This window comes from Rhodococcus sp. G6(2025) (assembly GCF_058628105.1).
This window is the reverse complement of record NZ_CP179750.1, coordinates 7,181,059-7,238,729: the sequence shown is the minus strand read 5'-3', so window position 1 is coordinate 7,238,729 and position 57,671 is coordinate 7,181,059. Positions and strand designations below refer to the sequence as shown.

The window sequence follows — 57,671 nt, the reverse complement described above, 5'->3', positions numbered from 1 at the left end:
CTGACTTCAGTTCAATACAGACTCGACCAGTACGAGAAATCGGCTCGACCTCGGTCTCGGCGGCTACCACCGGGGCCGGCGCTTCCGTGGACGCCTCGACCCGTCGCCGCCGGAGACCGATGTCAGCGACTTATGAAGTGTCTGTACCTCGGCGAAATTTGCATCTGTTGTTTCGGGGCGGGGCGCCGCACAGCCGGTTCGGGAGCGTCCAGATAGCGTCTGTCGGCTTCGGAGGTTCCTCCCCATACGCCGTACCGCTCGCCCACCGACAGTGCGTGGTTGCGGCAGGTGCGCTGGACCGGGCACTGATCGCAAATCTCCTTGGCGGCCCGCTCTCGTCGGACCCGGGCGCCTCGCCCCTCCCTTTCGGGGGAGAAGAAGACATCGGTGTCGAGGTCGCGGCACAGTCCCCGTAATTGCCAGTCCCAGTGCTCGGCACGAGGCTGAAGATGTCTGATCGACAAGGTGAGCGAGGACATCGTGTCATTCCTCCGGCGGATCGGGTGGCTCGCGATAGTCATGCGGCGCAGGATGTGCGTGAAAAATAGGACAGCGTCCTGTTTCAGGCAGTGTGAACTCTGTTGCTTAAAGATGTCAAGGCATTCGACGCCATTCGTGATCGGAACTCACTCGGGGCGCTTTCGTGGCTGCATCGGCGGCGGGTCCAGCAGGAACGACGTGTTGACAGGGGGACGTGTCCCAGGACACACTGAATGCAGTTTAGGACACTGTCCCATTTTTTACACACAATGGAGGAGAGCGCTGTGGCCTCACCGACAACCGATCCGGTCACCACGATGACCTCGGGCGAGTACCAGAAGAAGGCGAAGAAGGCCACCGGCGTCGCCGCGTTCGGCACCTTCATCGAGTACTACGACTTCAGCGTCTACGGCTATGTCGCCGCCACCTTGTCGGTGGTGTTCTTCCCCGGTGACGACCCGATGACGGGGCTGTTGAACACGCTGCTGGTGTTCGGCTCCGCGTTCGTCGTCCGCCCGCTGGGTGCGATCTTCTTCGGCCGCCTCGGCGACCGAGTCGGTCGCCGCACGAGCCTGATCGCAAGCATCGGCCTGATGAGCGCTGCGGCTGCGCTGACCGGAATCCTTCCGGGGTATGCGCAAATCGGGGTGATGGCACCGATTCTCCTGGTGCTGTTCCGGATGCTGCAGGGCTTTTCGACCGGCGGTGAGATCGGCGGTGCGGCCAGCTACATCCGGGAATGGGCGGCACCGAACCGTCGCTCGTTCTACGTGTCCTTCATCCCCGGCGTCGCGCAACTGGGCAAGGGCGCCGCAGCCGGCATGGCCGCACTGGCGGCTTCGCTGCTGCCCGCCGAGTCGATGGAAGCGTGGGGCTGGCGCATCCCGTTCCTGCTCGCGGTTCCCCTCGGAATCCTCTGCCTCTACATGCGTCTGAGTATTGAAGACAGTCCCGAGTTCGCGGCCTCGCGCGCCGAGCACACCACGACTGGCAAGCCGTTCAGCACATTGCTCGCGACTCATCGCGGACCGTTGGCGAAGGTGGTGGCAATCTCCACCGTTCAGAACATCGGAACCTATCTCGGCACGGTGTTCGTGGCGGTGTACTTCAGCAACGTCCTCGGTTTCAGCAAGGCGCAGGCCTCGACGATCGTGTTGCTCGCAGTCCTAGCCGCCGCGGTGTTCATTCCCGTCGCCGGCCTGCTCGGTACCCGAGTCGGCGCGAAGAAGGTCCTGATCTTCTCCTACACCGCCTACGTTGTGGTCACCGTCCCGTCGTTCCTGCTGATGGGCCAGCACTCGGTTCCGCTCGCGATAGTGGGTCTGCTGATCGGGATGGTGCCGTATGCGCTGTGCCAGGCCGGGACCTACGCCTCGATCACCGAGTTCTTCCCCGTCCAGGTCCGGCACACAGGTGTCGCATTCGGCCACAGCGTCGGCGCCGTCATCGGCGGTGGTCTGAGCCCGTTCCTGGCGACGTGGCTGATCGACGTCACCGGCAACAACCTGGTGCCCGCCTTCATCCTGGTCGGCTCCGGACTGCTGGGTCTGGCCGTGGTGGTTCTCGCCGTGCGCCACAACACGACCGACACCCACCTCTACCGCTGATCGTGAAAGATTGGAAGCCACCCGTGCATACGTTCTACGTCTCCGAACAGATCCATCCCGACGCCGTTGCGGAGCTGGACCGACTGGGGCAGGTCCACCTCGGGTACGGCGATGACGCGGTCGCCTACACCGACATCGCGGACACCGTCGACGCGGTCCTGCTCCGAGCGGAGATATTCGACGCGGATAAGATCAGTAACTCCCCGAACCTGACGATCATCGCCCGCCACGGAGTCGGCACAGACAACGTCGACATCGACGCTGCCACCGCCGCCTCGGTGTGGGTGACCACGACCCCCGGCAGCAACAGCCGCGCCGTCGCCGAGCACGTCTTCGCCCTCCTGCTGTCCTTGGCGCGCAAGACGCCGGCCGCGGCACGCGGCACGGCCGCGGGCGGGTGGGCCGCGCTGAAACCGAATCTGACCGGATTCGAGCTCGGCGGCCGCGTCCTGGGTCTGCTCGGTTTCGGCAATATCGCCGCCACCGTCGCCGAGATCGCCCGCGGATTCGGGATGCGGGTCCTCGTCGCCGACCCGTACGTCGCCGACACCGACATCGAAGCCCGCGGATGCATTCCGGTCACCTTCGATCAGTTGATCACCGACGCCGACATCATCAGCCTGCATCTGCCCCTCACCGTCGACACCCGCCACCTGTTCGACGCGCCGACCATCGGCCGGATGCGTCCAGGCGCGATCCTGCTCAACACCGCCCGCGGCGGGCTCGTCGACGAGCAGGCCCTCCTCGACGCCCTCACCGACGGTCGCCTCGGCGGCGCCGGGTTCGACGTGCTCGAAGGCGAATCGGCCGACCCGAAGAACCCGATCGCCCACAGCCCGCGGATCGCCGAGTACCTCGTCGCGCACGACAACCTCATCGTCACACCGCACATCGCCGGCCAGACAGGCGAATCCCTCAGCAACGCCGGCAGCGGTGCGGTGCAGTGCATCCGGCAAGCCCTCGCCGGGGACGTCCCCGACAACGCCGTCAACTCGATCACCCCGGCCCAGCCCCTGACCGTCAGCTGACCCACCGACCTACACCCTCCGCGGAGCCAATCGCCCGGCTCGACAGAAAGAAGGCGACAGACATGTTCATCAACGCCACCGCCGACAACATTCAGATCGCCCCGTCATGGGAACGCGCGACGCTGCCCGAGATCGCCGCCCTCGCCGAATACCCGGTAGCCCTGATCGGGGACGCCCAGTCCCGCATGGGCCTGATGACCGCCGACATCGCATTGGTCACCCCCGGGTTGCGGCTGGCCGGCACAGTCCTGCCCATCCAGGCCCGCGAGGGCGACAACCTCGCCATCCACCGCGCACTCGACGACGCCCAGCCCGGTGACGTCCTGGTCATCAACGGCAACGGCGAGACCAACCGCGCCGTCTTCGGAGATATCCTCGGCGAAATCTGCGTCGCCAAAGGCATCGCCGGTGTCGTCATCGATGGCGCCACCCGCGACGTCGACGAACTCACCGCGATGAAACTGCCCGTCTTCGCCCGCGGCATCACCGCCGCCGGACCGTGGAAGAACGGGCCCGGCAAGATCGGATCCCCGATCGCCTGCGGCCACGTGGTCTGCAACCCGGGCGATGCCATCATCGGCGACACCGACGGCATCGTGATCATCCCCCGCGCCGACCTGACCGCCGCCCTCGAAAAGACCCGCGCCCAGGAAGAAACCGAGCAGAAGATGCGATCCGATATCCGCAGCGCCCTCCGGTAAGCCACGATTCCGCCCCGGTCGCACCACATCACCGCGACCGGGGCGCGCCCGTGCGACTGGAGGCGGTCAGTTCGGCGCGGGGCCTCAGGGGTTGCCGAAACATCCGCTGCCGCAATCGGCATCGAGCAGCTGTACGATCTCCCGTGTCAGGTGCCCAGTGTCACCGTCAACAGTGTGGTTATCTCCCGGGCCGCGTGCACGATCTTCTCCGTCACCGAGTCGATGTCGACCTCGGGTACCCGAAACCGCGGGATCGTGGCGGTCACCGATCCGGCGACGACACCGTCGACGAAGTAGGCGGCGGCGATACCGAAGGCGTCGGGGATCCGCTCACCGTCACCGGTCGCCCATCCCCGGGCGCGGACACAGTCCAGCTCGTCCTCGAGCTCCGCTCGGTTGCTCACGGTGCGCTCGGTGTACTGCGTCAACGCCAAACCGTCGACTACCTCGCCGGGAAGTTCCGCAAGGATCGCCTTGCCGGCCGCCCCGGCGTGTAAGGGAATCTCGACCCCGGTCGCCAACCCGTAGTGCAGCGGCCGACTACCCGGGACCACTGTTGTCAGCTGAGCATGGCGGGAGCGGGAATCGAACTCCGCCACCCCGATCGTCTCACCGGTGTCAGCGGCCAGAGCCGCCACGATGTGCGCGGTCACCGAAACCACGCCAGCCGTGGCACCGAGGGCGGCCGCCCAGCACAGAAGCCGCGGGCCCACGACTACCCGCTCACCGCGGCGAAGCGCGAGGCCGGACTCGAGCGCCGTCCCCAGCAGCTTGGTGGCAGTGGCCGGATTGGCCCCGATCCGACGCGCCAACGGTCGTCCCGTCGTCTCGAGTCCGGCCGACTCGGCGACCAGCGCGGTAAGTAGTCGCTCGACCCGCGCCACCGCCGACCCACCCTCGGACCCTGGCTCGGGGGCTCTGTCCAAGCGTGCGGAAGATGCAGCGGCCGAACCGGATTCGAAAGCCTTCTCACGAGAATGGTCCGGCCCGACAAGCGGAAGGGCTGAGAGACGGCGGGCGGTGTCCTGGACTTGGGGTACGAAGCGGCGCAGGTCGTCATCGGTAGTGTCGAAGCGCGGCCGAGTCACCGAGACCGCGCCCAGCAGACCGCCGAACCGGAACGGTGCCGCCACTCCAGCCGCGAGCGCGAAATGCTGCCCGACGCTGATCGTGTACCCGGCCGCCCGGTCCTCGGCAAGGATTCGTTCGAGACCGGGTCGGTCGGTCACCGTGTCCTCGGTGAACGCGGTCAACGCGGACTCGTCCACCGCATCGATCCCGAGCTCGGCGAGGATGGCGCGGCCCGCTGCCCCGGCATGCAGCGGTATCACTGTCCCGGGTCCGAGGTTGTACCGCACCGGACCCGGCGCCATCGTCATTATCGCGACGAAACACCGCCCCGCAGACGGGTCGTACAACGCCAACAACGCCGTCGCGTCACACGATCGCGACAGGGTGTCGATGATCGATCGCGCGCTTCCGAGCAGCGGATGCCGGTCGAGCAGGCGATTCGCGAGGACCCTCAACCGCTGCCCGGCTGTGTAGTTTCCGTTCGCATCCCGCGCAGCAAGTCCCTGCTCGGTCAGGCCCTGCAGAATGCGGTTGACCGTGCTGCGGCTGCCCCCCAGCGTCTCGGCAAGTTCACGAACACCCCACGGAGCGCCATCCGGTCGGCACGCCACTTCGTTGAGCGTCGCCACGATCCGGTCGTTGCCCGCCCCGGCGCCCGCGCGCTGACCGCGACCACCCGAACCGGCACCGGGCGCCGCATCCGAGCCAGCGGCCGCGCCCATCGTGTTCTTCGTGGCGCTCATGGTTTCCGATCCTTTCATCACTGGATCGGCAGAACCATCGAGCCCGGACAGGTAATGCTTCAGGCGATCCGCCGATGCGACGCTGACACCACTATTCATCACTCGCATACTAGGACGTTGTCCTATTTCTTGCTCAGAGTCGGGCGGATTGAAGGAATGGGCACCTGTTCGACGGGTGCACAGGGTCGCGCCAACACCGCGTCAGGATCGCGGCCCGCGGAGTCATAGTGCCGTCAAGAACGGCCGCGACCTCGCGTGGCGGGGGTAGATCTGGAACTGAATCCCCGAGGAGGTTCCGATGACGCTTCATCTTCCCCACCGGTTCGTGCACGAGCAGCCACGGCAGAACACGGTGCTCGACCCTTCGGCGCTCGGCCCGGGGGTCGAGGACGCGCTGCGTGCGGTGATGGAACAGCCGCAACTACGGCTGATCGGTTTCCGCTGCACAGCCGACTTCGACGCCATCGACGACGCGATCGGGCTGATGGAACAGGTCCGGCGCGACTACGGGGTGATCCTGACTGAACTGGTCCTCCAGGGCGCAGACCGGGCCGATTTGCGGGAGGTCGTCGACGAGGCCCTGGACGAGGCGTGCGCCCGCAATCGGTATCCCCGCCCGAGCGTCGTGTTCACCGGACACCCGGCCGAGCCGGGACTCCCCGCGTTGACGAAATCTTGATGCCCTCACCCCTTGCGCTCGGTTGAACGCGCGTTTAGCGTATTAAACATGCGTTCAACCAGTGCCGGTTCCGAGGTCCCGCAACCCGATCTGACCACGCGTGCCCGACTGCGCGACGCGGCCATCACGGTGTTCGGCAATCACGGCTTCAGTACCGGTGTACGGGCGATCGCCACCGCAGCCGGGGTGTCACCCGGTCTGGTGATTCACCACTTCGGTTCGAAGGACGGCCTGCGCGCCGAATGCGACGACCACGTCCTGCGGATCATCCGGGAGCAGAAGGCGGAGGCGATTTCGACCCCCGGGCCGGCGGGCACAATGCACGCCCTCGCCGAGATCGAGCAGTACGCCCCGCTCGTCGCGTACATCGTGCGGAGTTTCCAGGCGGGTGGAGGTCTCGGCGAGTCCCTTTTCGAGCACATGGTGGAAGACACCGAGCAGTATCTCGCGATGGGCGTGGCGGCCGGAACTGTCCGGCCCAGCCGCAACCCGAAGGCGCGGGCGCGCTACCTCACCCTCTACAACGTCGGCGCCATGCTGCTCTACCTGCAGATGCGCGCCGACAAGGAAACTCCGCTCGATTACGCCACGGCCATCCGCGACCTCGCCACCGACGTCACGCTGCCCGCCCTCGAGATGTACACCGAGGGCCTGCTGCCGGATTCGTCGACGCTCGAGGCATATCTGGCCACCGAAGACGGCGCCGCGCAGGCGGGCGCGGCTCCCGCAGAACATACCGACTCCCCGAACTAGGAGCAGCTATGAGTGCCATCATCGAAGTGCGCAACCTGGTCAAGACGTTCGGACGAACCCGGGCGTTGGACGGACTCGACCTCGAGGTCGGCGAAGGGGAGGTGCACGGGTTCCTCGGGCCGAACGGCGCCGGCAAATCCACCACCATCCGCGTCCTCCTCGGCAGCCTGCACTCCGACAGCGGTGAGGCCACCGTGTTCGGCCGCGACCCGTGGCGCGACGCCGTCGCCCTGCACCTCGACATGGCGTACGTCCCCGGCGACGTGACCCTGTGGCCGTCGTTGTCCGGCGGTGAGACCATCGACCTCCTCGCGCGGATGCGCGGCGGTCTGGACGAGCCCCGCAAGCAGGATCTGATCGAGCGTTTCGACCTCGACCCGCGGAAGAAGGGTCGGGCGTATTCGAAGGGCAATCGTCAGAAGGTGGCATTGGTGTCGGCGTTCTCGTCCGACGCTCGCCTGCTGCTGCTCGACGAACCGACGTCGGGCCTGGATCCGTTGATGGAACAGGTCTTCCGTGAGTGCGTCGCCGAGGCCCGCGACCGCGGTGTGACGGTGCTGCTGTCCAGTCACATCCTGTCCGAGGTGGAGGCGCTGTGCGAGCGGGTCACCATCATCCGGGCCGGACGCACGGTCGAATCCGGGACACTGGCGTCGATGCGGCACCTCAGCCGTACGTCGATCACCGCCGAACTTCTCGGTGACCCCGGCGATCTGAGCCGCATCGACGGCGTGGAAGACATCGAGTTCGACGGGTCGACGCTGCACTGCCAGGTCGACAGCGAACATCTCGGCGAGCTCATCCGCGTGCTCGGCGACACCGGGGTACGCAGCCTCGTCAGTCAGCCGCCGACACTCGAAGAACTCTTCCTGCGGCACTACGAGATCGACGACGGTACGACGTCGTCCGACACGGTGGAGAAGGTGCGGGCATGAGTACCGCAACGGTGTCCCGCTACCGGCCCGTGGAACCGGCGCCGGTATCTTCCTCGGATTTCACGGGGACGCTGCACTTTCTGCGGTTGTTCCTGCGCCGGGATCGGATCGCGCTGCCGCTGTGGATCCTGATCTTCGCGTTCGCGCCCGCGCTGTACGTCGCGAGCATCGCCGACATCTACACCTCCGACGCCCAGTTGGCGGAGTTCGCGGCCACCACCGCGGCCAGCCCCGCGCAGATCGCCATGTACGGGCCGATCTTCAACTCCAGCCTCGGCTCGGTGGGCGTCTGGAAGGCCGGCATCTACTACACGCTGATCGGGCTGGTGGTGATCCTGACGGTCATCCGGCACACCCGCGCCGAGGAGGAGACCGGCCGGGCGGAGCTTCTCGACTCCACCTCCGTCGGACGGTACTCGGGCCTGACCGCGGCGCTGCTCCTCGCCGGCGGCGCGTCCGTCGTCACCGGGATCCTGTGTGCGGCAGCGTTGCTCGCCCGCGACCTTCCGGCGGGCGGTTCGGTCGCCTTCGGAACGTCGCTGGCCTGCTCCGGTCTGGTGTTCACGGCGGTCGCCGCCGTTGCGGCGCAGGTGAGCACCGGCGCCCGCGTCGCACGCGGCGTCGCGTTGACGGTGCTCGGTGTCGCGTTCGCGCTGCGCGCGGTCGGTGACGCCGGGTCCGGCACCCTGTCGTGGTTGTCACCGCTCGGCTGGGATCTGCAGATCCGTCCGTATGCCGACGAACGCTGGTGGGTCGTCGTCCCCAGTCTCGTCACGGCAGTCGTACTCACCTGGGCGGCATACGCTCTCCTCCGTCGACGTGATGTCGGCGCCGGTCTGATCGCCGAACGCCCCGGCCCCACGGACGCGTCGCCGGCGCTCGCCGGAACTCTGGGACTGGCGTGGCGGATGCACCGCGGGACGCTCGCGGCCTGGACCGCCGGGCTCGGACTGTACGGCCTGCTCATCGGCAGCGCCGCGAAAGGGATCGGTGGCCAGGTCGGCGACAGCCAGACGATCCGGGACATCATCACCCGGATGGGCGGCTCGCAGTCGCTGGAGGAATCGTTCATCGGCTACGCGTTCACGATGCTCGCGGTCGCCGCCGCGGCCTACGCGATCTCCGCGTCGTTGCGGCTGTACTCCGAGGAGAACGCCCAGCGCCTCGAACCCGTGACGGCCGGTTCCGTCGGCCGCGTCCGGTGGGCGTCGAGCCACATCCTGTTCGCGCTGCTCGGACCTGCGGTCGCGATGATCGTGGCCGGAGCGGCCGCCGGACTCACGTACGGCGCATCCATCGGCGACGTGGGAGGAGCCCTGCCCGACGTGATCGGGGCGGCGCTCGTGCAACTTCCCGCGATCTGGATGCTCGCCGGCGTGACGGTCCTGCTGTTCGGTGTGGTCCCGCGGTTCACGCCGGTGGCGTGGGGCGTGCTCGTCGCGTTCCTCCTGATCTTCATGGTCGGGTCGATCGCGCAGTTCCCGCAGGCGGTGCTGAATCTGGAGCCGTTCAGCCACGCCCCGAAGCTGCCGGGTGGGCAGTTCGAGGCGACGCCGATCGTGTGGCTGCTCCTGATCACGGTGGTGCTGCTCGTGGTGGGCGTGGCGGCGTTCCGGCGGCGCGACCTGCGCTGAGCGCCGGCCGGTGTGCACACTGAACTCATGGCACGTGTGCACACCGGCGAATCCGTCCTGGCCCGGACGGTGCGGATAGTCGAATCGTTCCGTTCGGACGATTCGCTGCTCACGGTGTCCGAGATCGCGCGACGGTCCGGTCTCCACATCTCCACGACGTCGCGGTTGATCGACGAGCTGGTGGGGTGCGGCTGGCTCGAGCGTGAGGACCGGAAGGTGCGGATCGGGGTCCGCCTGTGGGAGGTCGCGTCGCGGGCGTCCCCGACCCTCGGACTCAGGGAAGCGGCGATGCCGTTCATGGAGGACCTGCACGCCGTCGTCGGACAGCACACTCAGCTCGGTGTCCTCGAAGGCGACGAGGTGTTGTTCATCGAGCGGCTCACGGCACCGGGCGCCGTGGTCAACTACACGCGCATCGCGGGCCGGATGCCGCTCCACGTGTCCTCGTCCGGGCTGGTCCTGCTCGCGCACGGACCGTCGGAGCTGCAGGAGCGCATCCTGAGCGAACCGTTGAAGGTATACACCGACAACACGATTCGCACGGCACGACAGCTGAGGGGAGTCCTGGCCGACGTGCGCCGGCACGGCTACATCCTCTGCGCCGGCCACCTCTACCCGGACACCACGGGCGTCGCGGTCCCGGTGCGGGACGGCCACGGCAAGGTGGTCGCCGCGCTGTCGGTCATCGTGCCGAACGACGAGAAGGCGTACGCGCAGATCCCCGCGCTGCGGGCGGCCTCGAAGGGCATCACCCGCGTGATGGCGGCGGCGTCGACATGAGGCAAGCCCAGGTGGCAGATTCCCACGGATTTGCCGGAATCCGGCGCAATTGCGCGGGCGGCTGACCAATGTCTGGGACGCTGTGCGCGGTGGACTATCCGCCCCACCCGTGCCACGGTGGAATCGGAACCACTTCTCCCAGAAAGCGCAGCATCATGGAAAGCACCTCGCAACCCAGCCCCCGGGAATGCCCGGACTGCCACGCGCTCACCGCGGACCTCGAAGCACACAAACTCTGGCACTCCCGGCTCGTCCACGACATCGCCACCGCCGTCGACAAAGACATCAGCCGAAGGGCGCACACCTGATAACTCAGCCTCGGCGACGTCCGGGCGGGCAGCCTCGTTGAGTGACCCCGGTTACATCCCGACTTTCAACTATTGAAAATGATCTGGCGGCTCACCCCCGGCTCGGAAGATCCTCGAACAAACGCGAGATCGAGGAGTCGAGATGCCACAGAACCCGGTTTGTTCCGGTGCGCCAGCGGACGCGGCGCTGCGAGTTGTCGCCAAAGAGCTTGTCGCGGACGGTGTTGTCGCACTGACCCTGCGTCACCCCGAAGGCCGGCGCCTCCCGGACTGGGCCCCGGGGGCCCACATCGACCTGCTGCTCCCGAACGGGCTGACGCGGCAGTACTCGCTGTGCGGTGACCGGTGGGACGCGTACAGCTACCGGGTCGGGGTGCTGCGGGAACCGGCGGGCCGGGGCGGGTCGGCGTACGTCCACGACGTACTCGCGGAGGGTGATCTCGTCGGGGTCGGCGGTCCGCGCAACAACTTCCCGCTCGTCCCCGCACCGAGGTACCTGTTCATCGCCGGCGGTATCGGGATCACCCCGCTGCTGCCGATGGTCCGCCAGGCGGAGCTGATGGGAATCGACTGGCAACTCCTGTACGGCGGCCGCACCCGCACGTCCATGGCGTTCCGGGACGAACTCGCCGCCTACGGCGACCGGGTGTCCGTCGTGCCTCGCGACGAGCAGGGCCACCTCGACCTCCCCGCGTGTCTCGCCGCGGCCGCCGCCGACGCGAAGGTCTACGTCTGCGGGCCCGGGCCGCTGCTCGCCGCCGTCGAAAACTGCTGCGCGGATTGGCCTGTCGGTACGCTGCGGACCGAACGCTTCGTGCCGAAGGACAACGGCGCGCCGCTGCGCGACGAACCGTTCGAGGTCGAACTCGCGCGCTCCGGCCTCGCGGTGACGGTGACACCCGGCGCCAGCGTCCTCGACGCCGTGCAGGCGGCAGGGGTCGACGTCCTGTCCTCGTGCCGCGAGGGCACGTGCGGGACCTGCGAGACCACCGTCCTCGCCGGCGCCCCCGACCACCGCGATTCCGTCCTCGACGACGAGGAGCGGTCCGCCGGCGACTGCATGCTCATCTGCGTTTCCCGGTCCTGCTCCGACCGCCTCGTGCTCGACCTCTGACACCCCCACCCCGAAGGACTCACCGTGACGATGTTCGCCCCCGCTCCCTCGTTGCCCGTCAGCGACGCCGACCCGTTCGCCCTCGACGTCCTGCAGGACCCGTTGCCGTTCCAGGAAAATCTGCGGGACGCCGGCCCCGTCGTGTACCTGCGGCGGTACGACGTCTTTGCGCTGGGCCGCTACGAGCAGGTCCATGCCGCGCTGACCGACTGGCAGTCGTTCCAATCCGCTGCCGGGGTCGGCCTGAGCAACTTCCGGTACGAGACGCCGTGGCGTCCCCCGAGTGTCTTGCTCGAGGCGGACCCGCCGCACCACGACGCTCCGCGGGTGGTGCTGAGCAAGATTCTGGGCCCCCGCGCGCTGCAGAAACTGCGGGCAGCGTGGTTCCGGGACGCGGAGGTCCTCGTCGACCAGTTGCTCGCGAACACAACCGAATTCGATGCGGTCACCGACCTCGCCGCAGCGTTTCCGCTGCGGGTCTTTCCGGATGCCGTCGGCATTTCCGACGCCGGACGGGAGAACCTGCTGCCGTACGGGGACCACGCATTCAACAGTTTCGGTCCCGCCAACAGTCTGGTGGAGAAGGGGGCGCCGCGGGTGGCCGAACTGTCCGGATGGGTGAAGGCGCAGTGTGCCCGCGACGCGCTCACCGGCGACGGCTTCGGCGCGCAGATCTGGGCGGCGGCGGACCGCGGCGACATCACGTACGAGCAGGCGCCGCTCGTCGTGCGCTCGTTGCTGACGGCGGGGGTGGACACCACGGTCAACGGTCTCGCGGCCGTGCTCTACGCGTTCGCGACGCATCCGGAGCAGTGGGCGAGGCTGCGCGAGAACCGCACGCTGGCCCGGACGGGGTTCGACGAGGCGGTCCGGTGGGAGTCGCCGGTCCAGACGTTCTTCCGCACTGCCACCCGCGACACCGAGATCGGCGGTGCGACCATCCCGGACGGCAAGAAGATCCTGATGTTCCTCGGCGCCGCGAATCGGGACCCCCGCAGGTGGGAGAACCCGGACGTGTTCGATCTCGGCCGCAACCCGTCGGGGCACGTGGGGTATGGGATGGGAATTCACCAGTGCGTCGGCCAGCACGTCGCCCGGCTCGAATCGGAGGCGCTGCTGACGGCACTGGCGTCGCGGGTGGAGTCGCTGGAGATCGCCGGGCCGGTGCGCCGGCACCTGAACAACACGCTGCGGTCGTGGGAATCCGTGCCGGTCGTGGTGCGGCTGTCGTAGGCGGGAAAACCATACGTACGTATGTATTGGCACGGCGGAAAGTCGCACCGATTCGACGGTCCCCCCGATACGATGCTCCCGACCCCGGCCGCCACGGAGAGAGGGACCATGGACACTCGTTCGTCCGCATCCGCCGAACTCACCACCGAAGAGAAGGCCTCGCTCACCAGCGGTGAGAACTTCTGGGAGACAAAGGCGCTCGACCGGGTGGGTGTCCCCTCGATCTATCTCACCGACGGCCCACACGGAGTGCGGAAGCAGACCGGCGGCGGCGACCACCTCGGCATCGGCGACAGCGTGCCCGCGACGTGCTTCCCACCGGCGGTCGCGCTGGGTTCGACCTGGGACCCGGACCTGCTCGAGGCGGTCGGTCGGGCCCTCGGTGACGAGGCGAAATCCGAGGGCGTCGGGGTCCTGCTGGGGCCGGGTATCAACATCAAGCGTTCACCGCTCTGCGGCCGCAACTTCGAGTACCTGTCCGAAGACCCGATTCTGAGCGGCCGACTCGGTGCCGCCCTCGTCGACGGACTGCAGGGACGGGGGGTCGGCGCGTCGCTGAAGCATTTCGCCGCCAACAACCAGGAGACCGACCGGCTCCGGGTGAGCGCCGACATCGACGCGCGGCCCCTGCACGAGATCTACCTGCGCGGGTTCCGGCACGTGGTCGAGCACGCGGCTCCGTGGACGGTGATGTGCTCGTACAACCGCATCAACGGCGTCTACGCGTCGGAGAACCGGTGGCTACTCACCGACGTCCTCCGCGGCGAATGGGGTTTCGACGGGCTCGTCGTCTCCGACTGGGGTGCCGTGTCGAATCGGGTTGCCGCGCTCTCCGCCGGGCTCGATCTCGAGATGCCGTCGACGAACGGGGTCACCGACGCCCAGATCGTCGCCGCGGTCGAGTCCGGTGCCCTCGCGCAGTCCGCACTCGACACTGCGGCGGAAAGGGTGCTCGCGCTGGTCGAGAAGGTGCGGTCGAACCTCGATCCCTCCGCCGACTACGACCGCGACGCCCACCACGCCCTCGCCCGCGATGTCGCCGGCCGCAGTGTCGTGTTGCTGAAGAACGACGGAATCCTTCCGCTCGATCCCACAGCGAACACGACGATCGCCGTGATCGGCGAGTTCGCACGCACTCCGCGCTACCAGGGTGCGGGCAGTTCGCAGATCGTCCCGACCCGCCTCGACAACGCTCTCGACGAGATTCGGGCGCTCGCCGCCGGCCCCGAGATCACGTTCGCGCCCGGATACTCACTCGATGAATCCGTCAGCGCGGCAAATACACTGGTCGACGAGGCGGTGTCGATTGCCGCCTCCGCCGATGTCGCCGTTGTGTTCCTCGGGCTCCCCGCGGAGGACGAGTCGGAGGGATTCGACCGGGAACACCTCGAACTGCCCGCGGCGCAGACCGAACTGCTCGACGCGGTGCTCGCGGCCAACCCGCGCGTCGTCGTCGTGCTGTCCAACGGCAGCGTCGTGCGAGTGTCGGGTTGGGCCGGGCGAGTCCCCGCGATCGTGGAGGGCTGGCTCCTCGGTCAGGCCGGTGGGGGAGCCGTCGCCGACGTGCTCTTCGGGGTGGTCAACCCGTCGGGCCGGCTGGCCGAGACGATTCCCGTTCGACTCGAGGACACCCCGGCGTACCTCGACTTCCCGGGCGAGGCGGGCCACGTGCGGTACGGGGAAGGCCTGTTCGTCGGCTACCGGTATCACGACAGCCGGGACGTGGCGGTGAGTTTCCCTTTTGGGCATGGGCGGATTCTGGCGGTCATCGCAACAGCAGTCGGTCCATCTCTTCGATGGGTGTGCGAAAGTCTAGCCGTTTCCGGGGGCGCTTATTGAGTTGCCGTGAGACCCGTTCCAGGTCCGCTTTCGAGTGCACACTCAGGTCCGAGCCTTTGGGGAAGTACTGACGGAGAATGCCGTTCGTATTCTCGTTGGTCCCGCGCTGCCATGGTGAGTGTGGATCACAGAAGTAGATGTCGATGCCGGTGGCCGCGCTGACGCTCTTCCAGTCCCGCATCTCCGAACCCTGGTCCCACGTCAGGGTCCGGCGCAGGTTCGCGGGCAGCGTCTCGAGCTGTTCGGTCAAAGCGGGCGCGGTGTGCTCGGGCTTGTATCCGTCGGGCAGATGAACGAGCATGACGGTGCCGGTCGAGCGTTCGACGAGCGTGCCGATCGCGCTCAGATTCCGTTTTCCTATAATGAGATCACCCTCCCAATGTCCCGGTACTGCACGGTCTTTCACGTCTTTCGGGCGGTCCGCGATGTTGGCCATGTCGGGGATCCGGTTCTTGCGTTGGCCGGCTTTCCGGCTGGGTCGGCGCAGCCCACGTCCGGTACGCAGCAATCGGGTGAGGGTGTGTTCTAGTCCGCCGCGTGAGGGTTGGTAGAGCGATTGGTAGATGGTCTCGGTGCTCACCCGCATCTGTGGATCGTCGGGGAAATCGAGTCGGAGTCGGCCCGCGATCTGCTCGGGTGAATGGCGCTCGGTCAGGGATTTCTCCACCATCTCGCGCAGCGACGGATGGGTGGCGAGCTTGGACGGTTTGGGCCGCGAGGCCCGGTGGTAGGCGGCTGCGTGCGCCGATCTGGCTCGGTACCGCCCGGAGGGCTCGCGGTTGCGGGCGATCTCGCGTGAGATCGTCGAGGGACTCCGGTTCAGGGCTTTCGCGATGTCACGAAGGGTGTGACCTGCGGTGATGCCGATGGCGATCTCTTCACGTTCGGCGAACGTCAAACACCGGCCCTTGAGGTTGCGGCCACGTCTGGGGCGCACCCCACCGCATGCCGCGAGCCATCGAGCGCCCTGTTTGCGATACGAGCCGGCCGCCTCGGCCGCGTCCGTGATGAACTCACCCGCGGTCATCCCCGCCCAGAACGTTTGAAAGATCTCCGGAACCATCCGATGAGAATATTTGGCCATGTGCAACACCCTTTGATCAGTGGTGTTGCGATCACCGCACGAACCCAAGCATGGCCTTTCGTACACCAGCTTCGACTATTCCGCCCCCGCCGCGACGCGGACCGCCGCCGGACTCGAGGTTGCGCTGACGGTCACGAACACCGGGCCCCGGGACGGACGTGAGGTGGTCCAGGTGTACGTCGGCGTCCCCGGTTCGGCAGTGGCCAGGCCGGTGCGCGAGCTGAAAGGTTTCGCGAACGTCGACATCGCGGCCGGTGCGAGCGAATCCGTCCGGATCCCGATTCCGTTCGAGGACCTGGCGTACTTCGATGCGGCGCTGTCGCGGTGGGTCGTCGAAGGCGGCGACTACCGGGTGTGGGTCGGCGCCTCGTCGCGGGACCTGCGCGGGGAGGTGGTCGTGACGGTCGAGGGTGACGCACCCCTTCCGGTGCTCACGGCGGAGTCCACGATCGGTGAATGGCTGGCGCATCCGGTGGGGAGCGAGATCCTCGGGGAGGCGCTGGCGCAGACCGCCGGGTCGGGCGTGTTCGACGACCCGTCACTGCTGCGCATGGCCGCCTCGATGCCGCTGAACCGCGTCGCGGCATTCCCCGGCAGTCCGATCGGCACCGAGCAGTTGGATGCCTTGGTCCGGCGCGCCGAACGGCCGCCGCGGGTGATGACCGATCATGCCCGCGGCGGCCGTTCGTAGCGGCAGGTTACGAGGTGGACTCGTCGATGTCGAAGAGTTCGCCGATGAGGCCGCCGAGGAACCGTCGGTGTTGCGACGATATTTCGGCGGCCGCCGCTTCGTCCCGGGCCGCGCACAGTGTGATCAGGTTGTCGTGGTGCTCGATGGCGTCCTGCCAGCCGCGGAGGCTGGAGAACTTGCGATAGTAGATCCGGTGGATCTGCGGGTGCACCTGGTGCATGAGGCGCTTGAGCAGTGGGTTGCCGGCGGCGTCGACGATGACGCCGTGGAGAGTGTCGTCCGCAGCGAGGGCGGCACCGATGTTGTCGGTCTTGATCGCCTGCGCGAGGTCGTCGTTGGCGGTGCGCATCACGTCGATCATGTCGTCGGTGAGGTTGGGCACCCCCGTTTTCACGGCCAGTTGATCCAGGACCTCCATCACCGCCAGCGTTGCCTCGACATCGGCCCGGTTCAGCGGGGTGATCCGGGTGAAGGCGGCGGGTTTGGCCTCGACGAGTCCGGTGTCGATCAGCCGGGTCAGAGCCTCGCGCACCGGGGTGCGGCTCAGGCCCAGATGTTCGGCCAGCTCGCTGTCCTTGACCTTGGATCCGGGCGCGAGCTCACCGGTGACGATCGCGTCGCAGATCCGCTCGAACGCGACGTCGCTCATGCGGGGGCGCTCCACCGGATTATCACGCAACATACTGGATACTGTACTCTGCACGCCGCACGCTCCCGGGGGCCGCGTGGGTGAGTGCCTGGCGCCTTGTCGTGACGATACCGAGTGCGTCTTCGTCGACTGTCCATTGTCCGGGCCCCCGCTACCCATCCGCGTTGTGTCGCCCGGCGAGGACCTTGTCGCCGAGTTCGTCGCCCGGCGTTGCGGCGGACCGGCCGGCCTTCGCCTCGGCTTTCTCCTCGGACTTGTCGATCACTGATGCGGCGAGGGAGTTTCCGACGACGTTGACCGCGGTGCGGGCCATGTCGGCGATGAAGTCCACTCCGAGCAGGAGCGCGACGGCTTCGGCGGGCAGGCCGATGGTGTTACCTGCGGCGATGAGCACCACGATCGAGGCGGAGGCAACGCCGGCCATGCCCTTGGACAAGATGACCAGGACGCCGACCATCAGCAGCAGGGTGGGGATCGAGGTGTCGATGCCGTAGGCGTTGGCGAGGAAGACCAGGGCGACAGCCTGGTAGAGAACGGAGCCGTCGGTGTTGAACGAGTAGCCGAGCGGCACGACGAACGAGGTCGTCGAGCGGCTGACGCCGAGCCCCTCGAGCTTGAGCAGTAGCGGCGCGAGCACTGCCTCGGAGCTACGGGTGACGAACGCGAGGCCGACCAGATTTCCGATGGCCTTGAGCATGGTGACGTACTCGACGCGGAAGATCGCGGCGATGATCGGAAAGATGACGCCGAGGATGATCGCCATACCGACGTAGACGACGGCGAGGAAGCCGAGCAGGCTCGACAGGTTCCCGAACCCGTAGTGCGCGACGTCGTAGCTGATGAAGCCCAGGACCCCGAGGGGCGCGAGGCGAATGACGTAACCGACCACCTTGAACATCGCGCTGGCGAGTGAGTCGAGTACGGACGTCATCGGCTTCGACTGCTCACCGATCGCGGCGAGTGCGACGCCGACGAACCCGGCGAACACGATCACTGCCAGCAGGTTCCCCTCCGCGAAGGCGGCGAAGACGTTCTTGGGAACAGCGTGCAGGAGTAGTTCGTGGAAGTCGATTCCCTGCTCGAGGGTCTCGACGGACGCACCGTCGGCGCCGGCGACGGGGGCGCCGGAACCGATGTCGAGCAGCTTCGCAAGCGCGACGGCCATCAGCAGGATGATCGTGGTGACGACCTCGAAATACAGGATCGCCTTGGCGGCCATGCGCCCGACCTTCTTCGCCGAATCCATGCGCGCGATGCCGAGCACGATGAGCGGGAAGACCAAGGGGACGACGATCATCTGAACAAGGTTGAGGAACACGTCGCCGGCCAGTTTGAGTTGCTCGCCGACGGCGGGGGCGAACGTGCCGATGAGTGCGCCGACGCCGACGGCGATCAGTGACTGCACGCCGATCGGCAGCTTCCAGAACTTCCACCACCTGCGTGGGGTGCGAGACGCGTCGGCGTCCTCGGGTGCTGTCGCGGAGTCAGCGGGGATGGCTCGGGTTGTCGTCATTCAGCAGCTCCAATATATTGGATGTGGTGTACTGTTCGACAACAGTGATCGACGTCATAGTCCCTGTCAAGTAGAACGGCGAGTTGGGTGTTGGTGGAAAAGTTGAGCGACAGCGATGTGCGGATCGAGCACGATTCGATCGGAGATCTGGCGGTACCGGCGGGGGCGTACTACGGCGTCCACACCGCCAGGGCGATGGACAATTTCGCGATCACCGGGTCTGCCATCGGTCAGTACCCGGCGCTGGTCGCGGCGTTGGCGACCGTGAAACAAGCTGCCTGCCTGGCGAACCGGGACCTGGGTCTCCTCGATGCCCGGCGGGCCGATGCGATCGTGGCCGCGTGCACGGAGATTCGCGCCGGGGCACTGCTCGACCAGTTTCCGATCGATCCGATCCAGGGCGGGGCGGGCACCTCGTCGAACATGAACGTCAACGAGGTCATCGCGAACCGCGCACTCGAGATCCTCGGATTCGGGCGCGGCGCCTACACCGAACTCGACCCCCTCGCTCACGTGAACCTGGGTCAGTCCACCAACGATGTCTACCCGACCGCGATCAAGCTCGCGCTGGTCGAGCACCTCCGAATGTTGATCGCGTCGCTCGGTCGGCTCGCGGAGTCGTTCGAGCGCAAATCGATCGAATTCGACGACATCGTCAAAATGGGTCGCACTCAGTTGCAGGACGCGGTACCGATGACCCTCGGGCAGGAGTTCGCCGCCTACTCGATCATGCTGAACGAGGACTGCGCCCGGCTCTCCGAGGGAGCGCTTCTGCTGCTGGAATCGAACCTCGGCGGCACCGCCATCGGCACGGGGATCAACGGACATCCCGAGTACTCCGCGCTCGCCTGCAACTACTTGCGCGAGCTGACCGGTGAACCGGTCGTCCCGGCCGGCAATCTGATCGAGGCAACCCAGGACTGCGGAGCATTCGTGCAGGTCTCCGGAATCCTCAAACGTGTCGCCGTGAAACTGTCCAAGACGTGCAACGATCTGCGGCTCACCTCCTCCGGGCCGACCGCCGGACTCGGTGAGATCAATCTGCCTCCGGCCCAAGCCGGTTCGTCGATCATGCCCGGCAAGGTCAACCCGGTCATCCCCGAAATGGTGAACCAGGTCGCGTTCGAGGTGATCGGCAACGATCTGACGGTCACGATGGCCGCCGAGGGTGGGCAACTCCAGCTCAACGCGTTCGAACCCGTGATCGTCTACAGCCTGCTGCGCTCGACGACGCACCTGGCCGCGGCATCGGACACCCTGGCGGTGAAGTGCGTCGACGGGATCACCGCCAACCGCGACCACCTCGAACGGGGTGTTCGGCGCTCGATCGGCATCGTCACCGCGCTCTCGCCGTTCATCGGCTATGCCGCCAGCGCGGACATCGCCAAGAGGGCCCTGGCGACCGGCGCCTACGTCGGCGACCTCGCCGTCGACGATGGTCTGCTCACTCGCGCGCAGGTCGATGACATCCTGTCTCCCCGGCGACTCGCCGGCCTGCTCACCGCGCCCACCGTGGACAGCGAATTCTCCGCACTCGACCATCTCACCGGTGTCGCCGCGCACTGATCGACGCTTCACAACCAGCACCTCGAATACAGGACAGCGCAGTCCTCGCCCGAGTAGAAGTCACATCGAGAGGAAACGAGAATCGGATGACCCTCACATCGTCGGCACAAGCCGCCATAGTCCCCGCGACACATGCGCGCTCCTGGCTCCTGGTCGCGGGCTCACGTCCGGACGAGTTCGCCGCAGCCACGAACTCGGCGGCTGACGCGGTGATCTTCGACCTCGAGGACGGTGTTGTTCCGTCCTCGAAAACACAAGCCCGCGAGGATGTTGCGCGTTTTCTGGCCGGTGGGGGTACCGGGTGGGTGCGCATCAACGACGTCACCACCGCGGACTGGACCGCTGATCTGGATGCGATCCGGGGGCTCCCGGGACTGAGTGGCGTGATGCTCGCCAAGGCCGAATCCGCGGACCACATCGATCGCACGGCTGCCGAGCTGCCCGGCATCCCGATCCTCGCCCTGGTCGAATCGGCGCGTGGCGTCGAATTCGCTTTCGACATCGCCTCGGCCGATGCCACGACCCGAATTGCATTCGGCACCGGCGACTTCCGCCGCGACACCAATGCGGGAGCCGACCCCGACGCGCTGGCCTACGCGCGGGGACGGCTCGTCGTCGCCAGTCGGGCGGCCGACCTCCCCGGTCCCATCGACGGCCCCTGCCTGACAGGCGAACCCGATCTGTCCGAGGCATTGGCCGTCACCAGGTCGATGGGCATGACCGGCAAGCTCTGCATGCATGTCGGCCACACACCGATCGTCAATCGCGAACTGTCCCCGCTACAGAGCGATGTGGCCTGGGCTGCCGAGGTCATCGCACACCTCGGCGCGCAGGGTGAGAACATCGCCGACGGCAGCGATCGCCCGAAGCTCGCGCGTGCCCTGCGAATCACCCACCTGGCCGACGTCTTCTCGGTGTCGGCCTGAGCTTCCCCCGTGCAGCGGCTACCCGACCTCCCCGATAACGTCGCGCAGAACCCGCGTGACCGTCTGCACCGCAGGTGAGGGATTGGAGTCCTGCCAGGCCATGGCGATGGGGAGGGTGGGGGCGTCGCCGGCGATGGGCAGGTATTCGACGCCGTCCATCGTGAGGTGCGCGGTCGAATCCACCACGACGGCCACGCCGACACCGGCGCCGACCATTGCGAGCAGGCTGTACGGGTCAGGCGCCTCGTGCGCGACGACGGGGGCGAATCCTGCTGCTGCACACAGGGCGAGCGTGGCGTCGCGGACCACGGAACCGTGTTCGGCGGGGTAGATCACGAACCGTTCGCTCGCCAGTTCCTGCGGCACGACGGCGCCCGCGTCGACGAGACGGTGCCCGGCCGGGACCGCGACCATCAGTGCCTCTACACGCACGGTGTGGGTGGCGAAGCCCCGCGGGATCGGCAACCCCACGATGCCCATGTCCAGGGTTCCGCGGGTGAGGGCGTCGAGCACCTCACCGGAGTACATCTGCGGGCGTAGGTCCAGTTCGATGCCGGGGTAGGCGTCGGCGAGGGAGCGGGCGAGAACGGACAGCACCGTGTAGCCGCCCGCGCCGCCGAAGCCGACGGTGACGCGGCCGGTCTCCCCGGCTGCCGCCGCCTGCGCGATGCCCTTCACGATCCCGACCTGCGCCTCGATGGTCCGGGCCGGACCCACCAGCGCCTCGCCGGCGGCCGTGAGCCGCACGGAGCGGGTGGTGCGGACGAACAGATCGGTTCCCAGTTCCCGTTCGAGGGCCCGCACGGTCTGGCTGAGCGGGGACTGCGCCACGTGGAGACGCTCGGCGGCCCGCCCGAAATGCAGTTCTTCCGCGACCGCGAGAAACGCGTGCAGGTGACGGAGCTCCACGACCCCTCCTCGAGACTATGTGTCTGAATCACCTAAACAAGCTGAATTAAGTCTTGGACTCTACACGGAATCCCGACCATAGTGATGCACACCACCTCTGCGTCGGCGTGACGCCCCACGAAAGTCAGGGAGAACCGTGAACCCGAATCCCGGCCGCGACGCGGCACCACCCGAATACAGCACCAAGCAGGCCCGCAAGGCCGGTGTCACCGCGTTCGTCGGCACCACCATCGAGTGGTTCGATTTCTACATCTACGGCACCGCCTCCGCACTCGTGCTGGGCCGGTTGTTCTTCCCCGACGCCTCGCCCGCGGTGGGCACCCTCGCCGCCTTCGCGACGTTCGCGATCGGCTTCGTGGCCCGCCCGCTCGGCGGGATCGTGTTCGGTCACTTCGGCGACAAGTTCGGCCGCAAGAACGCCGTGATCATCACGCTGATCCTGATGGGGATCGGAACGGTCGGCGTCGGCTGCCTCCCCACCTACTCGCAGATCGGGATCTGGGCGCCCATCCTCCTCGTCGCGCTCCGCGTGGTCCAGGGCATCGCGATGGGCGGTGAGTGGGGTGGCGCCGTGCTCATCGCCACCGAATTCGCGCCACCGAACAAGAAGGTGCTGTATGGCGCATTCGCGCAGCAGGGATCGCCCGTCGGCAATCTGCTCGCGACCCTCGCGTTCCTGGCGCTGACATTGTTGTCGGACAGCGTGTTCGAGTCCTGGGGCTGGCGTCTGCCGTTCCTCGCGTCCGCCGCGCTCGTCGTCGTCGCGCTGTATATCCGGCTGCGGATCTCGGAGACGCCGGAGATGAAGAAGGCCGTCGTCGCCCAGGAGCGCACCCGGATGCCGCTCGTGGAGGTACTGCGCTCGCACCCGGTCGAACTCGCCCTCGGCGTGGGGGCCGTGGTCGCGGGTGTCGCCATCACCTACGTGAAGACCACGTTCGCACTCGCGTGGGCCACCGCCGACCTCGGATTCGACCGCGGGGACTTCCTGCTCGTGATCACGATCGCGCTCGTCGCGCAGGTACTCGTGCAGCCGTTCGGCGCCGTGCTGGCCACGAAAATCGATCCGTCGCGGGCGATCCGGTGGATGCTGCTGCCCGAACTCGTGTTGCTGCCGTTGATGTTCCTCCTCGTGCAGACCGGGTCGGTGCCCCTGGCCATGCTCGGCATGGTGCTGGCCACCGCGCCGCACGCGATGTACTACGCCGCCCTCGCCGGCATCCTCGCCCAGGTCTTCCCGACCAACGTCCGCTACACCGGAATCTCGCTGTCGTATCAGCTGTCGACGGCGATCTTCGCCGGAACCGCCCCGGTGCTCTGCCAGTTCCTGCTCACCCACACCGACTCGATCTGGCCGGTGGTCGCCCTCGGACTCGGTTACGTCGTGCTCTCGCTCGCCTGCATGACGCTGCTGCTCCGCCGCGGGAAAGCCCGCTCGGACCGGGCCGACGCCGAGCCCCGCCCCGGACACACCTCGACCCGGAAAGATGCTGCCCACTCATGAATTTCGCTCACACCGATCCCGCCCTACGCGCCGTCGTCGACCGGTGGACCGCACCGTCGGACCGCGACAAGTTGAACACCCTGCTCGACCGGCTGGGCGCCGACGCCGGCGACCGACTCGACGCCCTCGCCGCCACCGCCGACAAGAATCCGCCGGTGCTGCAGCAGTTCGACCGTGACGGCGAACGCATCGACCGGATCGCGTACCACCCCTCCTACCAGGAACTGTGCCGAGCCGCCTACAGCGAATACGGACTGTCGGCACTGTCGCACCGCGGCGGCCTGCACGGCTGGGACGACGTCCCACCGCACCTGGTGAAGTACCTCGCGTCGTACGTGTTCGTGCAGGCCGAGTTCGGGCTGGCGTGCCCGGTGTCGATGACGGATGCCGCCGCCCGCACGCTGCGCATGTTCGGCGACCCGGACGTGTTCGGACCGTGGATCGACGCACTGACGTCGACGGACCCCGACGGCGCGATGACCGGTGCGATGTTCATGACCGAACCGCAGGCCGGCACCGACATCGCCCGCACGGAGACCCGGGCCGAGCGTGACGGCGACGCGTGGCGGCTGACCGGGAAGAAGTGGTTCGCGTCCAATCCCGACGCCGACGTCATCGTGACCCTCGCCCGGTTCCCCGGCGGCGACGACCAGTCCACCCGCGGCGTCGGAATGTTCATGGTGCCCAAGGTTTTGGCGAACGGCGACCGCAACAGTTACACGATCGACAGGCTGAAGGACAAGCTCGGCACCCGCTCGATGCCCAGCGGTGAAGTGTCGCTGGCCGGTGCGTACGCCCTTCAGGTGGGCGAACTCGACCGCGGGTTCCGGCAGATGGCCGAGATGGTGAACACGTCGCGGCTGTCGAACGCGATGCGGTCGAGTGCGCTGATGCGACGAGCCGTGCGGGACGCAGTCGACCACACCCGGGAGCGGGTCGTGTTCGGCAAGGCCCTGTTCGACCAGCCCCTGATGCGGGCAACCCTGCTGCCGCTCGCCCTCGACGCCGAGGCGGCGCTCGCCCTGGTGGCGTACAGCGCGCAGTGTCTGCAGGCGGCGGACGCCGGCGACGACTCCGCGCGTGCCCTGATCCGGGTCCTCACCCCGCTCGCGAAGCATTACATCTGCAAGCGGGCGCGCGTGGTCACCGGCGAGGCCATGGAGGTGCGGGGCGGCAACGGTTACATCGAGGAATGGGCCCACGCGCGCCTGGTCCGCGACGCCCACCTGGGGTCGATCTGGGAAGGGTCGAGCAACGTCATCGCCCTGGACGTGCTGCGGTGCATGCGCAAGCTCGGTGCGCATCGCCGGCTGGCGGACACGATGCGCGGCATCCTCGCCGGACTCGGACCCGACTGCGGCACCGGCGCCGATGTTCTCCGCCGACGCTGGGACGACCTGGTCGAGGAAGGCGATCTGCTGGTCGCCGGAGACGACGACACCGCGCAGGCCGGATGCGCGCGCTACGCGAACGAGTTGGCCCGCGCGGCGATGGCCACTCTGCTCTACGACCTCGCCGACTTCGCGATCACCTCGGGCAGCGGCTACCGGTCGCTGCTCGTCGCGAACGCCTACCTGTCCGGCGACACCGGACATCTCCCGGGGGCTGCCCTCGACCACCTCGCTGCCGTCGTCGACGACACCGATGTCACCGCCGATGCCGCGCAGACCGCCGCACCCCGATCCGACTCTGCGACAGGAGTTCTCCTGTGAACACCACCCACACCGGCCCGGCGCCCCTCGCGGGTGTGCGGGTGCTGGACCTCTCGAAGATCCTCGCGGGACCGTACGCCACCATGTCGCTCGCGGACCTCGGCGCCGACGTCACGAAGGTCGAACACCCCGACGGCGGCGACCCGACACGGTCGTGGGGTCCGCCGTTCGTCGGCCCCGACGCCACGTACTACCTCGCGATCAACCGGGGCAAGAAGTCGGTGACCGTCGACCTCAAATCGGAAGAGGGACAGGACGTCATCCATCGCATCCTGGAGGAGACCGACGTCGTCGTCGAGAACTTCAAGCCCGGCAGCGGATTGCAGCGAATCTTCGACTACCGGACGCTGTCCGAGCGGTACCCGCATCTGGTCGTGCTGCACATCTCCGCGTTCGGCGAGGACGGTCCGCTGCGCGACGAACCGGGTTACGACATGATCGCGCAGGCCGCAGGCGGGCTGATGTCTCTCACCGGTGAGCCGGGCGGGGCGCCGATGAAGGCAGGATTCGCGATGGGTGATCTGGGGGCGGCACTCTTCGGTCTGATCGGAGTGCTTGCTGCCCTGGTGGAGCGGTCGCGGACCGGCCGAGGGCAGTACGTGACGACGTCACTGTTCGAATGCCAGCTCGCCCTGCACGTGAACTGGGCGACCAATTACTTCGCGACCGGCGAGCGTCCCGGCGCGCTGGGCTCCGGTCATCCCAATCTCGCTCCGTACCAAGCATTTCCCGCGAGCGACGGATACTTCGTCCTCGCGGTGGGCAACGACACTCAGTGGGGGAGCCTGTGCTCCGCGATCGCACGCGAAGACCTGACGACAGACCCGCGATTCGAGCGCAACCGTGACCGCGTCGCGAATCGCTCCGATCTCGAGCGGGAACTGTCGACGGCCTTCGCGTCGGGAACCGTGGAGCACTGGTGCGACACACTCGCCGCTCACGCCGTGCCCGTGTCACCGATCCGGCACCTCGACGAGATCTACGCCGACCCGCACACTGCGGCACTCGGGATGATCGGCACGGTCGACCACCCGACGCTGGGCAGCCTGCAGCAGATCGCGTTCCCGGTCAGTTTCGCAGGCGAGCGCCCGCGTCTGACGTCCGCGCCGCCGGTACTCGGCGCCGACACCGACGAGATCCTCGGTGCCCACCGGCCGCAGTCGGTGGTCGGCGGGTAGACCCGGTTATCCGCCCTCGCGCAGCAGCGCGACGTCGGACACCATCCGGATGTGATCGGCCATCGCACGGGAAGCGCCCGCGGAGTCCTGGTCTCGAATCGCCGTCGCGATGCGGCGGTGCCCTTCGAGCGAGGCCCGCGGGCGTTCTGCTTGGGACAGGGATTCGATCCGGGTCTCCCGGATCAGCCCGGAAATCTCGTGCATCAGCTTGGCCAGCAGTGACGAGTGCGCCGCGACGGTGATGGCCTCGTGGAACTGTTCGTCGCCGACGACGCCGCGATCGCCGGCGGCGATCTCGGCTTCCATCGTCGCGAGGGCGGCATCGATCGCCGCCATTTCCGCGTCGGTCCGGCGCTCGGCGGCGAGCCCGGCAAGCTTCACCTCGAGTGCCTCGCGGGCCTCGATCACCTCGGGGAGACGATCGGCGTGTTCGCGCAGCGCCTTGACGGCTCGTTCCTCGATGGGGCGGCGGACGAGCACGGCACCGTCCCCGTGCCGCACCGACACCACACCCTGTACCTCGAGGGCGACGAGCGCCTGACTCAGGGAAGCGCGACTCACGCCCAGTTGAGCGGCGAGTTCACGCTCGGCGGGGAGTCGGTCGCCCGGCGTCATCTCGTGGTCGGCGATATGGGCGCAGAGCTGTTCGACGATCACCTCGTACAGCCGCGGTCGTGCTACCGGACGCAGTTGCTCAGCCACTGGGCCACCCACTCTCCATTCCACTGAAACTACTCCACGGTATCTCGCACAGGCATGTAACCGCATCCACAGTTCCTATTGACAGTGATCCACGACACTGCTTTTATGAAGTGGCTAGGCCAATCTGCCACTGAGTCAATTTGCTCGCCGGCGGCGGTCGAGACCAGATGCCACTGCCACAGAACCGGAGACTTTCATGTCGACCGAGTTGATCCCCATACTTGCGCTCGCTGTCATGTTCCTGGCGGCGACCGTGCTGCCCGTGAACATGGGCGCTCTCGGCTTCGTTGCCGCCTTCTTCGTCGGAACCCTGTCACTGCACATGAGCAGCGACGACATCATCGCCGGATTCCCCAGCAGCCTGTTCCTGACGCTGGTCGGCATCACCTACCTCTTCGCGATCGCCCAGAACAACGGGACCGTCGACCTCATGGTCCGCGGGGCGGTCCGGCTGGTCCGCGGTCGTGTCGCGCTGATCCCCTGGGTGATGTTCGGGATCACGGCGGTACTCACCTCGATCGGCGCGCTCGGCCCTGCCGCCGTCGCGATCGTCGCGCCGATCGCTCTCGGCTTCGCCGCCCGCTACAAGATCAACGCCCTCCTGATGGGCATGATGGTCGTCCACGGAGCGCAGGCAGGCGGCTTCTCGCCGATCAGCATCTACGGCGTCACGGTCAACGACATCGCGTCCAAGGCGGGATTGACCAACAGCCCGCTCACCCTGTTCCTCGGAAGCCTCCTGTTCAACGCCGCTATCGGGGTGCTCCTGTTCGTCTTCCTGGGCGGTCGGGACCTGATCGGGCGCAGCGTGCACGACGACGGCGCCGAGAACACCGAAGGAACTGGTGCCGGTGGCTCGGGCGGAGGAGTGCCCGCGACCGGAGGTGGCTCGGGGTCCGGAGGGGCCACCGCGACCAAGGTGCGCCCGACGGCGACCCTCGCGGGCGCACCCGCACGCCCCGGAGTCACATTCGATCAGGCCCTCACTCTGGTCGGTCTCGCCGCGCTCGCGGTGTTCTCGCTGATCCTCGACCTGGACGTGGGGTTCATCTCGATGACGGTGGCCGTCGTCCTGGCGCTCGCCTCGCCTAAGGCGCAGAAGGGTGCGATCGCTCAGATCAGCTGGTCGACGGTTCTGCTCATCGGCGGCGTGCTCACCTTCGTGGGGGTCCTGCAGGAGGCGGGCACCGTCGAGTACGTCGGAAACGCGGTGGCCAGCCTGGGGATGCCTCTTCTCGTCGCTCTTCTGCTCTGCTACATCGGGGCCATCGTCTCCGCATTCGCGTCGTCCACGGCGATTCTGGGAGCGACCATTCCGCTCGCCGTCCCCTTCCTCCTCGCCGGCGAGGTGGGCGCGGTGGGCGTCATCGTCGCGCTTGCCATCTCCTCGACCATCGTGGACGTAAGCCCGTTCTCGACCAACGGAGCGCTGGTCCTCGCGAACGCACAGAATGTCGATCGAGACCGTTTCTACAAGCAGATCCTGAAGTACAGCGCCCTCGTCGTGGCCATCGGGCCACTCGTGGCCTGGGCGATTCTCGTGGTGCCCGGCTGGCTCTGACGGCCGGCGGGGAGGCGACCGGCCCGCCTCCCCGCGTCGTTGAATCGACTTTTCACCTCTTGACATCGGCCGAATCAGATGTTTCATTTAATTGGCTAGTCCACTAGGTCACTGCACCAACAGTCCAGCTCTCGCGGCTCTCGCCAGGAAGTAACGGGTGGTTTCACATGTCCACGAACACGATGGAGCGCACAGGTCCGCTGCAAGGAGTGGTCGTCGTCGATCTGACCCGCGCACTCGCGGGCCCCCACGCGGCGATGATGCTCGGCGACCTCGGCGCCGACGTCATCAAGATCGAGACCCCGCACGGCGGCGACGACACCCGCGGATGGGGGCCGCCCTTCGTGAACCCTGCTGACGCCAAGCGGGAATCGACGTACTTCCTGTCCGCGAATCGGAACAAGAAGTCGATCACCCTCGACCTCAAGGCCGAAGACGGACGGGCCACCCTCGAATCCCTCGTCCGGCGCGCCGACGTCCTCATGGAGAACTTCCGCACCGGCGTCCTCGACCGGTTGGGATTCACCACCGAACGGCTCGCGGAGCTGAACCCGCGCCTGGTCGTCCTGTCCATCAGCGGTTTCGGTCACGACGGACCCGAAGGCGGACGCGCGGGGTACGACCAGATCGCGCAGGGCGAGGCCGGACTGATGTCGCTGACCGGCCCCAATCCCGACGACGTCCAGCGCGTCGGCGTGCCGATCGCGGACCTGCTCGCCGGCATGTACGGGGCGTTCGGCGTCGTCGCCGCCCTGCAGGAACGTGAGCGCACCGGACGGGGCCGCGTCGTACGAACGTCGTTGCTGGCCAGCGTCGTCGGCGTGCACGCCTTCCAAGGGACGAAGTGGACCGTCGCCGGCGAGGTCGGTGAGGCGCAGGGCAACCACCATCCGTCGATCTCGCCCTACGGGCTGTTCCGCACCGCCGACGGCGCCGTCCAGATCTCGGTCGGCAGCGAAGGACTGTGGAAGCGGTTCTGCGCGGGCTTCCACCTCGATCCGGAAACCCCCGGAATGGCCACGAATCCCGAACGCGTCGAGAACCACAAGCAGGTCCTGGAACTGGTCGAGGACGCGTTCGGCGCGTACACCAGCGACGAACTTCTCGTCGAACTCGACCGCATCGGAGTGCCCGCGGGACGCGTCCGGACGATCTCCGAAGTCTACGAATGGGAGCAGACCAAGTCGCAGGGACTGCTCGTCGACGTCGACCACCGCACACTCGGCAACATCACGCTGCCCGGCCCGCCCCTGCGGTTCTTCGAACCGGACGGCACCGAGGTCACCGAGACCCGGCACACCGCACCACCGGTCCTCGGCGCGGACAACGACACCGTGATGTCGTGGCTGAAAGAGTGCAGCTGATGGCTCGCCTGACCGCTCCCGAACTGCTCGACCTCGTAGTCGACGCCGGCACGTGGGAGTCCTGGGACACGCCCCCGATCCAGGTCGCGGCGGACTCCGAGTACGCCGACGAACTTCTTCGCGCACAGGAGAAGACCGGCCTCGACGAGGCGGTGCTGACCGGAGTGGCCACCATCCGCGGCCGCCGAACGGCAATCCTCGTCTGCGAATTCGGCTTTCTCGGCGGCTCCATCGGAGTGGCCGCAGGCGAGCGTCTCGTCGCCGCGATCCGACGCGCCACGCGCGAACGCCTTCCGCTGCTCGCCCTGCCCACGTCCGGTGGCACGCGAATGCAGGAGGGAACGACCGCGTTCCTGCAGATGGTCAAGATCACGGCGGCGGTGATCAAGCACAAGGAGGCGCACCTGCCGTACCTCGTCTACCTGCGAAGCCCCACGACTGGCGGTGTCTTCGCATCCTGGGGGTCGCTGGGGCACGTCACCATCGCTGAACCGGGAGCGCTCGTCGGCTTCCTCGGACCGCGCGTGTTCGAGGCGCTGTACGAGTCGCCGTTCCCGGCGGGCGTCCAGACCGCCGAGAACCTGCACGCGCACGGACTCATCGACGCGGTGCGGCCGCCGGATCAGCTCGCCGAGATCGTCGACCGCGCGCTGCGCATCATCACCTCCGGCCGTGGTGGCCGGCCGTCGCTCGCGGACGCCCCCGTCCACGAGAGTCTGCCGGACGTCCCCGCCTGGGATTCGGTGGTCGCCTCGCGCCGCGAGGACCGGCCGGGGGTGCGGGAGGTGATGTTCCACTCCGCGTCGGATGTTCTTCCGCTCAACGGAACCGGTCAGGGTGAGGTCGATCCGGGCTTGATCCTCGCCCTCGTCCGGTTCGGTGATATGCCGTGCGTCCTGCTCGGCCAGGACCGTCGAGGGCAGACCACGCGGTCGCCGCTCGGCCCGGGCGCTCTGCGGGAAGCCCGCCGGGGAATGCGGCTGGCGGCGGAACTGAACCTGCCGTTGGTGACGGTCATCGACACCGCGGGCGCGGCATTGTCGAAGGAGGCGGAGGAAGGCGGTCTGGCCGGTGAGATCGCGCGCTGCATCGCCGACATGGTCTCGCTCGACGTCCCCACCATCTCCCTACTGCTCGGGCAGGGCACCGGCGGCGGCGCGCTCGCGTTGATCCCGGCCGACCGGGTGCTCGCGGCCCAGCACGGCTGGCTCTCACCCCTGCCACCCGAAGGTGCGAGCGCGATCCTGCACCACGACATCGCGCACGCTCCGGACATGGCCGCCCGGCAGGGAATCCGGTCGTCCGATCTCCTCGCGAGCGGCATCGTGGACGAGGTGATCCCCGAATTCCCGGACGCGGCAGACGAATCCACGGCGTTCTGCACCCGGGTGGGTGCGGTACTCCACCGCGAACTGTCGCTCCTCGATGCGGCAGACACCACCCAGCGACTCTCCGACCGTGCGGAGCGATTCGACCGGATCGGTCTGTTGCAGCCCGCACATGCGTGACCGCGGTGCCGGGGATCCCGATCGGATCCCCGGCACCGCGTCCATTCACTGGTCCGCGCGGACTAACGTCAGCATTCGACGAGATTCACCGACACGTTCACCGCGAGACCGCCGGTGGAGGTCTCCTTGTACTTCGAGCTCATGTCGGCGCCGGTGGCCCGCATCGTCTCGATCACCTGATCCAGGCTGACCCGGTGGGTGCCGTCGCCGCGCAGAGCCATCCGGGCGGCGTTGATCGCCTTGCCCGCCGAAATGGCGTTGCGCTCGATGCACGGAATCTGCACCAGGCCGCCGATGGGATCACAGGTGAGACCGAGACTGTGTTCCATCGCGATCTCCGCCGAGTTCTCCACCTGCTCCGGGCTGCCGCCGAGGATCTCGGCGAGCCCGGCGGCGGCCATGGACGCCGCGGAACCCACCTCGCCCTGACAGCCCACCTCGGCCCCGGAGATCGAGGCCCGTTCCTTGTACAGGGATCCGATTGCGCCTGCCGCCAACAGGAATCGCACCGACGTTCCGTCCGGGTCCGCCTTCCCGGCGGGGGTGTAGTGCAGCGCGTAATGCAGGACCGCCGGGATGATGCCGGCCGCCCCGTTGGTGGGGGCGGTGACGATGCGTCCGCCGGAGGCGTTCTCCTCGTTGACGGCGAGGGCCACCAGATTCACCCAGTCCTCGGCGAACGCGGGATCACGACCCGGATCCTCCAGATTCAGCCGCTCGTACCAGCCGCGGGCGCGGCGGCGTACCCGCAGACTGCCGGGCAGGTACCCGTCCCGGCTGATTCCGCGGTGCTGGCACTCGACCATCACGTCCCGGATGTGCAGGAGCCGCGCCCGGACCGCCGGCTCGGGCCGGAGGGCGCGTTCGTGCTCGAGCATGACCTCGCTGATCGTGAGCCCGTAGTGCTCGCTGAGGTCGAGCAACTCGCGCGCCGACCCGAACGACAGCGAATTCGCGCCCGCGGCGACGGGCAGCTCCGGTTCGGCGCCGGTGACGACGAATCCGCCGCCGATCGAATAGTACGTCTGCGCGTGCAGTTCACGGCCGGTCACGCTGGTGGCGGTGAGGGTCATGCCGTTGGGGTGAAAGTCCAGGACCGTCAACGGGTGCAACACCATCTCGTCTTCGGCGAGCGGGATGTCGACCGTCCCGCCGAGACGGATCCGCCGACTCGCCCGCACCTCGTCGAGTCGCGTCTCCATCTCCTCCGTGGCGATGGTTTCGGGCCGATACCCCTCGAGGCCGAGGAGGATCGCCGACATGGTGCCGTGGCCGGCGCCGGTGGCCGCGAGCGATCCGTACAGATCGACACGGACACCGGCGACGTCCCCGAGAAGGCCGAGTGTGTCGAGGTCGTCGACGAACGTGCCCGCCGCCCGCATCGGCCCGACCGTATGCGAACTCGAGGGTCCGATACCGACCGAGAACAGGTCGAACACACTGATCGTCACGAGTTACAAGCCCGGGTAGAGCGGGTACTTGTCGGCCAGTGCCCGCACTTCGGCGGCGAGTCTTGTCGTGTCGGCGCCGTCCGCTGCGGTGAGAGCTTGGGCGATGAGGTCGGCGACCGTCACGAAGTCGTCGCGGCCGAAGCCGCGGGCGGCGAGTGCCGGGGTGCCGATGCGCAGACCGGACGTCACCATCGGCGGCCGCGGATCGAACGGGACGGCGTTGCGGTTGACGGTGATTCCGATCGCATCGAGGCGGTCCTCGGCCTGCTGCCCGTCGATGGCGGCATCCCGCAGGTCGACGAGGACGAGGTGCACGTCCGTGCCGCCGGTGAGGACGCTGATTCCGGCTTCCTTGACGTCGGGTCGGCTGAGCCGTTCGGCGAGGACCTTCGCACCGTCGAGGCAGCGTTCCTGACGCTCCGCGAAGTCGGGTTCGGCCGCCATCTTGAATGCCGTTGCCTTGCCTGCGATCACGTGTTCCAGTGGGCCGCCCTGCTGGCCGGGGAACACCGCGGAGTTGATCTTCTTCGCGATGGCGGCGTCGTTGGTCAGGATGATGCCGCCGCGGGGTCCGCCGAGGGTTTTGTGCGTCGTCGACGTGACGACGTGTGCGTGCGGGACGGGGGACGGGTGGAATCCGGTGGCGACCAGACCCGCGAAGTGGGCCATGTCGACCATCAGGTATGCGCCGACCTCGTCGGCGATTTCCCGGAAGCGGGCGAAGTCCAGGTGCCGGGGGTAGGCGGACCAGCCGGCGATGATCAGTTGCGGCCGGTGCTCGCGTGCCGCCTTCGCCACCTCGTCCATGTCGATGCGGTAGTCCTGCTCGGACACCCCGTAGGCGGCGACGTTGTAGAGCTTGCCGGAGAAGTTGAGGCGCATGCCGTGCGTGAGGTGGCCGCCGTCGGCGAGGGATAGTCCGAGGATCGTGTCGCCCGGCTCGATCAGCGCGTGCATCACCGACGCGTTCGCGGTGGCGCCGGAATGCGGTTGCACGTTAGCGTATTCGGCGGCAAACAGCGACTTGACGCGGTCGATCGCGAGCTGCTCGATCGTGTCGACGTGCTCGCAGCCGCCGTAGTAGCGCCTGCCCGGGTACCCCTCGGCGTATTTGTTGGTCAGCACGGACCCCTGCGCCTGCATCACCGAAAGCGGTGCGTGGTTCTCCGACGCGATCATCTCGAGGCCGGTGCGCTGGCGCCCCAGCTCCTTGCCGATCAGTGCGGCGACGTCCGGGTCGAAATCCGCGAGGTCGCGGTTCAGGACGCTCATGCCTGCACCCCGTTCTTCTCGGCATACTCGGCCGCGGTGAGGAGTTCGCCGGCGGCGGAAGGCTGGACGGCGAACAGCCAGCCCTCGCCGTAGGGGTCGGAGGTGACCAGTCCCGGGTCGTCGACGGCGGCGGTGTTGATCAGGGTGACCCGGCCGCTCACCGGCGGATACAGCTCGGACACGGTCTTGGTGGATTCGACCTCGCCGCACGATTCGCCGGCGACGATGGTCGCACCGACCTCCGGCAGGTCGACGAAGACCAGCTCGCCGAGCGAGTTGACGGCGACCGACGTGATGCCGACGCGGACCGGCTCGTCGGGGAGCGTGGCGCCCGGCTCGATCAGGACCCACTCGTGATCGTCGGTGTAGCTGCGGTCGTCAGGGAAGGCGTGCGAAGACATGTGTGACCCTTTCGGGGCTGAAGTGGGTGGGAACGGCTCAGGAGCGGCGGTAGAACGGCGACGGCGTGACCACGAACGGTTCCTTCTTGCCGCGGATGTCCACGGTGAGTTCGGTGCCCGGTTCGCGGAACGCGACGTCCACGAAGGCGAGCGCGATCGGATGCCCGAGCGTCGGGGACAACGCCCCGGACGTGATGGTGCCGACCGCCGATCCGCCGGACGCGTCCAACACGGTGTACTCGGCACGGGCGGCCCGGCGGCCGCTTCCGGCGAGGCCGACGAGCACCCGCTGCGGGGACTGATCCGACAACTTCTGCAGGGCATCGCGGCCGACGAATTCCTTGTTCAGCCGGACCACCTTGCCGAGCCCGGCCTCGTACGGATTCGTGCCGAGGTTCAGTTCGTGGCCGTACAGCGCCATTCCGGCCTCGAGGCGGAGGGTGTCGCGGCAGGCGAGGCCGGCGGGGACGCCGCCGCGGGTCGTGGTGGCGTCGAGCAATGCGCGCCACAACTGTACGGACAGCTCGTTCGGCACGTACAGCTCGAAGCCGTCCTCCCCGGTGTACCCAGTACGGGCGAGGAGGACGTCGATGCCGGCGACCACCGCGCGCGCGACCGCGTAGTACTTCAACTCCGCCACAGTGTCGACCTGCTCGGCGGGAACGAGGGACTGCACGATGCCCTGCGCGGCCGGTCCCTGCACCGCGATCAGTGCGGTCTCCGCGGACTGATCGTCGACGTTCGCGGAGAAACCCTCGACGCGTGCCGCCAGTTCGCGGTGCACCGTCGGCGCGTTGGCCGCATTGGCCACCACGAGGAAATGCTCGTTGGCGAGACGGTAGACGACCAGATCGTCGATGACTCCGCCGTCCGCATTGCACAGGAGGGAGTACTTGGCTCTGCCGACGCCGATCTTCGAGAGTTCGCCGGCCAGAGCATAATCCAGGACCGCTCCGGATTCGGGTCCGGTGACCGCGATCTCGCCCATGTGCGAGAGGTCGAACAGTCCGGCGGTCTTGCGGACGGCGTGGTGCTCGGCGAGTTCGCTGTCGTACTTCAGCGGCATCTGCCAGCCCGCGAAGTCGGTGAAATGGGCTCCCAGCGCGCCGTGCTCGCCGAGCAGCGGGGACGCGGGCGTCGTGGTGAGGGTCATGCGAAGGCCTCCTCGGGGGTCTCGGCGATGGCCGAAGTGTCGATGTCGGTGGTGTTCTCGAAGGCCTCGGGCGCCGGGCACGAGCAGACGAGGTTGCGGTCGCCGTGGACGCCGTCGATGCGACGCACCGGGGGCCAGTACTTGGCGGCGCGAAGCGACGCGACGGGGTAGGCGGCGAGGTGGCGGGGGTAGGGCAGGTCCCATTCGTCCGCGGTCACCTGTTCGGCGGTGTGCGGGGCCTGACGCAGTGGGCTGCGCTCGAGCGGCCACACGCCATCGCCGACCAGGTCGATCTCGCGGCGGATCGACACCATCGCCTCGATGAAGCGGTCGAGTTCGGCCAGATCCTCGGACTCGGTCGGCTCGACCATCAGGGTGCCGTTGACGGGGAACGACAGGGTGGGCGCGTGGAAGCCGTAGTCGATCAATCGCTTCGCGACATCCTCGGCGGTGACGCCGGTCAACTTGGTGATGGGCCGGAGGTCGAGGATGCACTCGTGTGCCACCAGACCGGACGGGCCCGTGTAGAGGACCGGGAAATGCCGATCCAGCGACCGGGCGACGTAATTGGCTGCGAGAACCGCGGTTTCGGTGGCGCTCGTCAGCCCGTCCGGTCCCATGAGTGCGATGTACGCCCACGTGATGGGCAGGATGCCGGCCGATCCGTAGTTGGCCGCCGACACCGGGGTGCCGAGGTCGTCGCCGCCCAGCGGATTACCGGGCAGGAACGGCGCCAGATGCTCGCGCACCGCGACAGGCCCGACACCGGGACCACCGCCGCCGTGCGGGATGCAGAACGTCTTGTGCAGGTTCAGGTGTGACACGTCGCCGCCGAACTTACCTGGCTGTGCGAGGCCGACCAGCGCATTGAGGTTCGCGCCGTCGACGTACACCTGGCCGCCGGCCTCGTGCACCAGATCGCAGACCGTCCGCACGTCGCTCTCGTACACGCCGTGTGTGGACGGGTAGGTCAGCATGATGGCGGCCACCGCGCCCTCGTGCGCCGCGATCTTCGCGCGTAGGTCGCCCACGTCGATGTTGCCGTTCTCCGCGGTCGCGACGACGACGACCTTCATGCCCGCGAGAACCGCGGACGCCGCGTTGGTGCCGTGCGCGGACTGGGGGATGAGGCAGACGTTGCGTCCGAAGTCGCCGCGGGATTCGTGATAGCCGTGGATCGCGAGCAGCCCGGCCAGCTCACCCTGGGATCCGGCGTTGGGCTGCAACGAGACCCGGTCGTAGCCGGTGATCTCGCCGAGCCAGCGTTCCAGGTCGGCGACGAGCTCGAGGTAGCCGGCCGTCTGCGCGACCGGGGCGTACGGGTGGATGGACGCGAACCCGGGCCAGCTGATGGGTTCCATCTCGACAGCGGAGTTGAGTTTCATCGTGCACGATCCGAGCGGGATCATAGTGCGGTCGAGCGCGAGGTCCTTGTCCGACAGTGTGCGCAGGAAGCGGAGCATCGCGGTTTCCGAGCGGTGATCGTGGAACACAGGGTGCTGCAGGTAGTTCGACGTCCTGGCGAGTGCCGAAGGCAGTTCGGCCGCCGCGACGGTCGTCGGCTGCGCACCGAACACGGCGACCACCCGCCGGACGATGTCGTCGGTGGTGCACTCGTCGCAGGCGATCGCAACGTGATCGGCGTCGACGAGGCGGAGGTTGATGCCGTCCCGATCGGCCGACTCCACGATCGCCCCGGCACCCGCCGGGACCCGCACGAGAACCGTGTCGAAGAAGCTGTCGTGGACGATTGTGTGACCGGCGGCGCGCAGGCTTCCGGCGATGGTCGTCGCGTGGTCGTGCACCCTATTTGCGATGGCGCGCAGCCCTTCCGGACCGTGGTAGGCGGCGTACATCGCGGCGACGTTCGCAAGCAGTGCCTGCGCCGTGCAGATGTTGCTGGTCGCCTTGTCACGCCGGATGTGCTGTTCGCGGGTCTGCAGTGCCAGCCGGTAGGCGGTCTTCCCGTCGACGTCGACGGACACTCCGACGAGACGGCCGGGCAGCATGCGCTCGAGCCCGCCGCGCACGGCCATGTAGCCGGCGTGCGGTCCGCCGAAGAACAGGGGCACACCGAAACGCTGCGCCGACCCGACGGCGATGTCGGCGCCCTGCTCGCCGGGCGGCGTCAGGATCGTCAGCGACAGCAGGTCCGCCGCGACCGTGGTCAGCGCGCCGCGCGCCTTCGCCGCGGCGATCATCGGAGCCAGGTCGCGCACCGCGCCGCTCGCACCGGGCGCCTGGAAGACCACCCCGAACATGTCACCGTCGGGCAGTTCCCCGGACAGTTCCGCGACCACCACCTCGATGCCCACCGCCTTCGCTCGTCCCCGGACGACGGCCAGCGTCTGCGGCAGGCAGTCTGCGTCGAGGACGACGCGGTTGGTGGCGGACTTCGACTTGTTCGCCCGCCGCATCAGCAGCACCGCCTCCATCACGGCGGTCGCCTCGTCGAGCAGCGACGCGCCGGCCAGGGGAAGGGCGGTGAGATCCTCGATGACGGTCTGGAACGTCAGCAGCGCCTCCAGCCGGCCCTGGGAGATCTCCGGCTGGTACGGCGTGTAGGCGGTGTACCAGGCGGGGGACTCGAGCATGTTCCGCCGCAACACCGCGGGCGTGATGGTGTCGGAGTACCCGAGGCCGATCATCTGGACGCGGATCTCGTTGTGCTCCGACAGTGCCCGCAGATCGGTGAGAACTTGCTGCTCGGACCGCGCCGCGGGCAGATTCAAGGGCTGTGAGCTGCGGATCTGGTCCGGCACCGCGCTGTCGATCAGGTTCGCGAGACTGTCGTAACCGAGGGCGTCGAGCATCCGCCGCGACGCGGAAGCATCAGGACCGATGTGGCGGGACGGAAAGTCGCTGGTGAGGGGCACGCCGTGGGTGGCGGTGCGGGGTTCTGCTGGCACGAGGTGACTCCGGTTTCGTTGAGTCCGGACCGCACCGGACATCGACAAGGGGGCACCTCCCCGCTCTGTCCTGAAACCTGAGAGTTTGGGCGCACCGCAACTACGGCGTGCTCTTCACCTTCGGTAAGTTCCGGCTTTACGGCCGATACTTTCTCCAGAGTTGCCTCTGCGCTGCGGTACTGGGGCCTGAGAGATTCCCGGGGAGGAAGTTGCTCCTACGGCGCCTCCGAAACGGAGGTTCTCCCGCTGCGCGTCAACGGCGTCTTCAGTTGTGATTGGCCAAACAGTACACAGACGCCGCGGGTTTGTCTCCTTGGACCGACGGTGTTGCCAAAAGTCCTCGTCGTTTGGCATCCTCGATGCATCTTCGCTCCGACGTGACCGCACACGCCGGACGATGAGAGCCCAGATGCCCGCAGCCGCAACGGTTGTCGAAGTGTGCTCGCTCTCCCCAATCGCCTGCCCCGGTTCCGCGCTGTCCACCGCGCGGGTCCGACGACGCATACCGACCGGTTTCGACCGGCCCTAGGAGTTCCCCACATGACTGCACAGCCTGACGGCCGCCGACTGCTCCGCCTCGAAGTCCGCAACGCTCAGACCCCGGTCGAACGCAAACCGTCGTGGATGAAGGTGCAGATGCGGACAGGCCCCGAATACCGGGACCTCGCCGCCCTCGTCGAACGCGAGAACCTGCACACCGTGTGCCAGGAAGCGGGATGTCCCAACATCTTCGAATGCTGGGAGGACCGAGAGGCGACCTTCCTCATCGGCGGAAGCCAGTGCACCCGGCGGTGCGACTTCTGCCAGATCGACACAGGCCGCCCCGCCGCACTCGACCGGGGCGAACCCAGGAGGGTCGCCGAGTCGGTGCAGACCATGGGCCTTCGGTACGCCACCGTCACCGGGGTTGCCCGCGACGATCTGTGGGACGGCGGCGCCTGGCTGTACGCGGAGACGGTCCGGCAGATTCACGAACTGTGCCCGGGCACTGGCGTCGAACTGCTGATCCCCGATTTCAACGCCGATGCCGCGCAACTACGCAAGGTGTTCGACACCCGCCCGGAAGTACTCGCGCACAATGTGGAGACTGTTCCCCGGATATTCCGTCGTATCCGCCCTGCCTTCACGTACGAGCGGTCCCTCGAGGTGATCACACGGGCTCGGGAGGACGGCCTGATCACCAAGTCGAACCTGATCCTCGGGATGGGGGAGACCACGGACGAGGTGATTCAGGCCCTCCGGGACCTGCACGCGGCCGGCTGCCAGTTGATCACGATCACGCAGTATCTGCGGCCGTCGGCCCGGCACCATCCGGTGGCACGGTGGGCGACGCCGGACGAGTTCGTCATGCTCGACGGGATCGCCCGCGAGATCGGCTTCCTCGGCGTCCTGTCCGGTCCGCTCGTGCGCTCCTCCTATCGGGCCGGCCGCCTCCACGCGGAGGCCGTCGCCGCAACCGCAGTTCACTGAACCCCACCCTCTTCCGTTCCAGCAAGGAGTTCCCATGTCCCACCGATCTGCAGATGTCGTCATCCTCGGCGGCGGTTCCGGCGGCTACGCGGCCGCCATCCGCTCGGCCGAACTGGGCCGTTCGGTCATCCTCGTCGAGGAGAACGAACTGGGCGGCACCTGCCTGCATCAGGGGTGCATTCCGACGAAGGCGCTGCTGCACTCCGCCGAGGTCGCGGACAGTGCCCGCACCGCCTCGCAGTTCGGTATCGACGTCACGTTCGACGGTGTCGACCTCGAGAAGGTCCTGAGCTACCAGAACACCATCGTCACCCGACTGCACAAGGGACTGCAGGGCCTCGTCGACTCGTACGGCATCACCGTCGTCAACGGCCGCGGCCGGTTGGTCGGACCCAACGGAGTGGAGGTCGACGACGAGCTGATCACGGGCGGCGCCGTCGTCCTGGCAACGGGGTCGTCGCCGAAGACGCTGCCCGGCATCGGCATCGGTGGCCGGGTCGTCACCAGCGACCAGGCTCTCGTGTTGCCGTTGGTCCCCAAGAAGGCGATCATCCTGGGCGGCGGCGTCATCGGCGTCGAATTCGCCAGTGTCTGGGCGTCGTTCGGCGCGTCGGTGACGATCGTCGAGGCGATGCCACGGCTGGTGCCGAACGAGGACGAGACGATCTCCAAGTACCTCGAGCGGGCATTCCGCCGCCGCAAGATCGCCGCGAAGACAGGTGTGCGGGTGACGGAGGTGACGCAGGACGAGGACGCGGTGTCGGTCACCCTCGACTCCGGCGACGTACTCGACGCCGACGTCGTGCTGGTCGCAGTGGGGCGCGGACCCAACACCGCGTCCATGGGGTACGAGGAGACCGGAGTGATGCTCGACAAGGGCTTCGTGGTGACCAGTGATCGACTGCGCACCACGGTCCCGAACGTCTTCGCGGTCGGCGACATCGTCCCCGGGCTCCAGCTGGCCCACCGCGGGTTCCAGCAGGGCATCTTCGTGGCGGAGGAAATCGCCGGGCTCCGTCCGGAGGTCATCGACGAGACCGGCATCCCGCGGGTCACCTACTCCCACCCCGAGGTCGCGTCCGTCGGGTTGACCGAGACCGCGGCCCGGGAGAAGTTCGGCGAGAACGTCGAGACCGTCACCTACGACCTCGCCGGCAACGGCAAGAGCCAGATCCTCAAGACGTCGGGGGCGGTCAAACTCGTGGTGGCGCCGACCGGGGTCGTCGTCGGCGTGCACATGGTCGGCGACCGAGTCGGTGAGCTGATCGGTGAGGCGCAGCTGCTCTACAACTTCGAGGTCGACGCCGCGCAGGCGGCGAAGTTCGTGCACGCCCACCCCACGCAGGGCGAGGCGCTCGGCGAGGCACTGATGGCAGTGGCCGGCAAGCCACTCCACGTCCACGGCTGACCCCCATGTGAGTGGCAAAGTGTGCTGGCGCACGCTTTGCCACTCACATGGGGTGTTCGGCATGCGAACGCGCACTGGCGATTTCCGACCAGGAACTGTTGTGAGTTAACACGCCGGAACGGTGAAGTCATGCTTTCGTAATACGTCTGCGGAACAGTACGTCTCGAGTCAGTTCGATTCGGAACCATCTCGATGGTTTCTCCCTATGAACCTGGCTGGAGAGTTCCGGGACCGTGTCCCGGGCGCCGAAGGAGCAAGTACCCACAAACTCTCAGGCACCAGGACAGTCAGGGTCGGGAACTCTGGAGAGCAGCGTGTCGGCTGTAACGGCACGTTCACCGACGGGGCACGATGACCACTCGCACGAGTGTGTCTCCAAACTCTCAGGTTACGGAACAGAGCGGGTGTCAGCCGAGGTGATCCACCGGATCACCCTCACATCGCTCGAGCAATCGGTTCACCGGTTGCTCACTCTCCCTGGGAGATCCATGAATGTGACTGCTAGTGGGGCATCCACGGACATCATGGCTGTCGCCAACTCGCCTGTTCTCTGGGTGGCCGTTGCCGGCATCTTCGTCGTCATCGTCGTGCAGTCGGCGATCTACATGACCGCGGTCCGCAAGGTGGCACCCGTCGCGGACATGTCGCCGGAAGACATGAAAGTCTCGTTCCGCTCCGGCGCCGTCTCGGCGATCGGACCGTCCCTGGCGGTCTGCCTCGTGGCGATCGCCCTGCTCGCCCTCTTCGGCACGCCCGCCGTCCTGGCCCGCATCGGCCTGATCGGTTCCGCCGCGTACGACGTGTCCGCGGCCAGCATCGCCGCCGACTCCATGGGCGCGAAACTCGGTACCGACACCTACACCCAGAACGTCTTCGTCGTCGCATTCTTCGCGATGAGCATCGGCGGCGTGATGTGGATGCTGTCCGCGCTCGTCCTCACCCCGCTGCTCAAGCGGGGTGACGCGAAGATCCGCACGGTGAATCCGGCGTTGATGGCGGTCGTTCCGTCCGCGGCCCTGATCGGCGCGTTCGCGTCGCTGGGCTTCCAGGAACTCACGAAGTCCAGCTATCACATCGTTGCGTTCGCCGCCTCCGCGGTCGCAATGGGGATCTGCCTGTTCGTGGCCCGGACGTCCGGCAAGGGCTGGCTCCGTGAATGGGGGCTGGGTATTTCGATCCTCGTCGCCCTCACCGTCACCTACCTGGTCACCTCCTGATTCACGACACGCACGGAAAGGACTTTTCGATGACTACCGACGAAGCCGTAACGGTGTCCACCGGCGCGCGTGAACTCGCCGAGTTCGACAAGACGACGTCCCGCTGGGGTCGTATCACGATGATCGTGGGGCTGCTCCTGTCGATCGGTGCGCCCCTGTACCTGGTGTTCTCGGGTGAGGTGGACGTCACCGCAGGCCAGTTGTGGACCGCGTTCGCCGCGGTGGCCGGGACATTCTTCATCATCTGGCTGGTCGAACCCCTGACCTATTTCCCCATCCTCGGCCCGGCCGCGATGTACCAGGCGTTCATGATCGGCAACATCGCGAACAAGCTGTTGCCGGCCGCGCTGATCGCGCAGACGAACATCGGAGCCAAACCGGGAACCAAGCGGGCCGAACTGGCTGCGGTCCTGGCGATCTGCGGCGCCGCGATGGTGCACCTCGTGTCCCTGGCTGTGTTCGTGGGGCTGCTCGGCACCTGGCTGATCAGCGTGATTCCCTCCGACATCGTGACCGTCACCCGTTCCTACATCCTTCCCTCGGTCCTGGGGGCGGTCCTCGTGCAGGCGATCGTGTCGATGAAGCAGCCCCGGGCCACGGTGGTCGCGCTGCTGGTGGCCGCGGTCGTCACGTTCGTCGTGGTTCCGGCGATGCCGAGCCTCGCGCTGTCGTCCACCGCCATCGCGGTGATCGTGACGGCGGTCCTCGCCTGGTTCCTGCGGAACAAGAACGACCAGAGCCCGGCCGAGCTCGCGACCATCGAGTAAGAATCGATACGCGGAGATATCTCACCTTCACCTGATTCGAAAGAAGGCTCCATGACCGACCTGCCGATCGCGCTCACCGACGAGCTGCGGACGAAGATGCACGACCTCTACTACCACCTGCACGCGCACCCGGAACTGTCCATGCAGGAACACAAGACCGCCGAGCTGATCCAGAGTTCCCTCGTCGCCCTCGGGATCGACACGTTCGTCTGCGGCGGCACCGGAGTGGTCGGTGTCCTGACCAACGGTGAGGGCCCCACGGTGGCCTTCCGCGCCGATTCCGATGGGCTGCCGATCGCGGAAGACACCGGCGTCGACTACGCCAGCGCCGCCACCGGACACCTCGACGACGGCACCGAGGTGCCGGTGATGCACGGCTGCGGCCACGACACACACGTGGCCACCCTGCTCACCGTCGCCGAACTGCTCGCAGGCGCGCGGGAGGCGTGGGCCGGAACGATCGTGTTCCTCTTCCAGCCCGGCGAGGAAACGGCCGCCGGGGCGAAGGCGATGGTCGAGGACGGCCTGTGGGACCGGGCACCCAAGCCGGAGATCGTTTTCGGGCAGCACGTCGGGCCGATGTTGGCCGGCACCGTGCACGTCACGAGCGGCGACGCGATGGCCATGGCCGATTCGCTGAAGGTCACCGTCTACGGCCAGGGTTCACACGGCTCCCAGCCGCAGGATTCGATCGACCCGATCATCCAGGGCGTCAACATGATCAACCGAATCCAGACCATTGTGTCCCGCGAAGTGCACCCCCTGAAGCCGGCGGTCGTCACGGTTGCGACGTTCCATGCGGGGCTGAAGGAGAACATCATCGCGGACCGGGCCGAGTTCACGATCAACGTGCGCACCCTCGACCCCGAGGTGCGTGAGCAGGTCAATGCCGCGCTGCGCCGCATCATCTACGCCGAGGCCGCCGCGTCCGGGGCGCCGAAGCCGCTGATCGAGGAGCTGTACACGTTCCCGCGCAACTACAACGATCCCGACGCCACCGCCGAACTCGTCGCCGAGCTGCAGAAAGTGCTGGGCGAGAACAACGTCACGCCGTCGTCTCCGATGATGGGCTCGGAGGACTTCGGTCTGCTCGCCGAGGCGATCGGTGTGCCGTCGGTGTTCTGGATGTTCGGTGGCCACACCGCGGAGACCCTCGAGAGCGGAAAGCCTGTGCCGGTGAACCACTCACCGTTCTTCGCCCCCGTCGCGGAACCCACCCTGTCCACCGGCGTCCAGGCGGCGATGACGGCGATCCTGTCGAAGGTCGGGATCTAGGCCCTCCGGGCCCGTGCGCCTTTCTGGTTGTTCCAGCAACCAGAAAGGCGCACGGGTGGCGGAGCCGCCTCAGTGGGTGGTCAGCGGCGCATCCGCGGTGGCGTCCCCGGCGTCCACGCCGGTCTTCTCGAACCGCAGTCGCGACACGGCGAGTCCGGCGAGGACGAAGGACACGGCCACGAGGATGTACAGCTGGGTGGGCGACCAGTCGCGGTCGAGGAGGGCGCCCGCGACGATCGGGGACGCGATGGCGCCGACGCGGCCGATGCCGATGCCCCAGCCGACGCCGGTGGCCCGGACGGCGGGCGAGTAGACCGACGGCGTGATCGCGTACAGCCCGGCGATGCAGCCGTTGGCGAAGACGCCGATCAGGGCGCCGAGCCCGAACGCGATGACGATGGACGCGGTGGCGGGAACGAAGACGACGAGCAGTACGCCCGCGATCGCCATGTAGGCGATGAGCACACGCTTCAGGGCGAAACGTGCGGACAGCGCCCCGAGCAGGGTGGCGCCGAAGATGCCGCCGAGGTTGAGGAGCACTCCGCCGGTGACGCCCTGGTTCGCGGACATGCCCGCCTCGACCAGCAGTTTCGGGGTCCAGCTGGTGACGAAGTAGAAGCCGAACATCGCCATGAAGAATGCGAACCACACCAGGAGTGTGCTGCGGCGGCGCTGCGGTGACAGCAGGACGCGCATCGCGAATCCGGCGTCGGCGGTGGCGGCGGCACGCGGTGCGGGCAGCTCGTTGAGTCGCGGCTGACCGACCCGCTGGGCGAAGGCATTGATCCGGTCGAGTGCGTTGGCCGGTCGCCGGACGAGCAGGAAGTCGATCGATTCGGGGAGCCGGGCGTAGACGACGGGGATGATGGCCGCCGTGCACAGTCCGCCGAACAGGAACACCGAGCGCCAGCCGAGCGAGTTCTGCAGGACGACGGCGATGATCCCGCCGAGGGTGGCGCCGACGGCGTAGCCGGTGGAGTTGAGACTCACCGCGAGCCCGCGCCAGCGGTTCGACGCGTACTCACTGGCGATGACGTTGCTGCTGGCGAGGATTCCGCCGATGCCGACGCCGGTGAGGGCGCGGAGCAGGCCGAGTTGCATCGCGTTCTGGCTGACCGCCGACAGCAGCATGCCCGTCGACGCGAGTGCCAGGCACAGCAGGATCATGGCGCGGCGGCCGATGGTGTCAGCCCACGGCGCCAGGAACAGCGATCCCGCGGCCATGCCGAACAGTCCGGCGCTGAGCAGGAGGCCGACGACCGAGCCGGACAGATCCCACTCCTGCGATACCGACTGGGCGGTGAACGCCATGACGAGGACGTCGAAGCCGTCGAGCACGTTGAGTAGACCGCAGATGGCGATGGCGCCCCATTGGTAGCGCGTCATCGGGCTGTTGTCGATGCGTTCGCGTAGGTCGAATTGCATGCGCGGGACCTGTTCTTCCTCGGAGGTGGGCTGTGATGTGGCTCACGACTCACCTACCGTGGCGGACGGGTCACTCGTTTCCAACTTCGCTTCCGAATGTCGGAATACAGAAGTGGCGGTTGCACGCGGTACTGGGCCATGATTTCTCTGTTGACAACTGGAAGGGTCCGGGCGACCGGCAGTGGGCGAAAGGTCCATGGATGTGACTGGCTCGGGTTTCGGTAATTCCTGGTCGGCGGAGCGGTTGTTCGCCGGGCCGGGCGAGACACGGGAGCGGCTACGCCGCACCGAGTGGGCGGCCACGCCGCTGGGCCCGGTCGAGACCTGGTCTGTCGAGTTGCGGGCGGCGGTACGCACGGTGCTGCCCTCCGAGGTCCCGATGTTGCTCTGGTGGGGTCCTGAGCTCGTGCAGATCTTCAACGACCCGTACACCCGGGTCCTCGGCGCCAAGTATCCCGCCGCGATCGGCGAACCCGGGGCGCAGTGCTGGGCGGAGATCTGGGACGAGGTGGGACCGCTCGCCGAGCAGGTGATGTCGGGCGGCGCGGCGACCTACACGGAGAATCAGCCGCTGTACCTGCTGCGGCACGGGTACCTCGAGGAGACGTACTGGACGTTCTCCTACAGTCCGGTGCAGGACGAGGACGGGAACGTCGCCGGCATCTTTGTGGCGACGACCGACGTGACCGCGACCGTGCTCGGGGAGCGGCGACTGGAGACGCTGCGGCAACTGGGCACGGTATCCACCGCGGGCGGCGACGATCCGCTCGTCGACGCCTGCCGTGCGGTCGTGCGGGTTCTCGGCGACAGCGGACAAGACGTTCCGCTGGCCGCGATCTACCTCCGCCGGGAGGTCGCCGGCGGCTCGGGCGACGACGCCGCCGACGACCTCGTGCTCGTCGGTGCCGTCGGAGTGGACGACGACGGCGAGTTCAGGCCCGCCCGGATCCCGGCGACCGACGTCACCAGCCACCGTGTCCGGGTGCCGGGCGAGTTCGAGTCCGCCGGGTCGAAGGCGGTGACGGAGGTGCGGCTGTGTCCGTTGATCGTGACGGGTCACGCGGAGCCGGTGGGTGTGCTCGTGCTCGGGATCAGTCCGTATCGCGCGTTCGACGACGCGTATCGGGGCTTCGCCGAGTTGGTGACGGCGAAGGTGTCGACGCTGATCTCGGACGCTCTGGCCTACGAGTTCGAACGGGACCGCGCGGCTGCGCTGGCGGAACTGGACGCGGCGAAGACGCGGTTCTTCCAGAACGTCAGTCACGAGTTCCGTACCCCGTTGACCTTGCTGCTGGGCCCCCTCGAGACTCTGCGAGAGCGGACCGGGGACGAGTCGCCCGCAGATCAGCGTGACGCGATCGCGGCCGCGCACCGGGCAGCGGTCCGGCTACAGCAGCTCGTCGACGACCTTCTCGATCTGTCCAAGGCGGAAGCCGGCCAGCTGCTGCCCCGCCCGGAGCCGACCGATGTCGGCCGGTTGACCGCCGAATGCGTGAGCATGTTCGATTCCGCCGCCGTGCAGGCCGGACTCGCGCTCCGGGCCGACATCGACGAAGGCGCCGGTCCGGTCGAAGTGGACCGCGAGATGTGGGTGAAGATCGTGCTGAACCTCGTGTCGAACGCGGTCAAGTACACCCGGTCCGGATCCGTATCCGTGGCGCTCCGCCAGGACGCCGGCCGGCTGGTGCTCAGCGTGACCGACACGGGTGTGGGCATTCCCGCCGAAGAACGGGAACGCGTATTCGACAGGTTCTATCGCGTCGAGGCCGGCGGATCAGGCGGCGTCGGCATCGGGCTTTCCCTGGTGGCCGATTTCGCCGCTGCACTCGGTGGTTCCGTCGATCTCGACAGCGCACCGGGCCGGGGCAGCACCTTCACCGTCCGCCTACCGCGGGTCCCGGCGCCGGACGGCGTGACCCCGCGGGCAGACGACCGACCCGTCGGCGCGGTGACGTCCTTCGGCGACATCGACCAGCGGGAACCGTTCGCCGAGGTCGCGCCGTCGACCGAACCCGGAGCGGACCGCCGCCGCATCCTGCTCGTCGAAGACCATCCGGACCTGCGGGCCTACCTCACACGATTGCTGCACGAGCAGGGCTGGCACGTCGACGCCGTCGCCGACGCGGAGTCCGCGCTGAAGCGCGTCGCCGTCCGCACGCCGCATCTCGTGCTCAGCGACATCATGCTTCCCGGTCGCGACGGCATCGACTTCCTCCGCGAGCTGCGATCGGAGCAGTCGACGGCACGGCTCCCGGTCGTTCTGCTCACCGCCCGAGCGGGAACGGAGTCGACCATCGACGGACTGAACCACGGCGCCGACGACTACATCGTCAAACCGTTTCAGCCGAGCGAACTCGTCGCGCGGGTGCGTGTTCATCTCGAAATGTCGTGGCTTCGTGAAACTCTGGTCACGGACAGCGAGCTCGAAACGGAACAACTGCGCAAAGCACTGGATACGCGAACAACCCTCAGCCAAGCTGTCGGGCTGACGATGGCCGCCTTCCAGTGCGACGCCGACACCGCCTTCGACAAACTCGCTTCCTATTCGCAGAACCGCAACGTCAAACTTCGGGAGATCGCGGCAGAGGTCGTCGCGAACTTCACCGCAGGCACCGACCGCGAATAAGGCCCCAGTTTCCCCGACCTGCGTTCCGGGTAGGCGTGACCGATGAACGACGATCAGCACGCCGAACCGGAACCCGACGATCCGCGTAAGCCGGATTCGCCCGCGGACCTGACGAAACCGTCCTGGTGGTACGTCATCAGGAAGACGGCGCACGAGTTCACGCGCGACCAGTGCACCGACCTGGCCGCCGCTCTGACGTACTACGCGGTCCTCTCGCTGTTTCCTGCGCTGCTGGCGCTGGTCTCGTTGCTGGGAGTGTTCGGTCAGGGACAGCGCACCACCGACGCGGTCCTGCAGATGGTCGACGACCTCGGGCCGTCCTCCGCCGTGGACACGTTGCGCGAACCCATCACGCAACTGGTCGCAGCACCGACCGCGGGAATGGCTCTCGTCCTCGGCCTGCTGGGTGCGGTGTGGTCGGCGTCCGGCTACATCGGGGCGTTCGGACGCGCGATGAACCGCATGTACGAGGTCGAAGAGGGGCGTCCCGTGTGGAAGCTCCGGCCCCAGATGCTGGCCGTCACCATCGTCGGCCTGGTCCTGGTCGCGGCCGCTGCGGCGATGCTCGCCCTGAGCGGCCCCGTCGCACGCTCGGTGGGTGACACGATCGGATTCGGCGACACCGCCCTGACCGTGTGGAACATTGCCCGCTGGCCGTTCGTCCTCGGCATCGTCGTGGTAGCCGTGGCCATCCTCTACTACGTCACGCCCAACGTGAAGCAACCCAAGTTCCGCTGGATCAGCGCCGGCGCGTTCCTCGCCATCGTGACGTGGATCGTGGCGTCGGTCCTGTTCGGTCTGTACGTCGCCAACTTCGGCAGCTACAACAAGACGTACGGCTCCCTGGCCGGGGTGATCGTGTTCCTGCTCTGGCTCTGGATCACCAACCTGGCGTTGCTCTTCGGCGCCGAACTGGACGCCGAACTCGAACGCGGACGGGAATTGCAGGCCGGCATTCCGGCCGAGGACGAACTGCAATTGCCGGCCCGCGACACGCGGGTCTCCGACAAGAACGCCGAGAAGTACGAGCAGTACGTGCAGGAGGGCAAGGCGCTACGCGAGAGCGAGGCCGCGGGCCCGTGAGTACTTGTTAACCGCGGGCGGTTAACAAGTACTCACGGGCGGCTGAAGGTCATGGCGTCGTCCAGGATCTTGCCGTGCCGCAGCGCAACCAGGTCGCGGAAGTAGTTCATCCGCAGCCGCCACGGCGCTTTCGAACCCTGCTTCGGGAAAGATTCCACCGACCGCAGCACGTATCCGGCGGCGAAGTCGAGGAACGGCTCCTCCTCGACCGAACTGTCGCGCTCCGGGGCGCACTGCGTGAAGCCGTTCGCGTCCATGTGCGCGAGCAGACGGCAGACATACTCGCACACCAGGTCGGCCTTGAGCGTCCAGGACGCGTTGGTGTACCCGATGACGAACGCGAAGTTGGGCACCCCGCTGAGCATCATTCCCTTGTACGCCATGGTTTCGGTGAGGTCGATGTCGTGGCCGTCGACGGCGAGCGTCATCCCGCCGAACGCGAGCAGATTCAAACCTGTTGCAGTGACGACCACATCGGCGTGCAATTCCTCACCGGACTTCAGCGTGATCCCGGTTTCGGTGAAGGTGTCGATGTGGTCGGTCACGATCGACACCTCGTCGTTCCGAATGGCGCGGAACAGATCCCCGTTGGGCACCAGGCACAGTCGCTGATCCCACGGGTTGTATCGGGGCGTGAAGTGGGTGTCGATGTCGTACCCCTTCGGGAGCCACTTCTCCTGGAGTTGCCGGATGCGGCCCTTCATGAATTCCGGGTATCGCTGGCACAGTTGGTAGATCGCGGTGGCGACCGATGCGTTCTTCAGGCGGGTGAGGTCGTAGGCGAGCTTGGCGGGCAGGTGACGTCGCAGCCTGTTGGCCAGCTTGTCCTTCGCCGGCATCGAGATGATGTAGGTGGGCGACCGCTGCAGCATCGTCACGTGTGCGGCGTCGGCGGCCATGGACGGCGCCAGCGTCACCGCGGTGGCGCCGCTGCCGATGATGACGACCCGCTTGCCCGCATAGTCGAGGTCCTCGGGCCACTGCTGCGGGTGGACGACGCGACCAGCGAAGCGGTCGAGCCCGGGGAACTCGGGGGTGTAGCCCTCGTCGTAACGGTAGTAGCCGCTGCAGGACATCAGGAAATCGGCGGTGAACCGGACCGTCTCGCCGGTGTCTGTGCGCTCGGCGCCGACCGTCCAGCGCGAATCGGCGGTGGACCACTCGGCACGAACGACCTTGTGCTGGAACCGGATGTTCCGGTCGATCCCGTGCTCGGCGGCGGTCGTGCGGACGTACTCGAGAATCGACGGCCCATCGGCGATGGACTTCTCACCCGACCACGGCTTGAACCGGTAGCCGAGGGTGTACATGTCGGAGTCGGAGCGAATGCCGGGGTAGCGGAACAGGTCCCACGTGCCGCCGGTCGATTCGCGGCTCTCCAGGATCGCGTAGCTCCGTCGGGGAAAGTTGTCCTGCAGGTGGTACGCGGCACCGATCCCGGACAGTCCGGCCCCGATGATCAGCACGTCGACGTGTTCGACGGGCGCCTTCGCCCCGGTGGTCTCGGCGGCGGTCTCGGTGTGTGACATGAACACTCTCTCGCTGGCGGGGAAGGGTGGTTACTTCGGGTCTACGGCGACGTCGCCGAGAGCGACATTACGTGCGCTGGTGGACCGGCCGAGCTTCGCGGCTTCCTCGTCCATCAGCGGAAGGATCCGGGGGACGGGCGGCAGCAGGGTGCGGTCCCCGATCCGCGACGTCACTACCGCCTTCAGCCAGGCGAAGATTCCGACCCACCGGGGCACGTAGACCCGGCGTTTCCGCTTGGCCAGGGCGTCCACGAACGCGTCGACGCAGGAGCCCACCGATGTCGTCTTGCCGAGCGGTCCCGGCAGCGAGGCGAGAAATTGGTTGAACGCGGTGAGGTCGGCTTTCGCGTCCTGGACGAGTGGTGTGTCGATCCACGACATGTGGGCCGAGCCCACGGTGACGCCGTGGTGCGCGACTTCGAGGCGAAGGGTGTTGGCGAAATGTTCGATGCCGGCCTTGCTCGCGTTGTACGCGGCCAGCCCGGGTGCGGGCGCGAACGCGGCGAACGACGAGACGACGAGGATGTAGCCCTTGCGTTCGATCACGGACGGCAGTGCAGCGCGGACGGTGTGGAAGACGCCGAGAATGTTGATGTCGATGACCCGCTTGAACGTGGCCGGATCGACGTGCAGGACCGAGCCGAAACTGGCGATGCCGGCGTTCGCGAGTACGAGGTCGATGCCGCCGAACTTCGCGACACCGGCGTCGACGGCCTTCTGCACGGCGGCCAGATCGCACACGTCGGCGGCCGCGGAGATCGCGACGTCGTCGCCGAGTTCGGCGGCGAGCGCCTTCAGCGGTTCGGCGTCCAGATCGATCAGAACCAGTTTGACGCCCTTGCGGGCGAGGGCGCGCGACGTTTCTGCGCCGATGCCCCGCGCGGCCCCGGTGACGAGTGCGACTTTGTTCCTGAGCGTGGGCATGGGATCTCCTGGCGTGTGATCTGGCACCGCTCGGTGTCAGTTTGTATCTGGAACTGGACGGTGTCAATATGGGGGTCGTGAGTTCGCCCAGGCTCGACGACACGGGCCGCACCTACCGCGGTGCGGGTCCGCGCCAGCGTCAGGAAGAGCGCCGCGTGCGCCTCGTCGATGCGGCCGTCGAAGTGTTCGGGACCAGCGGTTACCGGTCCGCGACGGTGGAGAAGATCTGTTCGACCGCCGGGCTCACCAAGCGCTACTTCTACGAGTCCTTCGGCGGCAGCGAGGCCCTGCTCCTGGCCGCGTACGCGAGTGTGACCGACCGTCTGCGGGACAGCGTCCTGCGCGGTGCGGGGGACGGCGGCGCCGATCTCGATGCGCGGGTTCGCGGTGCGCTGACCGCGTTCTTCCGATCCGTCGCCGACGACCCACGAATCCCGCGGATCGCATTCCAGGAGGTCCTCGGTGTCGGGCCGGAGGTCGACAACGCCTATCGCCGCGTCACCCTGTCGTTCGTGGACGCCGTTCTCGTCGTCATCGGTCCGGCCGTCGACCGGACCGCCTTCCCCGACTTCCACCTGCGCACTCTCGCGACCGGACTGGTGGGAGCCGTGCTGATGATCGCCCAGCAATGGGTGCTGTCGGAGAACCTGCAGCCGATCGAGTCCGTCATCGGCAGCGCGCACACCATCCTCTCGGCCGTGCTGGGCCAGCTCGGTCCCCAGCCCATGTGAGTGGCAAGGCGTCCGGGGGCACGCTTTGCCACTCACGTGCGCTGACCTGGGATTGCATTGCGCCGGCGGCAATCCGGGCAAACCCCTGACGCCATAACATATATGTTGTTAAATACCTGACATGCCCGGTGCTGTGCACTGCCAATCACCGTGGGTCCGCACCACGACGATCCGCGCGGTGCTCGTCGCGCTGCTCGGGGTGGTCGCGCTCGTGGCGCCGACGCCGATCGTCGCGCACGCCACCGACTATGAGGGCCTGCTCGACATCACACCGGCGAACGCGGCGGCGGAGACCATCGGCGGACTCGACCCCCGGCTGCCCACCGACTCCGCCGTACTCGGCGCCGCGCTGGCGGCCGCCCGCTCCGACGGTGTCGCTCCGACGCGGTATTCCGCTCTTCTGCAACAGTATTGGCTCGCTCGAGGATCCGAGGCGTCCGGCATCGACCTGGCCGCCTGGGATCCGAACGCAGGGCTGATCGCCAACGCAGCGGTGGTCGACCGGGTCTACGAGAACTACGGCCGGTACCAACTCCAGCGCACCGAGCTCTACTGGTCCGGCATGGCCGGGTTGGCGGGAGGGTCGTTCGCCGCCGGCTTCTGGGACCTCGACCTCGGCCGCACCGTGCTCGGGGTCGACGCCGTCCACACGCTCGGCAACGCCGTCGCGTCGACGGTCCGGGGGTTGCCCGGCGAGGCGATGACGCTCCTGCCCGCGGACCCGAGAACGCTCGCCACCGTCGGCCCGGCGATGACCGCCGAGGACATGGACTGGTACCAGAAGCGCCTGCTGATGATGCAGAAGCACATCTACTTCGACATGGTGCCCATGCACGAGGCGTACCTGAACGAGGGCACGGCCGCTGTCGAGGAGATGGCCGCCGCCGGACTGCTCGACGAGAACGCCCAGATCGCGTGGAGCGGCATCTTCTCCGGTACTCCGGCGGGGTACGCGGACGCGCTGTTCCGGATGGCGTCGCGCGAGCAGAATCAGATCATCGCCGATCAGTGGGACGTCACCGCGGCAGCCCGTGACGGCGTCGGCCGCGCGCTCACGTACGCCACCACCGTCGCGGCGCAACCGTCCGTTCCCGGCTCGCGCGCACCGGGTCAGGTTGCGCCGATGTCGGTCGACGGCGACGTGAACGGCTCGGCCTATCGCCTCCGCACGCCCCTGCCCGGCTTCAACTGGGCCGATCGCGAACCGCGCTGGCAGTACATCGTCAGTGACATCGCGTCGTCCTATCAGCGGCTGGCAGAGGGTCGTCCGGGAGAGTTGCGGGCCCTGCTGGCCATCCCGTTCCGCGACTTCGTCGAGAGCCAGCGGGTGCTGCGGCGGGTGCCCGACCTTGCCCGCGACATGAGCACTGGCTGGGAGTTGTCCCCGGCGCAGCCGTAGCCGTTGCAGGACGAACGGGACGCTCGTTCGATCTGACGCAACGACCGTCCCGTTCGTCCGGGGCGCGAGGCAGGCTTTCCAATGGATGGATGTGACGTTGCGCACGCGTAGGTGCGGTTGGCACGTTGTGTCACACCACGCCAGGCCCGATCGCAGGAGAGTCGATGAACGTATCCGCCGTCACGCACGACAGCCCGACGACCGCGACACCCACCGAGGTCGCGAAGACGCCGAAGAAGGCGGCGCTCGCGTCGTTCCTCGGAAGTGCGCTCGAGTACTACGACTTCTTCATCTACGGATCCGCCGCGGCCCTCGTCTTCGGGCACACGTTCTTCCCGGCCGGCAACGACGCGATCGGGACGGTCGCCGCGCTCGCGACGTTCGGCGTGGGCTACGTGGCCCGGCCCGTCGGCGGAATAGTGCTGGGACATTTCGGAGACAAGCTGGGCCGCAAGAAGATTCTGCTGCTGACCCTGCTCATCATGGGTCTGTCCAGTCTCGCGATCGGATTCCTGCCCACGTACGAGCAGATCGGCATCGCCGCCCCGATCCTCCTCGTGCTGTGCCGCCTCGCGCAGGGATTCTCCGCAGGCGGCGAGGCCGCCGGCGCCAGCACCCTCACGCTCGAGCACTCACCCGAGGGGCGGCGGGCGTTCTTCACCAGTTTCACGATGACCGGATATGCCGCCGGGATGGTCCTCGCGACCCTTGTCTTCATTCCCGTGGCCGCGCTGCCGAAAGATCAACTCGACAGCTGGGGTTGGCGAATTCCGTTCTGGTGCAGCGCGGTGATGCTCGCGGTGGCCTACTTCGTGCGCACCAAGCTCGACGAGACCCCGGTGTTCGAGGAGTCGCGCGAGCACGCGGAAGTGCAGAAGCTGCCGGTCGTCACCGTCGTGACCACTCAGTGGCGGGACGTCTTGCGGATCGCGCTGTGCTCGCTGTTCGCGGTGGGGCAGACCGTGTTCACGGTCTTCGGGCTCGCCTACGCCACCGGACCCGACGTCGGCATCGACCGCACCACGATGCTGTGGGCGTCGTCGGTGTCGATCGCGGGCTCCATCGTCGCGATCCCGCTGCTCGCCAAGCTGTCGGACCGCGTCGGACGCCGCCCCGTCTGGATCACCGGCGCCCTCGGGTGCGCCGTGACGATCTTCGGGTACTTCTGGGCCATCTCCGTCGGCTCCATTCCACTGATCTTCCTCGCCGCGCTGCTTACGATGACGCTGTTCTACTCGATGGTGAACGGTCTGTGGCCGAGCTTCTTCACCGAGATGTTCGCGACGCCCGTGCGCTACTCCGGTTTCGCGGTCGGTACGCAGATCGGCTTCCTCATCGCCGGCTTCGCCCCGGCGATCGGCTGGGCGCTGCTCGGTACCGGGGTGAACGCGTGGGTCCCCGTGGCGGTGTTCACGGCGCTCTGCATGCTGGTCTCGTCTGTCGCCGCCTTCACCGCCCGTGAGACGTACCGGGTGCCGCTGGCCGAACTCGGGCGTCCGTCGACCCCTCGGGAGTAGCCGGAGGACAATAGGGCGATGTCACGGACACCGACAGGAGAATCGGTCACTGCCCGCGTCGTGAGGGTCTTGTCCTCATTCGACGCGGACACACCATCCCTGTCGGTGTCCGACATCGCGCGTCGATCCGACCTCCCCGTCGCGACGGCGCACCGCATCGTCGGGGAACTCGTGAAGTACCGCCTCCTCGAACGCAACGACACCCGAATCAGCATCGGCGTGCGGATGTGGGAACTGGGTTCCCGCGGCTCACACACCCTGAGCCTGCGCGAAGCCGCGATGCCGTTCATGGAAGACGTGAACGCCGCGATCAAGCAACACACCCAGCTGGGCATCCTCGACGGCAACGAGGTGCTGTTCGTCGAACGGCTCTCCACGCGCGGGTCCGTCGTCAACGTCACCAAGATCGCCGGACGTCTGCCGGTGCACGCCTGCTCGTCCGGTCTGGTCCTGATGGCCAACGCCTCCCGCGACGTGCAGGACGAACTGCTGTCGCAGCCGCTCGAGCGCTACACCGACGCCACGGTCACCGACCCCGAACAGATGCGACGTCTTCTCGCCGAGGTCCGGCACCAGCACTTCGCGGTAGCCGCAGGTCTCATCACACCCGGAGCGACGGGAGTCGCTGTGCCCGTGCGGGACACCGACGGCGGCAGGGTGATCGCCGCCCTGTCCGTCGTCATACCGCACGATCAGGCCAACCCGCAGTCGGTGGTCGCGGCGCTGACGACGGCGTCGCGCGGCATCACCCGGGCGATGACGCGCGGATCGCGGCACTGACAGAAACCCTTTCCATCCATTGGAGTCGCGCTGTGACTCGGGTCTCGGGTCGGTCAGAGTGGTTGTCACGAACACACCGTCACCGATCGCGCATCGTGATCCGAAAGTCACTGCACACCAGAACTTTCGCCGATGCCTGATCGAGTGCCGACTCTCCAGGGAAGGTCCAAGCATGAGCTCGAAAACTGTCAAATGCGACCTGTTGGTCATCGGATCCGGGGCCGCAGGCATGGCCGCCGCACTCAAGGCGGCGAGCGAGGGGCACAGCGTCATCGTCGCCGAGAAGTCGCAGTGGCTCGGCGGCACCACCGCGATCTCAGGAGGCTGGGCGTGGGTGCCCGGCAACAAGCAGGGCGTCGCGCAGGGTGACACCCGTCAGGACATCGAAACCTACATCCGCGCCCTCGCCAAGGACTGCTACAAGGCCGAGATGGTCGACACGTTCCTCGACGAGGTGCCCGAGGCCATCGACTGGCTCGAGCGCGACACCGACGTCGAATTCGTCTATCCGGAAATGGCTCCGGACTACCAGATGGACGCGCCGGGCGCGAAGCCGTCGGGC

General features: G+C 67.4%; 47 protein-coding genes, 1 pseudogene and 3 riboswitches (1 of these 51 running past the window's edge). Of the genes and pseudogenes, 33 read left to right on the top strand and 15 right to left on the bottom strand.

Translation table 11 applies throughout. From position 1 onward, the window contains the following. Window positions 1-122: 122 nt before the first annotated feature. Window positions 123-479 (bottom strand): WhiB family transcriptional regulator, encoded by a 357-nt coding sequence (locus ACLIVD_RS33500; RefSeq protein ID WP_164061543.1) that lies wholly within the window; start codon window positions 477-479, stop codon window positions 123-125. A 285-nt stretch (window positions 480-764) separates the two neighbouring features. On the opposite strand from ACLIVD_RS33500, the gene ACLIVD_RS33495 reads away from it, so the two are divergent. From ACLIVD_RS33495 to ACLIVD_RS33485, 3 genes are all read left to right on the top strand, one after another. Continuing rightward, entirely contained in the window at window positions 765-2,087 is a 1,323-nt protein-coding gene (locus tag ACLIVD_RS33495) for an MFS transporter (RefSeq protein ID WP_491931415.1), read from the top strand. A gap of 23 nt (window positions 2,088-2,110) precedes the next feature. Next, entirely contained in the window at window positions 2,111-3,115 is a 1,005-nt protein-coding gene (locus tag ACLIVD_RS33490) for an NAD(P)-dependent oxidoreductase (RefSeq protein ID WP_317760669.1), read from the top strand. 62 nt (window positions 3,116-3,177) lie between these two features. After that, on the top strand, window positions 3,178-3,816 hold the full coding sequence (locus tag ACLIVD_RS33485; RefSeq protein WP_164061538.1) for an RraA family protein: 639 nt from the start codon (window positions 3,178-3,180) through the stop codon (window positions 3,814-3,816). 146 nt (window positions 3,817-3,962) lie between these two features. On the opposite strand, the gene ACLIVD_RS33480 is transcribed toward ACLIVD_RS33485, so the two are convergent. Next, window positions 3,963-5,630, bottom strand: a complete 1,668-nt coding sequence (locus ACLIVD_RS33480) for an IclR family transcriptional regulator (protein ID WP_164061537.1) — start codon at window positions 5,628-5,630, stop codon at window positions 3,963-3,965. 298 nt (window positions 5,631-5,928) lie between these two features. On the opposite strand from ACLIVD_RS33480, the gene ACLIVD_RS33475 reads away from it, so the two are divergent. From ACLIVD_RS33475 to ACLIVD_RS33435, 9 genes and pseudogenes are all read left to right on the top strand, one after another. Next, entirely contained in the window at window positions 5,929-6,309 is a 381-nt protein-coding gene (locus ACLIVD_RS33475) for a decarboxylase (RefSeq protein ID WP_491931414.1), read from the top strand. 48 nt (window positions 6,310-6,357) lie between these two features. Further along, window positions 6,358-7,062: a TetR/AcrR family transcriptional regulator gene (locus ACLIVD_RS33470; protein ID WP_491931413.1), complete on the top strand. Its 705-nt coding sequence runs from the start codon at window positions 6,358-6,360 to the stop codon at window positions 7,060-7,062. 8 nt (window positions 7,063-7,070) lie between these two features. Beyond that, window positions 7,071-7,997: an ABC transporter ATP-binding protein gene (locus ACLIVD_RS33465; RefSeq protein WP_280784771.1), complete on the top strand. Its 927-nt coding sequence runs from the start codon at window positions 7,071-7,073 to the stop codon at window positions 7,995-7,997. Next, entirely contained in the window at window positions 7,994-9,631 is a 1,638-nt protein-coding gene (locus ACLIVD_RS33460) for an ABC transporter permease (RefSeq protein WP_283351189.1), read from the top strand. The genes ACLIVD_RS33465 and ACLIVD_RS33460 overlap by 4 nt, the downstream gene beginning before the upstream one ends. Before the next feature lie 27 nt (window positions 9,632-9,658). Further along, window positions 9,659-10,411 carry an IclR family transcriptional regulator gene (locus ACLIVD_RS33455; protein WP_283332240.1) on the top strand — a complete coding sequence of 251 codons (753 nt, stop codon included), beginning with the start codon at window positions 9,659-9,661 and terminating at the stop codon, window positions 10,409-10,411. 155 nt (window positions 10,412-10,566) lie between these two features. Beyond that, window positions 10,567-10,719, top strand: a complete 153-nt coding sequence (locus tag ACLIVD_RS33450; protein ID WP_005256569.1) for a hypothetical protein — start codon at window positions 10,567-10,569, stop codon at window positions 10,717-10,719. 142 nt (window positions 10,720-10,861) lie between these two features. Beyond that, entirely contained in the window at window positions 10,862-11,833 is a 972-nt protein-coding gene (locus ACLIVD_RS33445) for a PDR/VanB family oxidoreductase (protein WP_491931412.1), read from the top strand. Between the two features lie 30 nt (window positions 11,834-11,863). Then, window positions 11,864-13,066 carry a cytochrome P450 gene (locus ACLIVD_RS33440; RefSeq protein WP_491932952.1) on the top strand — a complete coding sequence of 401 codons (1,203 nt, stop codon included), beginning with the start codon at window positions 11,864-11,866 and terminating at the stop codon, window positions 13,064-13,066. A 108-nt stretch (window positions 13,067-13,174) separates the two neighbouring features. Then, window positions 13,175-14,818: pseudogene (locus tag ACLIVD_RS33435) on the top strand (glycoside hydrolase family 3 C-terminal domain-containing protein); the annotation flags it as partial. A 13-nt stretch (window positions 14,819-14,831) separates the two neighbouring features. Here ACLIVD_RS33435 and ACLIVD_RS33430 read toward each other — a convergent pair. Next, window positions 14,832-15,989: an IS30 family transposase gene (locus ACLIVD_RS33430; protein ID WP_491931411.1), complete on the bottom strand. Its 1,158-nt coding sequence runs from the start codon at window positions 15,987-15,989 to the stop codon at window positions 14,832-14,834. Between the two features lie 22 nt (window positions 15,990-16,011). Between ACLIVD_RS33430 and ACLIVD_RS33425 the strand changes: the two genes are divergently transcribed. After that, entirely contained in the window at window positions 16,012-16,680 is a 669-nt protein-coding gene (locus tag ACLIVD_RS33425; protein WP_491931410.1) for a fibronectin type III-like domain-contianing protein, read from the top strand. 7 nt (window positions 16,681-16,687) lie between these two features. On the opposite strand, the gene ACLIVD_RS33420 is transcribed toward ACLIVD_RS33425, so the two are convergent. Continuing rightward, window positions 16,688-17,329, bottom strand: a complete 642-nt coding sequence (locus ACLIVD_RS33420; protein ID WP_477952266.1) for a GntR family transcriptional regulator — start codon at window positions 17,327-17,329, stop codon at window positions 16,688-16,690. A gap of 151 nt (window positions 17,330-17,480) precedes the next feature. Then, window positions 17,481-18,842: a dicarboxylate/amino acid:cation symporter gene (locus ACLIVD_RS33415; protein ID WP_105418692.1), complete on the bottom strand. Its 1,362-nt coding sequence runs from the start codon at window positions 18,840-18,842 to the stop codon at window positions 17,481-17,483. A 117-nt stretch (window positions 18,843-18,959) separates the two neighbouring features. Here ACLIVD_RS33415 and ACLIVD_RS33410 point away from each other — a divergent pair, with 117 nt between their 5' ends. Then, a complete protein-coding gene (locus ACLIVD_RS33410) occupies window positions 18,960-20,408 on the top strand; it encodes an aspartate ammonia-lyase (protein WP_491932951.1) in 1,449 nt (482 codons plus the stop codon). A gap of 86 nt (window positions 20,409-20,494) precedes the next feature. After that, window positions 20,495-21,334 (top strand): HpcH/HpaI aldolase/citrate lyase family protein, encoded by an 840-nt coding sequence (locus tag ACLIVD_RS33405; protein WP_317568649.1) that lies wholly within the window; start codon window positions 20,495-20,497, stop codon window positions 21,332-21,334. Window positions 21,335-21,352: 18 nt separating this feature from the next. On the opposite strand, the gene ACLIVD_RS33400 is transcribed toward ACLIVD_RS33405, so the two are convergent. Next, entirely contained in the window at window positions 21,353-22,243 is an 891-nt protein-coding gene (locus ACLIVD_RS33400) for a LysR family transcriptional regulator (RefSeq protein WP_477952271.1), read from the bottom strand. A 136-nt stretch (window positions 22,244-22,379) separates the two neighbouring features. Between ACLIVD_RS33400 and ACLIVD_RS33395 the strand changes: the two genes are divergently transcribed. The 3 genes from ACLIVD_RS33395 to ACLIVD_RS33385 are packed head-to-tail and all read left to right on the top strand — an operon-like array spanning window position 22,380 to window position 26,637. Then, entirely contained in the window at window positions 22,380-23,747 is a 1,368-nt protein-coding gene (locus ACLIVD_RS33395; protein ID WP_491931409.1) for an MFS transporter, read from the top strand. After that, window positions 23,744-25,459: an acyl-CoA dehydrogenase family protein gene (locus tag ACLIVD_RS33390; RefSeq protein ID WP_283332233.1), complete on the top strand. Its 1,716-nt coding sequence runs from the start codon at window positions 23,744-23,746 to the stop codon at window positions 25,457-25,459. The genes ACLIVD_RS33395 and ACLIVD_RS33390 overlap by 4 nt, the downstream gene beginning before the upstream one ends. Beyond that, window positions 25,456-26,637: a CaiB/BaiF CoA transferase family protein gene (locus ACLIVD_RS33385; RefSeq protein WP_477952275.1), complete on the top strand. Its 1,182-nt coding sequence runs from the start codon at window positions 25,456-25,458 to the stop codon at window positions 26,635-26,637. The genes ACLIVD_RS33390 and ACLIVD_RS33385 overlap by 4 nt, the downstream gene beginning before the upstream one ends. A 6-nt stretch (window positions 26,638-26,643) precedes the next feature. On the opposite strand, the gene ACLIVD_RS33380 is transcribed toward ACLIVD_RS33385, so the two are convergent. Beyond that, window positions 26,644-27,339, bottom strand: coding sequence for a FadR/GntR family transcriptional regulator (locus ACLIVD_RS33380; protein ID WP_283332231.1), 696 nt, complete (start codon window positions 27,337-27,339; stop codon window positions 26,644-26,646). A gap of 196 nt (window positions 27,340-27,535) precedes the next feature. On the opposite strand from ACLIVD_RS33380, the gene ACLIVD_RS33375 reads away from it, so the two are divergent. The 3 genes from ACLIVD_RS33375 (at window position 27,536) to ACLIVD_RS33365 (ending at window position 31,772) form a co-directional block, all read left to right on the top strand. Next, window positions 27,536-28,900 (top strand): SLC13 family permease, encoded by a 1,365-nt coding sequence (locus ACLIVD_RS33375; RefSeq protein ID WP_283351201.1) that lies wholly within the window; start codon window positions 27,536-27,538, stop codon window positions 28,898-28,900. Window positions 28,901-29,067: 167 nt separating this feature from the next. Next, window positions 29,068-30,264, top strand: a complete 1,197-nt coding sequence (locus ACLIVD_RS33370) for a CaiB/BaiF CoA transferase family protein (protein ID WP_491931408.1) — start codon at window positions 29,068-29,070, stop codon at window positions 30,262-30,264. Continuing rightward, complete coding sequence (locus ACLIVD_RS33365) at window positions 30,264-31,772, top strand: carboxyl transferase domain-containing protein (RefSeq protein WP_418341177.1); 1,509 nt, start codon at window positions 30,264-30,266, stop codon at window positions 31,770-31,772. The genes ACLIVD_RS33370 and ACLIVD_RS33365 overlap by 1 nt, the downstream gene beginning before the upstream one ends. Window positions 31,773-31,840: 68 nt before the next feature. Here the strand turns inward: ACLIVD_RS33365 and ACLIVD_RS33360 are convergent, their stop codons facing one another. Genes ACLIVD_RS33360 through gcvP form a run of 5 tightly spaced genes read right to left on the bottom strand, consistent with a single transcriptional unit; the run spans window position 31,841 to window position 39,000 of the window. After that, window positions 31,841-33,223, bottom strand: a complete 1,383-nt coding sequence (locus ACLIVD_RS33360; protein WP_491931407.1) for an L-serine ammonia-lyase — start codon at window positions 33,221-33,223, stop codon at window positions 31,841-31,843. Between the two features lie 3 nt (window positions 33,224-33,226). Continuing rightward, window positions 33,227-34,495 (bottom strand): serine hydroxymethyltransferase, encoded by a 1,269-nt coding sequence (glyA, locus tag ACLIVD_RS33355; protein WP_491931406.1) that lies wholly within the window; start codon window positions 34,493-34,495, stop codon window positions 33,227-33,229. Next, window positions 34,492-34,896, bottom strand: coding sequence for a glycine cleavage system protein GcvH (gcvH, locus tag ACLIVD_RS33350; protein WP_005250549.1), 405 nt, complete (start codon window positions 34,894-34,896; stop codon window positions 34,492-34,494). Before gcvH ends, glyA begins: the two co-directional genes overlap by 4 nt. Window positions 34,897-34,933: 37 nt before the next feature. Beyond that, the gene (gcvT, locus tag ACLIVD_RS33345) at window positions 34,934-36,049 is read right to left on the bottom strand and encodes a glycine cleavage system aminomethyltransferase GcvT (RefSeq protein ID WP_491931405.1); all 1,116 of its coding nucleotides are present in this window, start codon (window positions 36,047-36,049) and stop codon (window positions 34,934-34,936) included. Further along, a complete protein-coding gene (gene gcvP / locus ACLIVD_RS33340; RefSeq protein ID WP_491931404.1) occupies window positions 36,046-39,000 on the bottom strand; it encodes an aminomethyl-transferring glycine dehydrogenase in 2,955 nt (984 codons plus the stop codon). Before gcvP ends, gcvT begins: the two co-directional genes overlap by 4 nt. 122 nt (window positions 39,001-39,122) lie before the next feature. After that, a riboswitch (glycine riboswitch) is annotated at window positions 39,123-39,214 on the bottom strand. 284 nt (window positions 39,215-39,498) lie between these two features. Here gcvP and lipA point away from each other — a divergent pair. The 5 genes from lipA to ACLIVD_RS33315 all read left to right on the top strand — a co-directional run bounded on the left by lipA (window position 39,499) and on the right by ACLIVD_RS33315 (window position 45,095). Continuing rightward, window positions 39,499-40,428, top strand: a complete 930-nt coding sequence (gene lipA / locus ACLIVD_RS33335; protein ID WP_491931403.1) for a lipoyl synthase — start codon at window positions 39,499-39,501, stop codon at window positions 40,426-40,428. Window positions 40,429-40,462: 34 nt separating this feature from the next. After that, on the top strand, window positions 40,463-41,836 hold the full coding sequence (gene lpdA, locus ACLIVD_RS33330) for a dihydrolipoyl dehydrogenase (protein WP_491931402.1): 1,374 nt from the start codon (window positions 40,463-40,465) through the stop codon (window positions 41,834-41,836). Between the two features lie 205 nt (window positions 41,837-42,041). After that, a riboswitch (glycine riboswitch) is annotated at window positions 42,042-42,133 on the top strand. 3 nt (window positions 42,134-42,136) lie between these two features. Further along, a riboswitch (glycine riboswitch) is annotated at window positions 42,137-42,237 on the top strand. Between the two features lie 87 nt (window positions 42,238-42,324). Further along, window positions 42,325-43,053, top strand: coding sequence for a DUF5058 family protein (locus tag ACLIVD_RS33325; protein WP_491931401.1), 729 nt, complete (start codon window positions 42,325-42,327; stop codon window positions 43,051-43,053). Window positions 43,054-43,082: 29 nt separating this feature from the next. Continuing rightward, on the top strand, window positions 43,083-43,820 hold the full coding sequence (locus ACLIVD_RS33320; protein WP_491931400.1) for a hypothetical protein: 738 nt from the start codon (window positions 43,083-43,085) through the stop codon (window positions 43,818-43,820). Window positions 43,821-43,871: 51 nt separating this feature from the next. After that, a complete protein-coding gene (locus ACLIVD_RS33315; protein ID WP_491931399.1) occupies window positions 43,872-45,095 on the top strand; it encodes an amidohydrolase in 1,224 nt (407 codons plus the stop codon). A gap of 69 nt (window positions 45,096-45,164) precedes the next feature. Here the strand turns inward: ACLIVD_RS33315 and ACLIVD_RS33310 are convergent, their stop codons facing one another. Beyond that, window positions 45,165-46,520: an MFS transporter gene (locus ACLIVD_RS33310; RefSeq protein ID WP_491931398.1), complete on the bottom strand. Its 1,356-nt coding sequence runs from the start codon at window positions 46,518-46,520 to the stop codon at window positions 45,165-45,167. Window positions 46,521-46,716: 196 nt separating this feature from the next. Between ACLIVD_RS33310 and ACLIVD_RS33305 the strand changes: the two genes are divergently transcribed. Next, window positions 46,717-49,146 carry a response regulator gene (locus ACLIVD_RS33305; protein ID WP_491931397.1) on the top strand — a complete coding sequence of 810 codons (2,430 nt, stop codon included), beginning with the start codon at window positions 46,717-46,719 and terminating at the stop codon, window positions 49,144-49,146. A 42-nt stretch (window positions 49,147-49,188) separates the two neighbouring features. Then, complete coding sequence (locus tag ACLIVD_RS33300; protein ID WP_491931396.1) at window positions 49,189-50,229, top strand: YihY/virulence factor BrkB family protein; 1,041 nt, start codon at window positions 49,189-49,191, stop codon at window positions 50,227-50,229. A gap of 32 nt (window positions 50,230-50,261) precedes the next feature. Here ACLIVD_RS33300 and ACLIVD_RS33295 read toward each other — a convergent pair whose 3' ends face one another. After that, the gene (locus ACLIVD_RS33295) at window positions 50,262-51,758 is read right to left on the bottom strand and encodes a flavin-containing monooxygenase (protein WP_491931395.1); all 1,497 of its coding nucleotides are present in this window, start codon (window positions 51,756-51,758) and stop codon (window positions 50,262-50,264) included. Window positions 51,759-51,788: 30 nt separating this feature from the next. Beyond that, window positions 51,789-52,682, bottom strand: a complete 894-nt coding sequence (locus tag ACLIVD_RS33290) for an SDR family oxidoreductase (RefSeq protein WP_491931394.1) — start codon at window positions 52,680-52,682, stop codon at window positions 51,789-51,791. 77 nt (window positions 52,683-52,759) lie between these two features. Between ACLIVD_RS33290 and ACLIVD_RS33285 the strand changes: the two genes are divergently transcribed. From ACLIVD_RS33285 to chcC2, 5 genes are all read left to right on the top strand, one after another. Beyond that, window positions 52,760-53,413, top strand: coding sequence for a TetR/AcrR family transcriptional regulator (locus tag ACLIVD_RS33285; protein WP_491931393.1), 654 nt, complete (start codon window positions 52,760-52,762; stop codon window positions 53,411-53,413). Between the two features lie 121 nt (window positions 53,414-53,534). Beyond that, window positions 53,535-54,812 carry a hypothetical protein gene (locus ACLIVD_RS33280; protein WP_491931392.1) on the top strand — a complete coding sequence of 426 codons (1,278 nt, stop codon included), beginning with the start codon at window positions 53,535-53,537 and terminating at the stop codon, window positions 54,810-54,812. 164 nt (window positions 54,813-54,976) lie between these two features. Next, window positions 54,977-56,329: an MFS transporter gene (locus ACLIVD_RS33275; protein WP_491931391.1), complete on the top strand. Its 1,353-nt coding sequence runs from the start codon at window positions 54,977-54,979 to the stop codon at window positions 56,327-56,329. Between the two features lie 18 nt (window positions 56,330-56,347). Beyond that, on the top strand, window positions 56,348-57,109 hold the full coding sequence (locus ACLIVD_RS33270) for an IclR family transcriptional regulator (RefSeq protein WP_005575358.1): 762 nt from the start codon (window positions 56,348-56,350) through the stop codon (window positions 57,107-57,109). Window positions 57,110-57,281: 172 nt separating this feature from the next. After that, a protein-coding gene (chcC2, locus tag ACLIVD_RS33265) for a 4-oxocyclohex-2-ene-1-carboxylate 5-dehydrogenase (protein WP_491931390.1) crosses the window boundary here: on the top strand, window positions 57,282-57,671 show its 5' end (the start). It continues 1,344 nt past the right edge of the window; the window shows 390 of its 1,734 coding nt (coding positions 1-390); it begins with the start codon at window positions 57,282-57,284; its stop codon lies beyond the right edge, outside the window.

Coding starts and splice junctions, on each gene's coding strand:
- ACLIVD_RS33420 (WP_477952266.1), bottom strand. CDS start 17,329: ATGAGCGACGTCGCGTTCGAGCGGATCTGCGACGCGATCGTCACCGGT.
- ACLIVD_RS33440 (WP_491932952.1), top strand. CDS start 11,864: ATGTTCGCCCCCGCTCCCTCGTTGCCCGTCAGCGACGCCGACCCGTTC.
- ACLIVD_RS33430 (WP_491931411.1), bottom strand. CDS start 15,989: ATGGCCAAATATTCTCATCGGATGGTTCCGGAGATCTTTCAAACGTTC.
- gcvH (WP_005250549.1), bottom strand. CDS start 34,896: ATGTCTTCGCACGCCTTCCCTGACGACCGCAGCTACACCGACGATCAC.
- ACLIVD_RS33500 (WP_164061543.1), bottom strand. CDS start 479: ATGTCCTCGCTCACCTTGTCGATCAGACATCTTCAGCCTCGTGCCGAG.
- lipA (WP_491931403.1), top strand. CDS start 39,499: ATGACTGCACAGCCTGACGGCCGCCGACTGCTCCGCCTCGAAGTCCGC.
- ACLIVD_RS33465 (WP_280784771.1), top strand. CDS start 7,071: ATGAGTGCCATCATCGAAGTGCGCAACCTGGTCAAGACGTTCGGACGA.
- ACLIVD_RS33460 (WP_283351189.1), top strand. CDS start 7,994: ATGAGTACCGCAACGGTGTCCCGCTACCGGCCCGTGGAACCGGCGCCG.
- ACLIVD_RS33455 (WP_283332240.1), top strand. CDS start 9,659: ATGGCACGTGTGCACACCGGCGAATCCGTCCTGGCCCGGACGGTGCGG.
- ACLIVD_RS33315 (WP_491931399.1), top strand. CDS start 43,872: ATGACCGACCTGCCGATCGCGCTCACCGACGAGCTGCGGACGAAGATG.
- ACLIVD_RS33300 (WP_491931396.1), top strand. CDS start 49,189: ATGAACGACGATCAGCACGCCGAACCGGAACCCGACGATCCGCGTAAG.
- ACLIVD_RS33320 (WP_491931400.1), top strand. CDS start 43,083: ATGACTACCGACGAAGCCGTAACGGTGTCCACCGGCGCGCGTGAACTC.
- gcvP (WP_491931404.1), bottom strand. CDS start 39,000: ATGTCCGGTGCGGTCCGGACTCAACGAAACCGGAGTCACCTCGTGCCA.
- gcvT (WP_491931405.1), bottom strand. CDS start 36,049: ATGACCCTCACCACGACGCCCGCGTCCCCGCTGCTCGGCGAGCACGGC.
- ACLIVD_RS33415 (WP_105418692.1), bottom strand. CDS start 18,842: ATGACGACAACCCGAGCCATCCCCGCTGACTCCGCGACAGCACCCGAG.
- ACLIVD_RS33305 (WP_491931397.1), top strand. CDS start 46,717: ATGGATGTGACTGGCTCGGGTTTCGGTAATTCCTGGTCGGCGGAGCGG.
- ACLIVD_RS33365 (WP_418341177.1), top strand. CDS start 30,264: ATGGCTCGCCTGACCGCTCCCGAACTGCTCGACCTCGTAGTCGACGCC.
- glyA (WP_491931406.1), bottom strand. CDS start 34,495: ATGAGCGTCCTGAACCGCGACCTCGCGGATTTCGACCCGGACGTCGCC.
- lpdA (WP_491931402.1), top strand. CDS start 40,463: ATGTCCCACCGATCTGCAGATGTCGTCATCCTCGGCGGCGGTTCCGGC.
- ACLIVD_RS33480 (WP_164061537.1), bottom strand. CDS start 5,630: ATGAGCGCCACGAAGAACACGATGGGCGCGGCCGCTGGCTCGGATGCG.
- ACLIVD_RS33485 (WP_164061538.1), top strand. CDS start 3,178: ATGTTCATCAACGCCACCGCCGACAACATTCAGATCGCCCCGTCATGG.
- ACLIVD_RS33280 (WP_491931392.1), top strand. CDS start 53,535: ATGCCCGGTGCTGTGCACTGCCAATCACCGTGGGTCCGCACCACGACG.
- ACLIVD_RS33275 (WP_491931391.1), top strand. CDS start 54,977: ATGAACGTATCCGCCGTCACGCACGACAGCCCGACGACCGCGACACCC.
- ACLIVD_RS33290 (WP_491931394.1), bottom strand. CDS start 52,682: ATGCCCACGCTCAGGAACAAAGTCGCACTCGTCACCGGGGCCGCGCGG.
- ACLIVD_RS33470 (WP_491931413.1), top strand. CDS start 6,358: ATGCGTTCAACCAGTGCCGGTTCCGAGGTCCCGCAACCCGATCTGACC.
- ACLIVD_RS33445 (WP_491931412.1), top strand. CDS start 10,862: ATGCCACAGAACCCGGTTTGTTCCGGTGCGCCAGCGGACGCGGCGCTG.
- ACLIVD_RS33310 (WP_491931398.1), bottom strand. CDS start 46,520: ATGCAATTCGACCTACGCGAACGCATCGACAACAGCCCGATGACGCGC.
- ACLIVD_RS33270 (WP_005575358.1), top strand. CDS start 56,348: ATGTCACGGACACCGACAGGAGAATCGGTCACTGCCCGCGTCGTGAGG.
- ACLIVD_RS33405 (WP_317568649.1), top strand. CDS start 20,495: ATGACCCTCACATCGTCGGCACAAGCCGCCATAGTCCCCGCGACACAT.
- ACLIVD_RS33475 (WP_491931414.1), top strand. CDS start 5,929: ATGACGCTTCATCTTCCCCACCGGTTCGTGCACGAGCAGCCACGGCAG.
- ACLIVD_RS33390 (WP_283332233.1), top strand. CDS start 23,744: ATGAATTTCGCTCACACCGATCCCGCCCTACGCGCCGTCGTCGACCGG.
- ACLIVD_RS33295 (WP_491931395.1), bottom strand. CDS start 51,758: ATGTCACACACCGAGACCGCCGCCGAGACCACCGGGGCGAAGGCGCCC.
- ACLIVD_RS33370 (WP_491931408.1), top strand. CDS start 29,068: ATGTCCACGAACACGATGGAGCGCACAGGTCCGCTGCAAGGAGTGGTC.
- ACLIVD_RS33450 (WP_005256569.1), top strand. CDS start 10,567: ATGGAAAGCACCTCGCAACCCAGCCCCCGGGAATGCCCGGACTGCCAC.
- ACLIVD_RS33325 (WP_491931401.1), top strand. CDS start 42,325: ATGAATGTGACTGCTAGTGGGGCATCCACGGACATCATGGCTGTCGCC.
- ACLIVD_RS33375 (WP_283351201.1), top strand. CDS start 27,536: ATGTCGACCGAGTTGATCCCCATACTTGCGCTCGCTGTCATGTTCCTG.